Origin of the sequence: Chryseobacterium sp. JAH (genome assembly GCF_001507335.1) — a bacterium.
Lineage (GTDB): Bacteria > Bacteroidota > Bacteroidia > Flavobacteriales > Weeksellaceae > Chryseobacterium.
In genome coordinates this window covers 57,672-100,895 of record NZ_LMAH01000010.1, presented here as the reverse complement: position 1 = coordinate 100,895, position 43,224 = coordinate 57,672, and the positions used below count along the sequence as shown (strand labels likewise).

At 33.8% G+C, this 43,224-nt stretch carries 39 protein-coding genes (1 of these 39 cut by a window edge); 6 read left to right on the top strand and 33 right to left on the bottom strand.

Going from position 1 to position 43,224, the window contains the following annotated elements:
* Positions 1–1,010: 1,010 nt before the first annotated feature.
* From AR685_RS16985 to AR685_RS18405, 33 genes are all read right to left on the bottom strand, one after another.
* On the bottom strand, positions 1,011–1,301 hold the full coding sequence (locus AR685_RS16985) for a hypothetical protein (RefSeq protein WP_059125315.1): 291 nt from the start codon (positions 1,299–1,301) through the stop codon (positions 1,011–1,013).
* A 223-nt stretch (positions 1,302–1,524) separates the two neighbouring features.
* The gene (locus AR685_RS16980; protein ID WP_059125314.1) at positions 1,525–3,237 is read right to left on the bottom strand and encodes a hypothetical protein; all 1,713 of its coding nucleotides are present in this window, start codon (positions 3,235–3,237) and stop codon (positions 1,525–1,527) included.
* A gap of 122 nt (positions 3,238–3,359) precedes the next feature.
* Positions 3,360–7,625, bottom strand: coding sequence for an NACHT domain-containing protein (locus tag AR685_RS16975; RefSeq protein WP_059125313.1), 4,266 nt, complete (start codon positions 7,623–7,625; stop codon positions 3,360–3,362).
* A gap of 149 nt (positions 7,626–7,774) precedes the next feature.
* Positions 7,775–8,878, bottom strand: coding sequence for a putative phage abortive infection protein (locus AR685_RS16970; RefSeq protein WP_059125312.1), 1,104 nt, complete (start codon positions 8,876–8,878; stop codon positions 7,775–7,777).
* Between the two features lie 59 nt (positions 8,879–8,937).
* Complete coding sequence (locus AR685_RS16965; RefSeq protein WP_059125311.1) at positions 8,938–9,990, bottom strand: RES domain-containing protein; 1,053 nt, start codon at positions 9,988–9,990, stop codon at positions 8,938–8,940.
* A gap of 82 nt (positions 9,991–10,072) precedes the next feature.
* The gene (locus AR685_RS16960) at positions 10,073–15,235 is read right to left on the bottom strand and encodes an Eco57I restriction-modification methylase domain-containing protein (protein WP_059125310.1); all 5,163 of its coding nucleotides are present in this window, start codon (positions 15,233–15,235) and stop codon (positions 10,073–10,075) included.
* Entirely contained in the window at positions 15,235–15,912 is a 678-nt protein-coding gene (locus AR685_RS16955) for a hypothetical protein (RefSeq protein WP_059125309.1), read from the bottom strand. Before AR685_RS16955 ends, AR685_RS16960 begins: the two co-directional genes overlap by 1 nt.
* Positions 15,913–15,987: 75 nt before the next feature.
* On the bottom strand, positions 15,988–16,740 hold the full coding sequence (locus AR685_RS18300; RefSeq protein WP_228376460.1) for a DUF6449 domain-containing protein: 753 nt from the start codon (positions 16,738–16,740) through the stop codon (positions 15,988–15,990).
* Positions 16,741–16,970: 230 nt separating this feature from the next.
* Positions 16,971–17,255, bottom strand: coding sequence for a hypothetical protein (locus tag AR685_RS18295; protein WP_059125307.1), 285 nt, complete (start codon positions 17,253–17,255; stop codon positions 16,971–16,973).
* A gap of 56 nt (positions 17,256–17,311) precedes the next feature.
* The gene (locus AR685_RS18290; RefSeq protein WP_059125306.1) at positions 17,312–18,010 is read right to left on the bottom strand and encodes a hypothetical protein; all 699 of its coding nucleotides are present in this window, start codon (positions 18,008–18,010) and stop codon (positions 17,312–17,314) included.
* A 23-nt stretch (positions 18,011–18,033) separates the two neighbouring features.
* Positions 18,034–18,735: a hypothetical protein gene (locus AR685_RS16935; protein ID WP_059125325.1), complete on the bottom strand. Its 702-nt coding sequence runs from the start codon at positions 18,733–18,735 to the stop codon at positions 18,034–18,036.
* 28 nt (positions 18,736–18,763) lie between these two features.
* Entirely contained in the window at positions 18,764–19,615 is an 852-nt protein-coding gene (locus AR685_RS16930; protein ID WP_059125305.1) for a M23 family metallopeptidase, read from the bottom strand.
* A gap of 4 nt (positions 19,616–19,619) precedes the next feature.
* Complete coding sequence (locus tag AR685_RS16925; protein ID WP_059125304.1) at positions 19,620–21,608, bottom strand: type IV secretion system DNA-binding domain-containing protein; 1,989 nt, start codon at positions 21,606–21,608, stop codon at positions 19,620–19,622.
* A 53-nt stretch (positions 21,609–21,661) separates the two neighbouring features.
* Positions 21,662–22,528 (bottom strand): DUF4138 domain-containing protein, encoded by an 867-nt coding sequence (locus AR685_RS16920; protein WP_059125303.1) that lies wholly within the window; start codon positions 22,526–22,528, stop codon positions 21,662–21,664.
* Between the two features lie 5 nt (positions 22,529–22,533).
* On the bottom strand, positions 22,534–23,742 hold the full coding sequence (gene traM, locus AR685_RS16915; protein WP_059125302.1) for a conjugative transposon protein TraM: 1,209 nt from the start codon (positions 23,740–23,742) through the stop codon (positions 22,534–22,536).
* Positions 23,732–24,085, bottom strand: a complete 354-nt coding sequence (locus AR685_RS16910) for a hypothetical protein (RefSeq protein WP_059125301.1) — start codon at positions 24,083–24,085, stop codon at positions 23,732–23,734. The genes traM and AR685_RS16910 overlap by 11 nt, the downstream gene beginning before the upstream one ends.
* A 1-nt stretch (position 24,086) precedes the next feature.
* Positions 24,087–24,701, bottom strand: a complete 615-nt coding sequence (gene traK / locus AR685_RS16905) for a conjugative transposon protein TraK (protein ID WP_059125300.1) — start codon at positions 24,699–24,701, stop codon at positions 24,087–24,089.
* 20 nt (positions 24,702–24,721) lie between these two features.
* The gene (locus AR685_RS16900) at positions 24,722–25,969 is read right to left on the bottom strand and encodes a type IV secretion system protein (protein ID WP_059125299.1); all 1,248 of its coding nucleotides are present in this window, start codon (positions 25,967–25,969) and stop codon (positions 24,722–24,724) included.
* A 2-nt stretch (positions 25,970–25,971) separates the two neighbouring features.
* Positions 25,972–26,802: a hypothetical protein gene (locus AR685_RS16895; protein ID WP_059125298.1), complete on the bottom strand. Its 831-nt coding sequence runs from the start codon at positions 26,800–26,802 to the stop codon at positions 25,972–25,974.
* A 4-nt stretch (positions 26,803–26,806) separates the two neighbouring features.
* On the bottom strand, positions 26,807–27,472 hold the full coding sequence (locus AR685_RS16890) for a hypothetical protein (RefSeq protein ID WP_059125297.1): 666 nt from the start codon (positions 27,470–27,472) through the stop codon (positions 26,807–26,809).
* Position 27,473: 1 nt separating this feature from the next.
* On the bottom strand, positions 27,474–28,157 hold the full coding sequence (locus tag AR685_RS16885) for a hypothetical protein (protein ID WP_059125296.1): 684 nt from the start codon (positions 28,155–28,157) through the stop codon (positions 27,474–27,476).
* Positions 28,158–28,167: 10 nt separating this feature from the next.
* Positions 28,168–28,821, bottom strand: a complete 654-nt coding sequence (locus AR685_RS16880) for a hypothetical protein (protein ID WP_059125295.1) — start codon at positions 28,819–28,821, stop codon at positions 28,168–28,170.
* Positions 28,808–31,876 carry a TraG family conjugative transposon ATPase gene (locus tag AR685_RS16875; protein WP_185113250.1) on the bottom strand — a complete coding sequence of 1,023 codons (3,069 nt, stop codon included), beginning with the start codon at positions 31,874–31,876 and terminating at the stop codon, positions 28,808–28,810. The genes AR685_RS16880 and AR685_RS16875 overlap by 14 nt, the downstream gene beginning before the upstream one ends.
* Before the next feature lie 10 nt (positions 31,877–31,886).
* Positions 31,887–32,207 (bottom strand): DUF4133 domain-containing protein, encoded by a 321-nt coding sequence (locus AR685_RS16870; protein WP_059125294.1) that lies wholly within the window; start codon positions 32,205–32,207, stop codon positions 31,887–31,889.
* A gap of 1 nt (position 32,208) precedes the next feature.
* Entirely contained in the window at positions 32,209–32,529 is a 321-nt protein-coding gene (locus AR685_RS16865) for a DUF4134 domain-containing protein (protein ID WP_082671965.1), read from the bottom strand.
* A 118-nt stretch (positions 32,530–32,647) separates the two neighbouring features.
* Entirely contained in the window at positions 32,648–33,151 is a 504-nt protein-coding gene (locus AR685_RS16860) for a hypothetical protein (RefSeq protein ID WP_059125293.1), read from the bottom strand.
* Positions 33,152–33,174: 23 nt separating this feature from the next.
* Complete coding sequence (locus AR685_RS16855; RefSeq protein WP_059125292.1) at positions 33,175–33,825, bottom strand: ParA family protein; 651 nt, start codon at positions 33,823–33,825, stop codon at positions 33,175–33,177.
* 42 nt (positions 33,826–33,867) lie between these two features.
* Positions 33,868–35,331, bottom strand: coding sequence for a relaxase/mobilization nuclease domain-containing protein (locus AR685_RS16850; RefSeq protein WP_059125291.1), 1,464 nt, complete (start codon positions 35,329–35,331; stop codon positions 33,868–33,870).
* Positions 35,328–35,696, bottom strand: coding sequence for a hypothetical protein (locus tag AR685_RS16845; RefSeq protein WP_059125290.1), 369 nt, complete (start codon positions 35,694–35,696; stop codon positions 35,328–35,330). Before AR685_RS16845 ends, AR685_RS16850 begins: the two co-directional genes overlap by 4 nt.
* Entirely contained in the window at positions 35,693–36,505 is an 813-nt protein-coding gene (locus tag AR685_RS16840; protein WP_059125289.1) for a hypothetical protein, read from the bottom strand. The genes AR685_RS16845 and AR685_RS16840 overlap by 4 nt, the downstream gene beginning before the upstream one ends.
* Before the next feature lie 606 nt (positions 36,506–37,111).
* Positions 37,112–37,435, bottom strand: a complete 324-nt coding sequence (locus AR685_RS16830; protein ID WP_059125287.1) for a hypothetical protein — start codon at positions 37,433–37,435, stop codon at positions 37,112–37,114.
* A gap of 129 nt (positions 37,436–37,564) precedes the next feature.
* Positions 37,565–37,723, bottom strand: coding sequence for an integrase core domain-containing protein (locus tag AR685_RS18410; protein ID WP_410492934.1), 159 nt, complete (start codon positions 37,721–37,723; stop codon positions 37,565–37,567).
* A gap of 520 nt (positions 37,724–38,243) precedes the next feature.
* Positions 38,244–38,429, bottom strand: a complete 186-nt coding sequence (locus tag AR685_RS18405) for a hypothetical protein (RefSeq protein WP_410492935.1) — start codon at positions 38,427–38,429, stop codon at positions 38,244–38,246.
* A gap of 552 nt (positions 38,430–38,981) precedes the next feature.
* Between AR685_RS18405 and AR685_RS16820 the strand changes: the two genes are divergently transcribed.
* The 6 genes from AR685_RS16820 to AR685_RS16795 all read left to right on the top strand — a co-directional run.
* A complete protein-coding gene (locus tag AR685_RS16820) occupies positions 38,982–39,332 on the top strand; it encodes a cyclophilin-like fold protein (protein ID WP_059125285.1) in 351 nt (116 codons plus the stop codon).
* Between the two features lie 54 nt (positions 39,333–39,386).
* Positions 39,387–40,046 carry a cyclophilin-like fold protein gene (locus AR685_RS16815; protein WP_228376459.1) on the top strand — a complete coding sequence of 220 codons (660 nt, stop codon included), beginning with the start codon at positions 39,387–39,389 and terminating at the stop codon, positions 40,044–40,046.
* Between the two features lie 13 nt (positions 40,047–40,059).
* The gene (locus tag AR685_RS16810) at positions 40,060–40,509 is read left to right on the top strand and encodes a cyclophilin-like fold protein (protein WP_059125322.1); all 450 of its coding nucleotides are present in this window, start codon (positions 40,060–40,062) and stop codon (positions 40,507–40,509) included.
* Between the two features lie 118 nt (positions 40,510–40,627).
* On the top strand, positions 40,628–41,506 hold the full coding sequence (locus tag AR685_RS16805) for a helix-turn-helix domain-containing protein (protein WP_059125283.1): 879 nt from the start codon (positions 40,628–40,630) through the stop codon (positions 41,504–41,506).
* 81 nt (positions 41,507–41,587) lie between these two features.
* Complete coding sequence (locus tag AR685_RS16800; protein WP_059125282.1) at positions 41,588–42,187, top strand: sugar O-acetyltransferase; 600 nt, start codon at positions 41,588–41,590, stop codon at positions 42,185–42,187.
* A gap of 11 nt (positions 42,188–42,198) precedes the next feature.
* Positions 42,199–43,224, top strand: the 5' portion of a protein-coding gene (locus AR685_RS16795) for an NAD(P)-dependent alcohol dehydrogenase (RefSeq protein WP_059125281.1). Its footprint extends 156 nt past the window's final position; only the first 1,026 of its 1,182 coding nucleotides appear in the window; the start codon lies at positions 42,199–42,201; its stop codon lies off the right edge, out of view.

Below are 43,224 nucleotides of genomic sequence, written 5' to 3'. Positions count from 1 at the left end.
GTTAATAAAAATTAATTATTATTAACTTGAGTGACAAATTGGGACAAATTTTACAAAAACTAATTGAAATATGACAAATCAAAACAATATCAATTCCGAATAATCATTTAATAATCAGTCATTTAAATTATTTGAGTTTGATTGAATTTGTGCGTCTACTTTCCGATACAGTATCTATAGAAGTGTTTATTAATGATGATTTATGAAGATCGAGGTGTACAAAAGTGGTACACGATTAAGATGCTGCAACATCTTTTTTTTCTACTTTTCCACACGAATATCGTCAAGTTAAACACTTGCAAACCAATATTTTACAATATTTAACAATGAATTTTAAAATACATTTGTACTACTTTTGTACACCTCCAACCTTATAAATCACTGTAAATTAAATAATTAATATTTCCCGAATGCAACAGTGATAATTGATAGATTTCGCCTGTACACCTCAAATTTTATTCACCTTTAGGACGAAGTTGAGCTTGGAATTCTATGAAGTATAGCCGAAATTTTGTACTAAAATTTGTTAATCTATTATGAATTATCAAACATGAAAGGGGTTAATTAAAGAACAAAGTCACTTCTATATTTATTTCTGTGCTTCTATTTTCATTTTCTTCTTTCTCGGTTTTAAATCGGTTTTTCCTCTGATTTTAGTATATCATCAAAAGAATTAAAATTTTGTTCCTTCGGTTTTAAAACATCAACTACTTCTTCTAATTCACCGACAAATTAAATCATTTTTTAAAATCAGATTAAGCACTTTAAAATGTCCTACAGTTTGTACAGGATGACGCAATCTCAATATCAAACCTGCCTAAATTATATTCATTTGCAGTCTTCTTTAAAGTAATATACTAACCAGTTTTTCACGTTTTTTAAGAATAAATAACATAATAGTAGTATTTGTGTATTTATTTAGCAATAAATAACATTATTGTATTACATACCTTTATTTTTGATTAAGTATTTTTTAAAAGTAAGAACAAAGAACTAGACTCGAGATAATCTCAATTAAAATACTCTATATCCTTTATACTTTCGGATAAACGTAAATTCTTAGCCGATTCTGTCAGAAATGAGTCCTCTCCTTCTACGGCCAATGCTTGTCTTTCTCTATAGCTTAATGCTGTCTCTTTAATATTGTTCCAAATAAATTTTTCAAACTTATCATATCTCCATCCTCCATTTTCAAAATCATTGATAAGACTTAAGACACTCTTGTTTGAAACTGAAACAAATTTTTCATCATCGCTTAGAATTGAAATAGAATCATTTATTAGTACTTCAAAATTAATCATAGTTATTTAGTTATATTTACAAATATATTGCAATTAGACTAATTAACGACAGATTACGACACTTAAAACATCAAATGAACTTAGTTTATACATTTATTTCCTTAGTTTAATTAAGTTATTTTAAAATAGAGTAATTAAGCTATAAGGTAGTTATTTTGGTAACTTTCAGCTATTACAATTAATAGATATTGAAATAGCAACAATATTCAAATACAAAAACAATTTAACCTCTACCTCTCTGTCTGAAAAAGTCATTCGGCATTGCTTTGATATCTTCATTATCATCAAAGTTTGTAGACTTTAAAAATTGGGTAAGAAAATCTCCATTCTTTACTACATCAGATTTGACAAAAGTATCTCTAAAAGAAGGATAATTAGGAACAATAACGTTCTCGTTAAATTTGCTTTTTTTAAAGGCATACTCTTTAAGACATTTAACTAAATCAAACTGATTATTATAGTATATTAATTCAACCAAAGAATTTAAATCAAGCATTGCCAAATTATGAACTTTTTTAAAACCGCTGTCTAATTCTTTCATTCTTTCAGACATTTTAATTCCTAAATAATGTTCTAATGCCGGAATATTATAAAAGGCATTTGAGACGACCAAAACTGGATATATTTCAATATTATGCGTTTTAATTTTTTTATTGGTAATAAACTCATTATAATGTCCAGTACTTTTGAGTCGTTTAATCATTGAGACTAATTGGGAAACACCTTTCTTTTCAACGAAATTCCTGTCTAATATTTCCTTAACCTCATCATAATTGTAAATGGAATCTAATTTATTCATACTTTCATAATCTTTAAATTCAAATAGGAAAATATGCCTGTTATTAAATATCATACCATCTATCAATGACTTATCAGTATCATTAAATATCAATTTGTAATACTTGTTTTTTAAAGACTGTTGAATGAGGTTTCTGAATAATATCTCTTCTCCTCCCTTTTCTGCATATTCAGAAGAGAAATCATTATAAGAATTAAAAGCATTATATTGCTTAGTCAAAAACTGAAATGCTTTAAACTTAATCTTATGATAAAAGTTCAGAAATAAATAGGCTTTGTTTAATACGAAATAACCATTTGGATCTTCAAAATCCTTCAGCAGTGGAAAATATTTGAGTTCAATTTTATCCTTATTGAATAAGGAGTTTATACATAGTTCGTCACAAAATTCTTTTATTTGAATTTCATTTGAGTTTTCTGGATTAAGACGTATATAGTTTTTATCATCTAAATAGTTTAATAAAGATAGTTGGTCAAAAATGTATTTATCCAGACCATTAATATGGTTTTTTTCTTCAAACTTCTGCAGAAAACCTGAATAGTTTCTACACAAGTATTCAAATAAAGATCGTAATCTAACAAAGATAAAAAGCTGATGGTAAACAAAATCGAAATCTATGGTTTTTGCAGTAATAATAAATTGAGATAAACTTTTAAAATACGCTGGTGGAATATCATCCATAAATTTGTTTCCAGGAAAAACTTCTGTATTAAAAAGTAGATACGCTTTAATAAAAGGAAATGACTCAAAGTCAGGGTCTGCTTTTTCTTTCAAATAAACATAGTTTTCAACAATTTTTTTGATTAACAAACTATTTGCTTTCGTATTAAAAATACATTTTTCTTCATTAATACTAGAGTCAGAGTTCTTTTTATCTAAGGCATTTAGTATCCTACTGATTTCTTGCCTATATTTTCTTTTCTCAACATCTGATAATGAATATATTAAGCTATCTTCGAAAGACTCTCCAGAATCAAAAGATTGATTTATCGCACAAACAGTAATTAATAAAGTATCTGGATCTATCCCTGTTAAAAAGTCTAAGACGTTTCTTTTTTCGACTTTTTCTGGAAAAATATCTTTCCAACCAAGAGCAACAACTAATTTTAAGTTTCTTCGACTTTTTAATTTTCTCATTTTTGATTCAATACTAATAACAATAAATTAAGTATATCACGTCTTTAGACATTGAAAATATTAATACTTTAACTTTTGAGATTTTCTGATTATTTTTTGATGAGCAACATTATGGCTACTTATTAATGTAAAATCTTTGCCACTTCTATTAACGCAGTTTTCAAATCTCCTTTTTGCGATTGGGATAAATAAAACTGATGCTCTAGCCTCTCAATGAATGGATAGAAAAAATTAATATGTTCAATTTTTCCTTGGTTTTCTAGTATAAATAAATTTAAGGCTTCTGTTACTTTGTATAGCCCTTCCTCACTTTCACTAGCCATATTTGTTAGCACCTCAGTAATATAGTTTTCAAGACGGTCAAATTCATCCCTGTCTTTTTTGGTTTTAGATATTTTTAGTAAGTCCATCATCTTTGGCAAATAAACCAAATCCTTAATATTTTTTAAATATGCTGCATCGTAATAAAAATCAAATTCATCTTCGCATTCGTCATCACTGTGGTTAAGCATATAGTTTAGATAATACAATGTCCCATCAAAATCTCCAACTCTTGTTAATTGCTGCGATGCACGGTATTTCTCTTGTTCAGGTTCTTTATCACTGTCAATTATGTTCGTAAGAAATTCTGCGATTTCGTTTTTGTAGCTTCCTTTTAAAAGAATTAAATTTATAATTTCCCATCTAATTGTATTATTTGCCACAACATAAAGCAGTGTTAGCAAATCTTTAGGATCATCTACAAATTTATCAAAAGCCCTTAGAACCTCATTTTTAGTATACTCATCATATTTAGTACCAGCCAAAGCAGCAAAAATAAATTGGTATGCACCGTCCAACCCATTTTCAATAGCATAAATAGCATTATTTTTCCAAGAAGCATCATAATCAATATCTTTCTCAAGATTTTCAATAACTCTCTTGGCTACTTCTTCCTTCCCTACTTGCTTTTCTATCACATTAAAGTCTATTGAATCCGAATTTTTATTTAAATCATAGTGGGTCGTAAAATCAAGAATTTTTTCTTTACCTATTTTTATTTCAAACCTAGAGATATAATACCATAGAATTTGAACTTGTCTGTTAAATGTTGCTCTTTGTCTTCCAGAGCTACTAACAGTAATTGCATTTTTGATATCAGCTTTGGAAACCCTATCTCTAACCCAATCAGCAAGCTGATTTATCTGCATTTCGTTTAATTCTATGTTAGCATCACCTGTCAATCTGTCTTTCAGACTTGTGAAAAGATAATCTTCAAATTTATCCGTTTGCTCAACAAAAGCTAAAACCTGTTCTTTAGTGACCTCATTACTTTCCCTGGTAAAATCTGAAAGAAGCTCGAATGGTCCAATAAGGATATCTGTTTCATCATACTTTCTATGCTGATATAGCAAATCCCAATTTAGCTCTTCAATATTATGCTGATCAAAAAAGTGAATTAACTCCTGTTTGAATAGCTCTTTTGAGAAAAAAACATCAGTGTTCTTCTGCGCCCACACATTTTTTTGTTGCACAATAGGAGGTTCACTTACACTATCCAATACCTTTGAATTTTCCTTGATTTGTTGTTCCAGATATTCAAACTCATCTTTAATTTGTTGGCTCCCATACCACTTCACTTCTTTGTAAAATGATAACAGGTCTTCATTTGTTAAATTATGCTCTTTATACAGTCCAATAACATAATCAGTAGCATCTTTATTTACAAGTCTTTTATAGAGACGGGCTCTTTCATATGATAAAATTGAACTGTTGCCAAAAATCTCTTTAAATATTGTTAACGAAGTTTCAGTTTTGTTAAAAAAACTACTTAAAATATCTAAACTTTTTTCGTCACCTAAACGGATATTATGTTTGTAGGCTTTATTAATAAGATCATACAAATCAGGGTATTGATTATATAGTTCTACCGATTGATCGATAATACTTTTAAGTACTTTTTCTCGATTATCTAATCTAAACAATACTCTGCTATTAGTATCATCAGAAAGATATTTCAGTATTTTTCTAAGGGCTTCAATTCCAAACTTGGCAGAAAAAGCTTCAGTAAGCTGCATCCCTTCATCTAATAGGTTGACCTTATCCCTATCTTTATCTTTTTCAGAAATATCTAGTCCCTCTATTAAATAATCAACATATTCACTCTCAAGCTGGGCTTTATGTATAAGCCTGTACATAGCCGAACGAATATATTGATTGTTTCTTTTTCCATAAGCTGTCATCAATTCATCAATTACAGCTCGGTTTGCATACCCAAGTGTTCCTAATGCATATGCTGCCGCATTAAAATAATGAACGTCAGAAGTTTCTTCAAGTATAAAAAATAAAAGAGCTTCTTTTGTTTTCACATTTTCTTGAGACCCAAGGTACTGATCATCAATTAGATGAAGCGCATTCAATCTCGTATATCTGCTGTTATCTTTATCTAGGAGCTCTTGAAGGAGAAATTCATTAGCAGATTCCATTGGCGCAAACCGTGCAAGTTCTATTGCAGTGAACTTGTTTGATCTTAGCCATACTCCTTGTTTTTTATAATGATTGAAGATATTTTTGAAAATTTCAAATCTTATCGGCGGATCTATTTTATCTGGTTCTATCTTGACCAAAATTTCAGGTTCTATCTTCAGTATCCAGTCGATTAATCCTTTTCTTTTGTTATCATCAATTATGCTCATTAAAAAGAACAACGTATTTACCCAACTGGGTTTAATAATCTTACCTTTAAAAGAAATTGTTTCCTTTATTTCTTCAATTGGCATTTCATGTAATGCGCTTGCCGCTAAAAATTCCTGAATATTATTATGTTCAAAACCCCACATTGCAGGAGCATCATCAAAATTTTTAAACGTGGTAGAATATCTTATTAAATCTAGATCAGTAGGATCAGGTAAAATTTGGCTTAGTTGATCGAAAGAAACATAATTTTTACCCATAAATTCCATAGTTAGGGCAACTTTTCTCAACAACTTCATTACCCTGGCCTTCTGCATCTTTAAGTTAGTTGTCCCATTAAAATGGCTTTGATCAAAGTCAAACCTCTTCTCGATGAATTCATTTAGTAAATCGACCTTGCTAATTTCTAAGTCTGTATTTAATTTATATTTTTCCAGTAAAAGCTGAAGGAAAAAGGGCTGTATGATAAGATCTTTGAAACCTTTATTATAGGCTTCTTTTATAAATTCACCACCATTAATTTGATATTCTTCATGCGCATATGTTCGAATGTTTTTAACATCGATATCATCAAATAAATAGACATTAAAATCAGAAAGTGTACCTCCTGAAATATCTGATGGAAATTCATAAAAATTAGTCCGACAAGAGATAACAATACGAATATTTGGAAATTTAGTTGAAAAAGAACTAATCTTTCTTGCCGCAGTATTAAAATTTGCAGGCTCAATCTCATCCAAACCATCCAGAATTACTAAACAAATATTTTCCGGTATTTTGCTCCAATCTTTCGGTAGAAAATCTTCTATATTTTCATTCACGTAGGTGTTCATCTTTTGAAAAACTGGGACAAATGGGGATTCTGGAATTGAATAAAGCGCCAACAAATTAGATAATTCGGTAGACTTTCCAGATCCAGCACCTCCTAATAGTACTATCCTTGTTTTTTCTGCAACCAATTCACCTAATGTTTTTCTCTGATAAGTACCAAAAAATCTATCTATTGAATCAGCATTTGAAGCGAACGGGCTCAAAGTGCGACGTATAACATTCTTGTATGGTAACACTCCAATAATAAAAGTTGAAAAATCAATAGACTCCGCAGTTACTGTAGTTGCTTGGTTTTCTTCAAAAAATTCTTTTTTTTCTTCTACTCTCTTTTTTTGTTCGACCTCCCAAACCCAGTCATTAAGTACTTGGTGAATTTTATTAACAAAACTAGTCTTATCCATTAAATCTGGAAAAGTATGCACCCAACCACTATCTTGAATTTCTGCCTTAAATTTCTGCACCTTGAGCAAATCCTCCGTTTCTTTAATACTGGTGGATTTCCTTGGCTCTTTGAAGAAAAAATAAATAGCAATCTTTTGACCATCTTTAAACTTTTCGACAGCTAAACGAAACTCCTCTTCTGTACCAGATCCATATGGTTTTCCAGTTGCCGGATCATCTGCTCCAGAAGCTGTACCGTATCTCATCCACAATAACCCTATATAAATGTCATATCCTGAAAATCTAAAGTTAATATCCTCTTGTGATCTGTTTCCCCACGGAGCCACAATGTCTTTAAAATCTAAAACTTCAAAAAAAATCCCTCGATCTTTTATAGAGAGTTGATGGTTTACAGATTTACAAACCTCTTTTATAATATCTTTTTCATCACTTACATCTCCAGGGCAGGAAACAAAAACTCGTATCTGTGTACTACTTAACATGAAAATCCGTTTATGTAAATTTAGCAAATCTTAAAAATTAAAGCAAGACATACTAACTATTATTCATAAGAATAAAGCAATCCGATTAATAAAATAATGATTTTTGAAAGTTCAAAAAAATATCGAGAACTAGATCCCTCTTACTTAATTTAAGCAAGCGAGTTCCTTAACGTTACCCAATCAAAAAAGTTAGGATCATCTGATATTTCAGCTTGAAACTTTTCTTCAGGTTGTATTCCAAAGTCAGCAAATGATAGGGGTAAATTCGTCAATAGGTGATAATCTTTAATATAATCGTTTGTAATCCAAGCTTTACCTAAAACAGAAATCGAGTTATAATATAAAATAACTTGCTCAAAATTTGATAACTGAGCTCGTAGCATTTTTACATAATCATATTTAACATCGTTAGTAAATAATTCATTTTCTTGAGAATGTACATACTTAACAGTTTGAAATAAATGTCGATAATAATGTCCTATCTTGGTACCATGCCCTGTAAAAGGCTCATAATGTTGTATAAAAACAGCATTTTTCCCCTTATGATTTATTTCAAGATTTTTCAACTTTAAAACTTTGTAACCCGTTTGATTTTCGTATTTTTCCTTATCACTTACAAAATTAGCATATGTCCGTTTTTCATTTTCTAATCTCTGTAAAGTAGTCTTAAAAAAATCAGTAGAATTAATTTTTGGTGCAATATGAGAAAAAACGCCTTCGCTTGCATGCCCAATTCCGTAGAAAAAAATCAAATATGCTAAATTGGATAATTGTTCTTTATCTAATACAATGTTCTTGTCCGAGTTATCATAATTGTACTCCAGCACAAAATAGATATATCTTAACTCAAAATAATAAGTCGTAAAAGTTTTCCTACCAAAAATAACATTTTGTATATTCTGCTCTTCAACATTTTCTCGATGAATCCTTATCAATTCGAAGAATCTGTTTTCAAACCTCTCTATTACCGTATCATCGGCTTGCTTTGCAAATTGGCCTCTTTGTTCTTTATTTGCTTCATATTGTATGTAAAAAGCCATAAAAGTTAAAATAGCTGCAAACCATGCTATTATCGGTCCAAAAGTACCTCCGAACGCATCACCAATGGCTCCTCTATCTCCTACATTACCTTTATCGAAGTATCTTGATTGAATTAATTCGGGTCCGCTTTTGTAGAGGAATATTGCTACAATTGCACCAATTATCCAAATTAAACCAAATATTACTAAACGATCTATTGTTTTCTTTTCCAAAATTCAAATGTAATTAGTTTCCGATAATTTAAAATAATATTATAAATCACATGATAAATCTACCATACAATCTCTCCGTTCTCAAGGATATTTTTTGCCTTTACTCTATTTTTAACTTTTGCAAGACTTATAATTTCAGGATGATCCCTGACGTATTCTTTTTCGTAATAAGACTCCTCAATTTCAAACTCAGTAATTTGAAATAATTTAAATTCATTTTCAACAGAATCAGGATGTACAGCCAAATTATCAGTTCCAAAATCATTTCCAACACTCGGATAAATAATACAATCAAAATTAAAAGAAGGATTTTGGTCCTTCCTTGTTTTAAGAATCCTTTCAGAAAACATAGCGCTAATTAAATACTCGTAATGATGAGAAACAGGCTTTGCAAATTCTCTTCCCAATAATTTAAAATAATGTCTAGACCACTCGACCAAGATTTTGGAATGACTATCTCCATACTTTTCAAATGCTGCGGTTGCTTTCTGCACTCCTAGATTGACAGACATTGCTTTGTCACTATGAGAAATTGGATATGAAATAAGTTCTTTTTGTTCTTTAGGCTTCCACAGTCCAACAGTGATTAATTTATTGGTTGGAGGCTTTATTTCTTTTAGAGCTGAATCAATATTCTCGGCTGTATATAATACACTTGTATTAGAAGTATTTGCTCTATTATATTTATTTATTCTTTTTACAATGTCTAATGGTGGATATTTTAAAAAACTTATATTATTTAGTCTTTCATTTTTTCCAGAAACCCATTCATTAACCACCAGTCTATATGTGTGAATTACTGATAACTTATTAGATATTAAAGGGATATAATTAAATGCATAATCTATATAACTTTTAAAGTTGTTGAATTCGGAGGCATCAAATGATGAATAGTCCAATTGTTGAAGGGAAATGTCAAGATCTTCGTAGAATTTAAAAAGACTTATAAAATCATTTTGTTCGTCGCTTGATATCTCCTGATGCTGTAATAATCTAAGTGATATATTTTGTTCTTGCGTAAAATGGGCTCCCTCTACCCACCTTTTCAAAGGAGGAATTTCAGGTAAATCTCTAAATGTTAATTGCCAATTTGGTTTAATCATTGGTTTCATAGTTTGTCATTCTCAAAGATACAAAATGGAGTATTAAAAAACATTGACATTAATAGATGTGAAATATTGCTAAAAATTCCAACTATCTCTTCCGAGGCATAGAATAATTTTCACCATCTTCATTGTACAATTTCGATTTACTTTCATTACTTAACTCATTATCATTTTTAGATTTTTCATTGGTGAAAATTGTATTATTCCTTAAAAATAATCTTAAATTTTCATCCAACCTCTCTTTAACCACATCAATATTTTGATTAAGCCTTAGCTGTTCATCCTTTTCCTTTTTATATTGAACAATCAAATCCTGTTTAATCTCTGGAAGCTCTTCTAATTTTTTGTCTAATTCACTAATTTTCTCATCTGTAGTTTTGGTCTGAAATTCTATTTCTCTCACATTTACGCCTCTCTCAGCTAAGTATTCGATAGTTTTCTGAACTTCAACTTTAGCCAAATCAATTGCTTTCTGATAAGAAGGAAGTTGACTTTTCCAATATCCCCTATTTTCAGTTTCATCTTTAGAATAACCTAAAATTCTGTTGTAGGAATGTTGCGCTTTAGTAACCGTTTCCTGTACCTTCAAAAAATTCTCATATTTCCGCAAAACAAAAGCAGTATCTGCTAGATGCTTATTTTTCTCACTTTCAATCTTTTTTTTCAGCAGCTCAAGTTCAATATTTGCTCTTGTTTCCGAATTTGTTATAATGGATGTTTTGAGTTCCTGCGTACTGATATCAGAAATATCCAAAACATTCGCTCCTTTTTTCATTGCTTCCAAATATCTTGCTTGTTTTGATTGAAGCTTTTGAAGCATAAACACATCGATGCTGTCATTAGTAAGCATAAAATTGACCCTTACATTTTCGTGCCTGTTTCCTTGTCTCCAGGCACGACCTTCGACCTGTCGTAGAGTGGTAAAATTATAAGGAAGAGAAAGCATATATAAATCCGTGGTATTTTGCTGAAGATTCATCCCCTCATGAATAGCTTCACTTCCAAGAATAATTTTGACTTTTCCGGAATTAAAATAATCCTGAATTTTCAGTCTGTTGGGTTTACTTGTTGCTCCAGTAATGACACCAATTTCTTCCGATTTATAACCAACTTCCGTGATGAGATAATCTTTTATTTTAGGAAATTCTGAGACTGCCAATTCCGAATAGATTATTTGACTAGAATCAGGCATATCTCTTTTATTCTGCTGTATCAGTTTCATCGTCTCAATCAGTTTTGGAGAATTCTCAATAAATTCTTTTACTGAAGGAAATTCTGCGTCATAGTATGGAGACAGATAAGGAGAAATGGCGATAAGCCGAGCATTGAGAATATGAGTAAGAATTGCTCCTTTTTGGGAATCGTCGAAATTCTCTGTGAGTAAATCATATTGTTCCTGAGTTAAGTCATTCTGCTCAATTTTATATTCTTTATTAATCTTGGTTGGACGGATTAATTCAGGATTATCTTCTTCTCCTTTAATATCAATAAATTCAGATAGGAGCTGTTGGAACAAAGAATTATTTTTAAACCTCCGAACATTAGCCTTGAACTTTACATCTCCTTTCGCATCAATTTCCATATCATTATCAGCCTCCATAAACGTTTCAAAGAATGTATTGACATTGAAGTATCCTGATTCTTCAAGACGCTTATTCGCAATCAATGACAATATAGAATAATACTCCAGAGGTTTGTTGGTAAAAGGGGTGGCGGAAAGAAGCGTAACATTTCTACCATTATATTTATCCTGAATATATTGAGATGCCATCCAGGTATTAATTCCTAATCTGGAAGTCTGTTGATTTTGACTTCTAAAATCGGAAGCAAATCTTCGATCCTCGATTCTTACCTTTCCAACAATGTGATTGGCATTATGAACTTCATCAAAAGTAAAATGATCAAAACCAAAATCCTCCCAGTCATAGATTTTGCCACGTTTCATTTTTCCCTGCAGCTCTTTTTCTTTTTCTAATTCTTTCTGAAAATCTCTTTCGCTGATAATATTAGCACTACGCAACTCACTCTCTGAAATATAAGAAAACTTGGAAGCCAAATCTTGAGTAATATTTTCGGAGAAACCGATATTATTAAAACCTTCATAAGTAACAATTATGATTTCTCCATCTCTGTTATCAAATCGAGAAAGATCATAATCCTTTCCAAGATTTCCCAAGACATTTACTTTCGCATTGGAAATTGTTTCAAATATTGTTTCAACCCACTGTTTTAAAATACTGTCGTTTGGTACTACGATCAATGGTCTTTTAGAATTTCCACGCTCCATCGCTTCGTGCATAGAAAATATTCCGGAAAGTGTTTTTCCGAAACCCACTTCGTGTGCCAATAAGCCAACTCCTTTTGTCGTAAGTCTTCCGATGCCTGCTTTCTGTACTTCGGTCAATCTAAGTTCTTTCCCTTTGAAATTGAGATGAATTTTAGAAAACAGAGGAAATTTAGAATATTTAGGAACGTGGATATTATTATAATTCCTATTGAATTCTTTTATAAAACGCTCTCTTAATTCATCTGATAATTCTTCTCGAATGAACTTTTCAAAAAGATCATTGGCAGCAGCCTTTCTTCTTTCACGTACCAATGCATTTCTTTCTTTATCACTACCTGTAACCGTTTCGTTATCTACATAACTTCGAACTTCCCAGGCTGAAGAACCGGCGAAAGCTTCGCTGGATAAATTGCCAACAAAGTCTTTGAATTTTTCCGCTAAATTATAATCAACAATTACTGTTTCAACCTGTCTTGTAGATTGATTGTATTTTTCTTTCTCTACTTGTCCCAATGCAAATTGGTGGACAAATTCGTGATTAGGGCTGATAGAAATTTCATCCAAAGACTTGGGAATTGGTAGAACACTTAAGAGTATTTCCTTTTGCTTCTCATATTGGTTTTCAGTTCCAATGATGGCATATTTATCTGCAAAGTCTTTTTCCAACTGTTCAAGCTTGGAATAGATATTTCCTTCAGCATAATAAAAATCGTGCACCCATTTCCCATCAATAAAATTGGCAAACGTGTAGTGCTCTCCTCTATTATTCAAAGTCCCATCGTAATCTGTATCACGAAAAGCAGCGATTTGCTCTGCTGAAATATCAGAGCTGTTTTGCAATGAAGTATTTACAACTTCGTCTGACTTAGAAAAAAGATATTTTAGAACTCCTTTTTTTATTTCAGGTTTTGTCTGAACTCTGTACTCAGAATCAAGTTTCTTCTGCGATTGAATGAGCTTTTCAGATTTATCACAAATCTCCTTTAGCATTTCTGCAGAAAAGGATTTTACATCTGTATCGATCTGCTCTTTTAGCTCGTTATATTTCTCAATTTCTTTTACAACAGCAGGAGACTTAAATTTGATCTCCAGAAACGTTGAAAGAACTTCATCTATTTTTTCCTTAGCTTCGGAAAGGTACTTTTCAGCTGGAGTTTGAACTGAAATGTTTTTTTTTGCAGAAATGTCCTCTTTTACTTCCGCTTGCGGATTCTCAAAGAATAAATCTTCAAACAAATTACCAATTCGCTCCGTTTCCTTTTTAGTTCTGAGATGTTCTATTCTGGCTAGTGCTTCATCCAAAGTACCGTGGACATAACTTGCCATTCTTCCAAAACGATTGCTTTTCTCTCGAATTTCCCCCAGAATATTTTCAGGATTATTTTCGAAATAATTAGAAATATCCAGTGTGATTTTTTGTGAAGCTTTTTTCAGAATGATGATATCTGTTCCGATTTGCGTTCCTGCAAAAGAACCGGTTGGTAAACGATAAGCACTGGAAATTTCTGCATTTTCTAATTTCTTTTGTCGATTAAGCCAACCTGAAGGAAGCATCATTGCCAAAACTCCATTCGGTTTTAACGAGTCTAAAGAGCGCTTTACAAAATAATCTTCGTATTTGCTTATTTTGGGTTCTTCTCCCAGCCCTTTATATAGACCTCGGTGTTCTCCGTAGGGAGGATTCCCAATTACCAAATCATACTTTTCAGCGAATTCTTTTGATTCTCGCTTAAAACCTTTTTCGTCAATAAATTCAGTTTCAAAGGGACGGAGATTTACATTAGCATCCGGATGAAGAATTTTAGAAATTTTGGCTGTTGCTTCATTAATCTCAAAAGCAGAAATATTGATTTTTAAGCCAAGGTCTTTTACAGCATACAGAAAATTTCCAGTTCCAACACTGGGTTCCAAAACTGAAATTTCTTTTTGATTTTTGAAATGGTCTTTAATTAGATTCCTGATGACATCTACAATTTTAGAATCCGTATAATACTCATCTAAAATTCCTCGACCTTCTTTTGCAGTACCCCCACTTTTATATTGATTACAGATGTTTTTTAATTCATCTGACACATCAACATTCGGATAAATAACGACTTTATTATCTTTAGAAACAAAACAAGCTGCAGAAACCACTTCTGCAACTTGGTCATTGGTCAGTTTTTGACCTTTGTATTTTGAAATGAGAAATTCTAATTCCTCAATATTTTTAGTATTGTCTAATTCTCTTCCGGTTCCGTAGGATACAGTTCTCCCGGATATGATTCCGCCCAAATGTTTTTGTTTGTCTTCATTTTGTTTAGCATTCTGCGGTTGTGTTCCGTCAACATATCTTCCTGTTCCGTTTCCTGAATCGCTCCACTTTGTAACTGAAGATCCATTTCCAACATTTGCGCGGCCGACAGTTTGTCTTCCTGAGTGATCTCCGTTTTGCTCGGATTGGCTGTTTTGCAAAGTTCTACCAGAATCTCGTCCAGAAACTTTGGATCCCAAGTGCTGAGTGTTGGATATTCTTTCTGATCTAACAGTAAGGTTTGCATTTTCTGAATTTTTGGATTCAACTAAATTAATATTTTTATTCTGATGATTCAATTTGTTTTGGAGATATTCATTCAGATCTTTGTTGCCTTCATTTGAAATCTCATACATCTCTCGGATATCCTTAATATTCTTTTCTTTAAATTCCATCTGAATTTTAAGTGTTGCTGCATCTCCTATCCTGTCTCCTTCTAGACACAGAAATATTTTACCGTTAAAATCCTTAAATTGATTCAGAAATTCTTTTGTATTATTCGCAGAATTAAGCGTAACAAGACTTCTGTTGTTGACTTGACTATTTAATTTTAAAAGTTCCAGAAATGAAAGCATATCGGTTTGTTTTCCAAAAACAACTAACTCATTTCTAGTCTCATAGACAATAGAAATTCCATCTGTAATCATTGAAGAATTTATTCCGTCCATCATCAATTTTTTCTGTTGTTTACGAAGTGATTAAACTCAAAAAGTTCTTTAGCTTCATCATCCCAACTTTTTCTTGGTAATAACTGAAGTGTGACGAAAATGTCTGTCTTTTTATTATAAGAATCAATTCGCTCAAGTCTTCCATGATAGTCCTTTTCAGCATGCCTGTAAAATGAATATGGCAAAATGGTATCTGTTGGATAAATATAGAATCTGGTATAATTCCACGGAGAATTAATCTCAAAGCGTTTGTATTTCTTTTTAAATAATACTGTATCGGAAAGATTTCGACGGTTTCTGTAATTGGGGATCCAATCTTTTGAAAAGACTGCCCCCTCTTTCTTTTCCCAAACCGATTGAGAAATTTGTCTTTTGGAAATATCTTTTAAAATGACATTACTTCCCAATGACCCGATAGGATAACATATTGAATCCTCGATGAAATATATGTGCTTGTTGACCTCTGAATAGGTATGATCGGGTACTAATTCGATGAACTGATTTTGCAAATAGTTCATCTTTGATAAATGAAAGTTCTGCATCTGATCCAAACCCTTTGAAGCATCGAAATAGACATTTGAGATTAGATCAATGCCTCCTTTCTCTGATTTGATTTCCTTCTGGCAAGAATTTAATACGAAAAGAAGTATAAACAATGGAAGTAATAGTTGAATTTTCATAAGAATTGGATTTAAAAAAGCGGCAAATCTATTGATGACTTACCGCTTCCTGAGTATTATAGGTAAGAAAGATGTTTATCGTTTAATGCTCTGCTCCCGAATATTGGCTTTATCGTGACTATTATCTTGTTCCAATCCTTGTAAAGGTTTATTGGTATTGATTCGGTTCATCTCGTTGTCATACAGTTTAAAATTTCTATTTTGTGGATCCAGAACAGCTTTTGCTTCTACGACATGATCGTTTTCTTTAAACTTAACCTTAACAACATTTCCTTTTTCCAAAGACTTAATACTGTTTTCTTTCCATTCCGGATTATCAAATAACAGATTAGACTTTTCAACAATCTTAGATGTATCAACCCCATAATTTTTGTAGAAATTTTGGAAATAATAATTGCCTTTATCGGACTTCGGTTCATTAAAATTAAATTGAACAAACGCTGGTTCGTTTTGATTACTCTTAGGATTGACAAACTCAATTTTCACACTTCGTCCTTCCAATAGGTTGACAGCTTCTTTTGCGGTAAAGGAGTTTTCCCGACTTACAGGAAAGTTGTGAGATTTTTCTTCTTTATTATCATTGGTCAATTTTGCATTGTAAGAATTGAAGAAAACGCCTCCACTATCGGTTTTATTGAACTTCAATGTAAAAGCAACTTTATTTTCGGGTAAAGTTTTGTCGGAAGAAGTTTTAATTTCAAACTGTTGCTTTTTGGAATTGATTCCTTTTTCTAAATCATTGTGAAGTTTTTCGCCTTCTCCAAAACCAAGATATTTCATTTGATCTTTCAGGTATTTTACCTGGTCAAATTCTTTTTGTGTTTCCATAATTTCTGTATTTTGATTGTTAAACTTTATATCATTGACTGTTAGTGTTCTGTATGATTGTAAACTATCCTCGTCCAAATAAGTTTTTAAAATTTCACCATTTTGCAATAATTCGTAGGATTCACCATACTGTTGTTTTTCCAAGAAACCAAAAGCTAATTCGTATTTATCATTTTTTGATAGAGTATGCCCGTCAAGTGTATCAGGAATTTTTTCCAGTTATTTACTCATCAATGTATAATCTCCATCAACTGATAAAAAATCCTCTTTTTTTGAATAACTCTTTTTTGTTTCTCAGTTATGTTAAGGTTTTCAAGGATGAATTTATCCTCCTTGTTAAGGTGGATGTAATTGAGTAGACCATTTTTTTCCTCTTCAGAAAGTTTCGGTGAAAAAATATTTTGTGCTGCTCCATCTTTCAAGCTTTTTTCCGCATAGATTTTAAACTCGTTTAAACTTTTAGGTCGGTCATAAAAGTCTTTCATATCTGTCCAACGGTTATTGAATGTTGGCAATTTATACTCCTGAGTTTGCAAATCATAGCTATAGTAACTGTAACCACTAGGACCTATTAGTGAACACTCCCATCATCATAATCTCGCCAAATCCATCCTTCCGACAGATTGGTTGCAGGAGTCAGATTCCCTTCAATGTTTTCTTCTATATAAAAGTCATCAAACTCCGGAACGTTTTCATCTCCGTCAAACGGCATCATACTTTCAAATACCCCATTCCCTTCATCAATGGCAGGATTTATTTCGATGTCTAACTTTTTAACTTCAATCTCATATCTGCGATAGTGATCGGCTTGCCGTTCATCAATTTCAGAAGCATTCATTCCGAAACTCAAATCTGTTCTTACCTCTAATTCTTTTGCCCAGGAATCAGAAAGATATTTTTGTTTTGCAACTTCATTATTGATAGTTAATTCCCTAAATGCCGTGTTGTCTTGTATTATTAAAATTTTACCGTCGGTTTTCTGCTTGTTGATAAAGCGTACTACTTCAGCTGAACTTTTATAATTAGTTTTGTCGGAAGTATCAGTATCAACATTAAAGATTGTATTTACAGTGTATGCAGAGCCTTGAATTATTTTATTTGCTGTGGATTTATGAATCTGCATAAACTTTTTCTCCTGCTCAGAAAACTTCCTTTCTCCATCTCTGTAAAATATTTCAGGAGAAGTATTCTCTACTTCTTTTGCAAAATCTTTGTAAGCTTTGGTTTTTGGAGTAATCACTCTGTCGAACCAGGATAATTCATTCTCCATAACTTATGATTGAATTTTAAATATTACCTTCTGAATCCCCTAGTTCTCTCACGCTCGTCGGTTTGTTCTTCTTCCTGCTTCTGATGATTTCTGTTAGCATCTTCATACAAATCCTGATCATTTACATTTAATTGAATATCTGAATTACCAGATTTTGAGATTTGTTTTTGATCAGCCGAGATGCTGTTTACAGAATCTATTTCTCTGGATACAACATTCATATCGTTAGAGATTTTCTTTGCTATTTCGGGGTATTTATCTGCCTTGTCCTGCAAAAAACCTTTAAGCTTTAGAAGTTCATTTTTGTAGACGTTGAGTTCTTCCGGCTCTTTTTTGTCAGCAATGATGGCAGTAAGTTCTGTTGCATTTTTGATGAAATCGAATTCCACCACTTTTCCTGTCTCATTATCGTAGATGAAAGCTTTCTTTTCAAGAAGTGGATAATCACTTGAAAGTTCCTTAACATCGGTATATTGAACTTTGTCTTTACTGTTTTCAATAATTTTATTGAGACTTTTATCTCGCTCTAGAAAAATGACCTTCAGCTTGGTATTATCTTCAGTGAGCTGAAACGTAGCTCTGTTCTTATCATTGTCAGCGACAATGGTATATCCTTGAAGGAATTTTTCAATATCATTCGAACTTAACTTTTTTGAAAATGTTAGGTCATCATTGATGATTCCAAAATTTTTAAGTTCATCAGTAGGCAAATTGTGATTTTTCATAATGGTAAGTATTTTATTATTGGCTGTATTAATTTTTGGCCGTTTCATAATGTGTGGCAATTAGATTATTAGCATTGATAAGGTCGTTGAGAAACCTGATTGGATTAATGTATTTGCCATTTTCCTGAACTGCAAAATGTAAATGAGGACCTGTGGAATTTCCGCTATTTCCGCTTCTTGCAACAATGAATCCTGCTTTTACATATTCTCCAGCTTCGTAATATATTTCTGAAAGGTGCAGATAAGAGGTTACAAATGAATCAGAGTGCCTGATTTTAATATATTTCCCGCCTCCACTGGAATTACCGGATTCTATTACAATACCGTCTAAAACTGCATAGACATTTTCATAATTGGCTTTGAGATCAGTTCCATTGTGCATTTTTCCAGATCTGAAAATCGGATGCGTCCGCCATCCGAAAGGAGAAGTAACAATAATTCCTTTGTCCAATGGCATACTTATTTTTGATACAAAATCCTCTTCTTTGATTAAACTGAATTTTTTAATCGGTTTTTCTATGCTCTCAATCTGTTCGAAGAATTGTTTTTTACCTGGCAGTAATAGAGAGTCATTATTAGCTTTTGGAATTAATACTTCACGCTTTTTTTTTGACAAGCTGTATTCAAGCATCATCATTTTTAAAGAATCAATTTGCTTTTTTAAATCCGATTTAGTTGGAGTATTGAATAGTTTATAAAAGAAATTTTTATTATCTTTTTCCTTTCTCAAATCAGGGTTTTCTTTCTTAACTGTTCGCATTTCTGTGATAGATTCATTGGATTTTGCTTCTTTCCTTGTCAAGGTATTGAACTGTCCAAAAGCCAATGAATAGCAAAGCGAAAGCATTCCTACCATCAAGTATTTTTTGATTGATTTCATAATTTTATTCTTTGATATTTTCCTTGACTATGAGCTCCACTTCTTTATTGATTTTTCTGAAATTGGTCATCAGAACTTCCTCTTTACGGTTGATACCTTTTTTATCCACGAACGAATAATACTTCGGCATTACGGGATAATTTTGTTCTTCTTCCCTAATGGCCTTCATATCAAGATTGATTTTTCCTCTTACGGCAGAAGTCTTATATTCTTCAGTCGTATTTTTTTCGCCTTGTGCTATCATTCCAACCATCTCTCCTGTTTTTAAGGCCGCAATTTTTCCTGCAGGAATCATAAAGTCCATTTTTTCATTGATGCTTGTCGTTGTTCCTTGCTGTGAAATAGATTGGGAGTAGGATTTCTGTTTAATTTTTCCGAATAATTTTTCAAGCCACTCCAGTGTATTCTTATCTCTTGCGGAACCGGATAGAATATTTCCGACAATTGCAGAAATAGTGTCGGCTACTTCTTTTTTATAAAACTGTCTAAGCTGGGGGATTTCCTGAAGCCCTAATACAACAGCAACTTTATTACTTCGAGCCGTAGCTACGATGTTGTCAATCTTGTGAATATAAATTGTCGGAAATTCATCAGCTATAATTCCCCCTGGCAAATTATGTTTAGAATTGATTAACCGTAAAGTCCTGTTAAGGATTGAAGAATACAGAGCTGAATTAATATCCTGCGTTGCAGGATCTGAAGCCAAAATCATAATTGAGGGACTTTGTTTATCAGTTATCTTCAATTCTACCTCATTTCCTGAGAACACCCAGAAACTTTCCTTCGTCGCCAGACGAGAAAGAAATATTTTCAATGTCCCAATCTGTCCTTCCAACTGGTCAAAAGCTTTATTATCATAAGCCGTTTTGAATGGAGAAAGCAAAGAAAAAATCTCTTCGTTACTAAAAAGAGTATCAAAAATCTCTTTGTAACTGCGGTTTATAAAAGATAAAATATGAGGTAAATCTGAATATTTTCCATTCTCAAACGTGGCAAAGAAATAGATGCAGGAAGACAGAAAGTTGATAGCCGATTGTGTAAAAAAAGCTTCTGAACCGCCTCCGGAGCTTGCACCGCCTTTTTGTAATGATGACACCATTGATTCTGCCATTTCCTGCGCTTCCGCTAATGTTTGAATATATTTTTTGTGAAAGGGATTTACTCTTTTGGACTTTTCAACTTCGTTCAGATTGATGACGTGAAAATCATAATTGTATCCGGAATCTTTACTCTTTTTCAGCAAATAATGGTAGTGAGCAATTTGAGCTAAATCCGGAAATTTAAAATCATAAATACAAAGACAGAAACCTTTAGCAACCATTTGACGTATTGAAGGATTAATTACGCCAAACGACTTTCCGCTTCCCGGTACTCCGATTACAATTGTTCCTCGAAAAGGGTCTATATTGATATAGCCGTTATAGGTTTTGTTATTATATCGAAATCTATAAGGAATATTAATAGACGTTTCTGTATTTACAAGCTCTTTATTTTGATCAAAAGATTCCTCTTCTACATTCCATCTGTCTTTTCCCATTTTTTGCTGCATCAGCTTTGAAATGCTGTCTGCTCCCATTTGAAGAATAACTGCTCCTAAAAAAGAAAGAGAAGCGTAGATTACCTGATACAGATTAAGCCCCGGAAAAACTTTTGGGAGTGAGTTGCTTCCTGCCTCATTCTGCCAATTCAAAGACGAAAAAATTATTGCTAAGCCAAAGACCATTGGAACTACAATTTCCGTGGCAATATTTAAGTCTTTCTTTTTCTTTGCCTTTGTTCCAATGGCGACCAATCCAATAAGAATCAACGTCGCAATCTTTGCATTTATCGGTGGATAAATGAAACTCATTTTTGAAAAATTCTTCAATAAGTTGGACAATACTGGAACGTCAGCATTAAGGTAGAATAACGAAGCACAATCCAAGGCCACCACTGCATAAACTACTTTTTGTAGAAAGCCATAGATTTTTATTTGATGTTGTTGCTCTTGCATTCTTTATTAAAATTTGATATTCAGATAATGATTAAATGGATACGGAACTTCCGCTACAAAGTGTCGGCTTTGAGGACATCAGAATAATTCACTTTCATTTCAATGGTTCTTCCGGAGAATTGTTCCTCAATCAATCTTATCATCATAACTTTGGAATTCGGATAAGTGAATTTTTTGAAGACATAAATATTTCGGAAGTTTTTCTTGAAATGCTTTTGAGGATTCAGCTGAAAAAGTGGTGTCATTTCAATACTTTGATTATTGGTAGCTTTATGAATTTTTTTGTCCTCAATTGAAAATTTCAAACCCTCAATATCATAGCTCAGATTGGATCTATTCTTAAATGTCATATCGATAAAAATGTAATCACTAATGACATAAACATTATTAAGCTGAAAGCTCAGATTGAAATCTTTCTCTAGTCTGATTGGATTATTTTCAGTTTTTTTCTGAATAATATCCATTGCAAATTTTCTCAACTCCAAATTGGAAAATATCATTTTGTCAAATTCAATAGGCTGCATCGCTTCGGGTTGAATATGAATATTTGTAACGGTATTCAAGTTTTCTGAATTTCTGTAAACCGCTTTGTATTGTGCAATGAAAGATTGTCCCACGACAGTAATAATTCCAATGTTATCTCCATTGAAAAATGTATTTGATTTTACTTTCTTATCTTTTTCTTCAGATTTTTGATTATCAGTAATCTTAATCCTTGCAATGCTCGTTGCCGGTAAATCCCCTGTCAATTGTTCAGTTGATAGGTCAACATATTGAATGGGTTCTGGCGAAATAATATGCAGATTAATTCCTTCTGTGATCTCTATTTCCGGCAATTCAGAAATTATTTTGTCCTTCGTTGCAGTTTGTGCATTAACAGTTATAGCAAATAGCAACAGTGTATATAAAATTGATTTCATAAGTTCTAAGGTTTTGATTGGTTTTGAGATTCTTTCAATTGTTTTTCATCGATCAGAAATACATAAGAGTTGTACTTCAACTTGGCTTTGTTGGTTTTAATTAGATTGGCGATTGATTTGGAGGTAGATGTAAATAATTTGGAGCCGATGGTTGTAAAAAATCCTTCTCCTCCCATATCCATCTGAGTTCCCTGAACGGAGTTGCTTCCCATTTCACGAATCATATCCCGGAATACGCTTTGAGGAACGTATAAACCTTTCATACCGTCGACATCATATATCGAAAGGTTAATCGGTAAAATCTCCCCGTTTGCAAATACTGAAATGATCTTAAGGTCAACTCTTTGCATTGTAAATCCTGAGATTTGACCATATAGAACAGAACCTTTGCTAATTTTTTTATTACCGACAAATATGTCTTCCAGTAATCTGAGCCTGATTCGGCTTCCTAAAAATCCTTTGTTGTCTTCATCTATAACTGCTTTGATAAAACTGTTTTCCTTCTCTTTGTAAACTGCGTTGAAGTCATTATTAATGCCCGATTTGCTGACGTTGAAAGTGGAATTAAGAAATTCTTCCATTTTTTCTTTATTAGCTTTGAGTTTGTTTTCTGCATTCAGTTTATTCTGATATTCTGGATCTCTTGCTTTTTCCAAGGAATCCATTACCAACATCTGCTGCTTCAGATATTTTACCGGATCTTGCTGGACACTTTGTTTATTTTCTTTTGGTATGCCAGCATAAGTACTTTCCTGTTTTCCATAGGATTTGTCATTCAGCATTTTTATAATCTCGGATGACCTCTTATAATCCTGATCATCTTTCTCTTGCTTAGGATTGTAATAAGATGACAGATTGCCATTAGCCTGATATTGATTTTGCCTTGAGTTGACAGCCTTCAGTGAATCTATTTTTCTTTTCTGTGATAAGGATAACTGATCCTCATAACTTAGCAGGCTATCCTGTTCTTTGTCCAGTCCTCCGAGCATCGTCCTATTATCATCTTTTTTAAAGAAACTATCATATGCATCATTTTTTGTCATTATAGAATCCTGTGATTCGCCCAATGAAAGTGAAAGTTCTTTTGGTTTTTCCTTCGGAATCTCCTCTTTCACAAACTGATTAGCTACAAAGGCAAACAGAAAAATGAATGGTAATGCAAGGAGTGGCAGAACATATTTTTTCTCTCTAAAGTTGATTTTCTTAATATCCATTTTTAAAGTTTTGGTATTGGTTAAACAGGTATTCTATTCGCAAACTGTCTTCTTTTTGTAATTCCCCCCGATCTCTTTTTACTTTGAGTAGTTGCATCTCGGCTACTATCTTTTCCATTTCTTTAATATTCTTTGTCTGATTATTTTGAGCTACCGAACTTTTTGAATAAAGAATAGGAGGTTTTATTTTGAATGTCATATCAGACGGAAAGAAGATGCCTTGTAACAAGGATAAGAGGAAAGAAACTGATAAAAAAATCATAGAATACATAAAAAATTTCTTAGGATTCTCTACCGGCCAGCCTATCAATTTCTTTCCTGTATTTTTAATAAAAGTTTTCATTTTAATAAGAATTTTTAGTTTGATTGGAAAGCTCTTCGTTATTGATAATACGCCAGTTTTTGAGCAGCACACCATGAGTATTGTTGGGACTCCGGATGATATCCTCAAAAAATCCTTCGGTAAATAATTTCCGGGTAATGACAGATGATTTTCTGGTTATCATCTGCTTTCCGAAAAACTGGAACTTATTGTTTTCTATATCCAAGGAAATGGAATCGGTATGAATACTGACCATTGAGCTGGAGGCAACGATCTGATTGTAGAAACCTTTTTCTCTTAGATTGGTATATTCTTTCTTTCCGCTGTCATCAATGAGATAAAGGGATTTTTGAATATTTTCCTTGATGTAGGAATCATCGGGTGCCAACGTAAAAAACAATCGATGGAATAGTTCTATTTGAGCTTTATATTCAACAGGTCTGTTCAAAAGAACATCGGTTTGTTTGACAAGAACCGGAACGCCGTTATCCAAAATATAAATCGACTTTCTTGAGTCCTGAATCATCCTGTAAGAGAAGAAAAATCCTGCTATGACAATAAAAAAGGCAAACCCAATCGCTCCCAATGAAACTATCTTATTGATCTTTATTCTTTGTTCTAAGTTTTTTATAAGCATTTTTAATAAGTTTAATGAGATTATTTTCCATTTTTCATAGCGTCTTTAACTCTTCCGGATGCAGAACCAGCCGCTGCTGATTTTGCTGTTGCCGCAGCTGCCGAAGCACCTCCTGTTTTTACAGCCAATGCTGCTGTTTTAGCACTGCTCGCCATTTTTCCTGCTGCACTTTTCATTTTTGTCATCGCACCTGCACCACCTGCTGTTACTATCGTATCTGCAATCGTTGGTGTCATCAGTACTCCAATCCCTGTTACGATGTAAGCAACACAGGTAAAGAGCTGATTGTAAATCATTCCTGAATTGCTCACGTAGACCATTAATGCATCTAAATTGGTAATGGTTCCGTTAGTTAGAAGCGTATCATAACGTTCTATTTCCATTGTATAACCAGATGCAATCAACTGCTGTCCAATATTGATAATGGTGTATGCAACGAAAGTGTAGAGATTGATATTGATGAATTTCGAAACCCAGCTATACAAAGAATTTTCAAATCCCGGAATCAATGCCATTCCGACAGCGATTGGTCCAAGAATGATTAAGATGTAAGCCCATATCTTTTGAATAAAAAAGATGAGATAAACACAAACACGAAGAATCGAAAGGCACACAAATTCTATGATTTCTGCAACCAATTTTTGTAACTGGAATTCCATCCTGATCTGCCATTCCTTGATTGGTTGTAATAATTTGTCTATACCATCACTGATATCAAACCAGGAATCATCGGCATCTTTCGATGTATTATCAATAACGTCCTGTTTGGCGTCTTCTTCAGCATTAAGCTTAATAACTGCATCCAATAATTGCTGTTGCTTTTTAAATCTTTCAATTCTTAAGTCATTGACCTCAGATTCGATGTCACTAAAAATAGCAATTCCCGGTTCTGCAATAGCTTTAAAAGGTGCTTGAAGTAAATTGACAAATCCTGTCCAGTAAATCAAAGTAAATCCGATAAGAATAGGTTTCAACATTGGTACAATTTCCCATTCTCTGTCTCCGGCTGCCATTTGCCAACCCATATATCCGAGGTACATCAAAGCACCTAAGCCTCCTATAGCTCTACCTACTAAAGCTGAACCTTGGGCACTGTCCTGTACGCTGTTATCCAATTTTGTGAAGACTTCCATAAACCATTTTTCAAAAGCTCCGTCGCCTTTCAAAAACTGTAGCAGATTACTGTAATCACTATCGGTCTGGGCAAAGCAAAAAACAGGTAGTATTAACGCAAGACAGCAAAAAGTAAATGTGATTGATTTATTCATATCTAATATTTGTGTTTATACTTCTGCATCACATCCTGAACAATCTGTTTATCCGAAGCGGAACTGGATTGTGAAGGTATTACTGTCGGTATGTGATTGCTTAAAATGTTTTTATAGTCCAGAAGAAGTGTCGTTTTATCATTGTGTTTTTTTAACTCTTGAACAAATTTTCTCCACCTAATTAGTATTTCATGATACATTATAAAGCGCTTTCCCCTTGGCATATCCATCGATCGGGACATTGAATATTTATCTTTAATAAGATCTATTTCCTCCTGTAGTCTTTTTAGTGTCCCGGTGGTAGAAATTGTTTCGTAAGTCTGCTGGTCTTTCAGTCGCCATTCAGTAAAATTTTGTGGTGTATCGGGAAAATCTGTGATTGGTTTCAGCATCCGTTTGTAGTACAATAACCAGAGTGGATCGGCATCAACAGTTGCAGAAGTCCAGTGAGCGAGATCCTGAACACTTCTTTTATAGATTGTATCGGAAGCAGCTTTGATTTTCTTGGCTTCCTCTTCCTGAAATTTCAATTGCGCCAGTCTTAAATTCTGTTCTCCGGTTGGTTTTAATGGTCTGATATCGTCTCCATCCTTGTAATCCCTGTTAATTTTTGGAGCCCACATTCCCCATACCGTGGCGTAGGCAAAATTGGTTTGAATACCCAGAAAATATTTGGGATAAGGTCTCCAGTCTCCCCAGCTTTCGAATGTCATTCGCTTATGCTGCGCAACAATAGCAGGATCGTTCAGTCTTTTCACACTGACTTGTCCGAAAACATTTGTGATAATCAGTAGCAAGAGGAAAAGTTTTGTTCTTTTAAATAAATTTTCCATAGGTTTAGTTGAATATGTATTTATATTTTTGAATGATGTCTCCGACAATTGCTTTGTCGATATTGAGGTAATTTCTGAGTACCGGAACCTGATACAGGTAAGGAATCTTCTTGGCATTCTCTAATCTCAAAATAATGTAGAGAATGTTCCCATTGATATTTCTTACTCGTGTAAAGACCTTTTCAATCAGCATTTCCCTATCCATTGCATCCATCAGAAAATCTTTATCTTCATTGAGTATATCCTGAGTAACTTCCTGCTGAAGTTTCAAAGTCTGCTTACCTATTTCAGAATAGTATTTGGAAACCAGGACTGCATATTCCGGATGTTGAGCAGATAGGTCAAGCATCTTGTTGGAATTGGTCACAATCTTACCTAAATACTGATAGAGGTAAATCAATTTCTTACTTTGCGTAAGTGCTGAATTGACATTTTTAAGCTGTTGATAGATGTATTCCTGAATAGCAATAATTTGAGTTGTCTTATTATTGATATCATCATACAGCTGTTTTTGCTTTTCGTAGGAATCTAAAAAAGCCTGCTCACTGGCTAGACGAACGCCGTGATTGACTGTTATTTGTGATAAGAGTTTATCATTGATAACGATCTGCTGACTTTTGATGGTAATCCCTGAAAATGCAGCTATTATAAAGGTTAATATCTTCTTCATCTTAAAAGGATTTGATATTATTCATAATACTTTCCACCACTTGTTTATCTCTGTTGACATAGTATTGGAATGCTCTTTTGTTTCGTAAGACTTTAGCTTTGATATCTCTAACTTTCAAAAGCATATAGGTGGAATTTCTGCTGAGTGCTTTAACTTCACTTAATGCGTAATCCAGCAAGACCTCGCGTTCAGATTTTTCCATTTGGTTGATAGCTCCGTATGACAGGATAATGCCGGTTATCAATCTGGTGACCATCTGCAGATCATCCACAAATTGCACTTGAGCGGGCAAAACAGATATTATTGAATAAGGGGCTGTATTAATCTCATTAATAATGGCAGTCTGGTTATCTGTTATCTTCGTTATTTCCCTGCTCATTGCGACACCTGTAGGTATTGCCTGAATTGCAAATGATACAATTCGCAATCTGTCCTGTACTTTGGTAATCTTCTCTTTGAAATTTTTCCATTGTGTCTGATTAGCTGTCTCTACAGTAGCATTCAGCGTTTGTTTTTGCCTCATTTCTTTCTGCCTGTCCTGTTCTTTCATCGTTGCATTGATTTCAAGATCCATCATTGGAAAAGAAACATTTTCCTGCTGCCAGGCTGGTGTAGAACTACCTCCGGAAGAAGTAAGTAAAATATATATCAGAACAACAGACGATATTTGCAAAATCCGTTTCATTATTTGAGTTTTAAAAGTTTCGCTTATATCTGTTCATTATGTTTTCAACAATACCTTTGTCAGTATTGATATACCCCGCAAAAGGATTGATAGAATTCCAAAACCCTAATCTGTTTGCCTTTTCTAATCGTAATTTGATTGCCAAAAGCCATAACTTCAAAGTTTTCACATTAGTGGAGATATTGTGTAGAATCTTGTATCGATCACCTGCAGTAGCCAGATTCAGTTCACCGGAAGCAAGTATGTCGGTAACATCTGTTACAATCTTCAGACTTTGCTCGTAAGTTTTCTGTGAAGCTTTTGTCCCAAAAATGGCATATTGCGGATGCTGTGAAGCCAATTGAACTACTTCTGACGAATAAGCGTAGCATTTGTTAAGTTCAGAATAGATTTGCTGTACCTGAATACCGTTCTGCAGAGTTCCGGAAACTTCTTTTAAACCTTTTAGTATTTTATTCTGGATATCATTGGCTGCAACCATTTGTGTTCCCACCCAGGTTTGGGCATCCTTCAATTTTGAGGTTTCCTCAATGACATCATTCTGCTTGGCTTTTAGATTTTCAGAATACAATATCATTGCAGCTGTAACCGTCGGATCGATGTAGGTATTCTGGGCAAATAGAAAACTCCCACATCCTAAAAAAAATAAACTAAACTTTTTCATAGTGATATTTTTTGTCGATTAATTCTGAAAAACTGACTTGGTAGTCTTCCAGTTCCTGGTTGATGATTTTGAAAACATTTTTTCCTTTGTTTTCTGCCTTCATCATTTTGTAAAAAGAATCAAGTTTTAAATCCAATGGATTTTGATACAGATTGACCAGCGACACAAGATTTTCAAGACTGTCTCCAAAAGATTTTAAATCCGATACAATTTTAATGAGTGCTTCATCATAGCTTCCGTATTTTTGAACGTAATAGTCGACTGCTGATTTTTCGGGTTTTTCAGTGGTGTAGGTTAGATACTGTTCTATTGAAACTTCATTTCCATAGACTTCGCCTTTAGAACCTCGTTTGAGATAAAACTCCTTGAACCTGCTTCGACCAAACTTGTTATTAAGATTGTTGATAGTAAAAATTTTGTTCTGCTCAACTTTATTCAATGAGAGTAAAGCTGCTATACGGTCAAAATTGTCTTTGAACTTGGTCTGATCCAAAAGAATGAACGTATCAGAATTATTAATGATACTGTCTTTTACGACGGCATTTCCGATAATATCATCCAGTTCCTGTGTTACTACCACTGCTTCTCCCCAGAATTTCCTTACTGTTTTATAGAGATACAAAATGTATCCGCCCATAAGCTTACTGGCAATTGCCTTCCAAGCTTCTTCTATGATGAGCGCTTTTCTTCGGTCTTTCCTCAATCTCATTTTCTGGATGAAGGTATCCATAATGATAAGTGTTACGATAGGAAAAAGCTTGGGATTATCCTTTACATTATCAATTTCAAAGACAATAAATGACTCGTCAAACAAAGTATTATCGGCACTTTCATTGAGTGTGGTTCCATAACGTCCGCCTTTGTAGAAGTCCTTCAGAACGAAAAGGAAAGTTCTTAAATTAAATTCCCTTTCCGAGATGCTGTATTTTTTATTATTTAAATACAGAGGCAGGAATTTGTCGCAGTAATCATAGAATCCATTAAATGAAAGCTCTTTTGCATCTAACTTTTCTTCTACTTCCTTAATTTTTTTGATGATGGCTTTTCTAAACGATTCACTCCAGTTTTCTTTTATTTCCGATTGTCTGATAAGTTCATTCGATTTTATAAGAATCAATTGGGTTTCATTATAAATCCGTCTTCTTTCTTCATCATTAAGCGTATCGTAAGCTTCATAGACTGTATAAAATTGATCACTGTCATAGTCTGGATTGTTGATGTTCTTATCGGGATGATAGAATTTCAAAAGTTTTCTCCCTGCTTCTTTAATTTCCTCAGAACTTGCATCAAAAGTAATTTCTAAAATGTCATAATATGTTCTTTGTACTTTACTTTCATTCTCATACTCTGCACAAATATCCTCTTCGTGTACATTGTATTTATGAAGATAGAGGATCAATTCCTCTGAACTTTTAAGGTCGTACCATTGGGTTCCTGAATTGAAATACTGACGATAATAAGACATCAGCACATTATCTAAAATTGATTTTTGTGCAGATGACATTGATGCATCGGGTCCTTGCCATATCAGGAATATAAGGTTGGTCAAAAATTCAATTTTTTCAATATTGAACTCTTTTTTATCCATTAAAAAAGGATTCATTGTGATTGGTTTTTCCTCTGTGTACTGAATGTATCTCCCTCCTTTATATTTACAGGTTCCCGAATAAGAATCTCCGGTATCAACGATGACAACGTCATAATTGTAAGTAAGGTATTGCTCAATGATATTATTCATTAAAAAACTCTTTCCTGATCCGCTTGGTCCAAGGACAAACTTGTTCCGGTTATTGATGCGTCCAATTTTCATCGGTAGATCAGCAGGATCGACCTTTAACGGAACACCCTGCCGATCTGTAAACCTTAAATAAAAGTTGGATTCTTCGTTCACGGGGTAACTCTCTTTAAAAAAAAAACACAAGGCCGCTTCGCTTGTCGTCATAAAAAGGTCGTACTCTCTTAGCTCTGTAGAATTACCTGGGATGGCTGACCGGAAAAGTTCCAATTGGTTGTACGCATTCTTGGAAACAATAATTCCTTTTGTGAAGAGCTTATTTTCAATCATCGACTGTATATTCTCCATTTTTTCCAAAGTCTTTGCTGAAAAAAGAAGTGAAAAATGAGCATTTACAACCAAATGCCCATCAACTGCAATGTTGTGCAAAAGTGTTTGGATTTCTTCAGCTATGATCGCATTGGATGGAGAATTATTAGCCGCTCCTTCGTGCTTTTTCTTTTTCTTGTCGAGTTCCCTTTGCTGTTGTGCCTGAAGAGGAATAGTAATGACCTGATTGTAGATGATTGTTTCATAATCTTCTAGCTCATTGATGAATGTAAAATTATCAACAGCGGTTTCAGATGCAGCCCCATTTCCTCCGAGAATAGAATATGTTTCAATTTCAGAAGGCAAATCGATATTTTCAACATCGACAAAAGAAACATTTTTGACAAATCGGTTTCCTATCTGCAGATATTCACTGGTACTTTTGATGTTATCAAAACTTGGAACATCTGACAAATGCATTGATAATACACCTGATATGTAATATTCAAAATCCTCTGCAAATAAGAACTGTGGTTCGCAGTCATTCTGCTTGAGCAGCATCACTACTTTTTGACATTTATCCCGTAGCTCTTTGTAGCTTTTATCAGAAAAATGATAGTGCTTCATTTTCTTTTTCAGCCTGTCATCAATAATATCCGTGAAGAAAAGTACTGTTTCAATGGTTTTGAAGAGTCTACCATCAAAGTGTTCGGAGTATTTTTGCTGAAGAAATTGATTGGAATGTTCTGCAGTGTATTTCTTTTTTGAAAAAATATCGAGCTTTTGCACGATCCTACCCTCTCCAATAATGGATACGACTTGATTTAAAACAGTATGAAAATTCAGGTAATTATCCGGATCAGCAGAATATTGCTCAACAGCATTCCTTATACGGATACCGATAATGGGATTTCCATACTGCCCAAACAAGACATCAAAATCCCATCCGAAATCTTTCCCATAATCGAAGCCAATAAAAGGAATGTCAAATGCGTGTTTTTTAATTTTCATTTTAATTTATTTAATTGTTGATTTCAAAACCGTTTGATTTGTTTTGCTTTAAAAGCTTAGTGTTGATAATCCTCTTAGGAAAAATTAAAATCTGATTGAAGTTTTTGGTCTTGGCATAAAGACCGTGCTTGTCTTGTCTTTTGAAAATGAGATAAACACCTCCTGCTGTTACTGCAAGTCCTAATAGAGAACCCAGTAATCCGAACTTGGATAAGACAAGTGCCGCAATGACGCCACCTCCGATAACACCAACTGCATAGAAAATATATTTCCCTTTGAGTCCGAAGAATACAAGGGGTTTCTTAAGCCCCTTGTAGAGATAGAAACCCATATTAAGCAAAGAATGCTGTTACGAATTCCGGAACTACCAATAAGAATATCATCGCTCCTCCATAGCCCAGGATTTCTTTGTTGACATCCTGATCGCCATTCGTCCACTTGTTATAGACTCTCAGACCGCCTATGAAACCTACCAAACCTCCGACTGCCTTGAGAATAAGCTTGATAGGATCCCAATAATCCTTAATGTCGTTCGCTGCATTGGAAATTGCCGTTGCACCGCCCTGAGCAAAAATTGGGGTTACTGCAAGAAGTAATAATGTGGCAGTAAATAATTTTGTAATAATTTGATTACGTGTACTCCTGTAATTCATAATGATTAAATATTTATGGTTAGAATTGTGGTTATTTTGCTCAGAAAAAGGCATAAGAGGTATGCTATCCGCCATTTATTGGCGGATCAGAATAGAATTGGAAGGGTTGCTTAATGTTTTAGATCAGCGACTGATAAATCTTGTAACCGTCATGGTCTGCAAGAACCTGTACACTGGTCTCGGCAAGGTTTAGGAACTGATAGAACTGCTTATGATATGATTGATTTCTTGAGTTAGGCATTGGAGTGTTTTCAACTTGTACAACAGTGGAAATTTCTTCTACCTCTTTAGATTCTGAAATTTCATTAAAACTGTCAATATCATTTTCAGACTCGAACTTATTTCTCCAATACTCAAGGTCTCTGTTTTCATTATGTCCGTCCTCTATTACGGGAGAAAGTTCTCTTTTGTTGAATGAATTAGGAGTATTTATATTTTCGACATCATCGATGCTGACTTGTTGTACTTCAGTTGTATTATTATCAAGAAAATCATTCAAAGAATATTCTTCGGTTTCATCTTGATTCTTAGAAATATCCTTTTTCAGGAAAAGGTCATAGATGATGTTTCCTACGTAGTATAGCAGATAAACAGAGATAATACTGATAATTATTTTTGTCATTTGAGATGGTATTAATGATTTTGTTATAATGTAATTTCAAGACATTTATTAATGTATTCTGTCAGCTCCAAGAAGGAATTTTTTACAGCATATTTTTGTTCATAGGTCAGTTTCCTTGTATCAATAGTCTGCAAACAATTCCTTTTAAATACCGGGCTTTTTAACAGAAGACCATATTTACTAATCTCGGCATCCATACCTTCCTGATTCTGGTACTTATAGCCTTTATCATATTTTGATCTGATAAATACCCGCGCTGCCTGACTTTCCAAAAGACCTAAAAAATTGATAAACACCAAGGTCGATTTTGCAGATACATTAGAGTATTCAAAAGGAATAACTATAAAATCACTGTAAATAAGCAGATCACTGTATTTTGCATCCAATGTTCCTGCAAGGTCAAACACATTAACGTCTTCACTTTCCTTCATTTCAATCAAATGTTCAAAATCCGAAAAAGGCTGCTCATTCTCCTCATCAATAATTTCTACATCATACAGCTTTGGAATATCGAGCAATCCATCCTCTTTCCATTTGTAGTAAAACGACTTCTGAAAATCAAAATCGAATACATTGACCTTCCTTTCGGAAGAAAGTGCAATGTAGTTAGCAAAAGCAATAGCTAAAGTTGTTTTACCGGTTCCTCCTTTCTGCGTTCCAAAAGTGATTATCATATGAATTGGTGATTGGTTTTTGGTTTAATAAATGGTCTGCCGCTACCGGCGCTTTCTTCTCTTTTTACGTTCTTGCTCAGCAGGATCTTTGGCTGAGCCGGAACTTTTCATCAGTTCAAAAAACAATTCGTTGACTGCTTTATTTAATTCGTTACCTGTCTTGTATTCAGTTTTTGATGTAACCTGTATCTGAGGATCAAGCAATTTTTGATACTGCTTTTCTCCAATCAATGCCTCCACTTCTCCTATATAATGCAGTCTCGAATGAATGACGTAATATTTTCCATCTTCCAACTTTATAACATTGATATCTTTATTATTTTGTGCTTTTAGATATTCTCGAACATCGTTTCTTATGGCATTGTATATTTCCTTGTTTTTAAGTTTTTTATTACCAAAAAGCATAAATTCCTTTATCTCATTTTCTGGATGTCTAACTTTGAGAAAATCCATTAATAGCATTTTACTATCACTATCTCTTACATTGTAATCCTGCAGACTTTCAAATAGTTTTTTACCAATTTTTTCGGACGTGAACTCAAACAACTCGCTCATTTTCATAAGTTCGCTTCCTTTATAAACTGTCCCAGTTTTATGGTCAATTAAAGTGTAACCAAAAGGCTGATATTCATCTTTATGATGAAACACGATGTCTATTCCAAATACATCTCTCAGTTTTTTCTGAAGCTCGCTTTCAAATTCTATCTTCGGAGTAAGCTTATCTTTTTCTCTCATCTTTTCTTCCGGAAGCATTCCTTCTTGTTTTCTAAAATCCTCAACTTTAAAAACTTTATTGGAATAAATGTTTTTATATTTCCATAGAATTGCTCGAAGTTGCTTTGTTCTGTTTTTATCATTTTTATTATCAAAGACTAATTGGTTTCCCTTTAACGTTTGTTGGATAACACCGTTTTTTAATAGGGTCAAATATTTTTCATCATTTGGGTTTTTGCCCATTTTGTATCCATTCCTATCAAGTAAAGTTTCTAATTGATTGATAGAACTTATCTTATAATTCAAAAGTCTATTCAGTTTTTCCTCTGACTTAAGTCCATAGAGCTTTTCTAAAGTGTCGCTTAATGCTTTTTGAGCCTTAAGCTTCTCGTAGTTATCACTAATTTTCTTCCCAGTCTGTTTGTCCACACGGGTTGTGACAATATGGACATGATTGTTCTCCGTGTCATTGTGATTGACCACTATAAATGGTTGTTTTCTATAACCCATTTCATCCATAAAATTTTCAGCAATCTTAGTCAGCTCCTCTTTTGAATGTTCCTGAAATTTAGTGGAGATCATTGCATGGAATTGAGGTTTCAAAACCTTGTTATTTCTATTTGAAATAGCTTTCAAATAATCCTGAACTTGCTTTTTTTCGCTATCTCCGTTGATAAATGATGGGAAATTTTTCATCTTCATCAACTCGCCTTTTCCTTCATTGATCTTCTTGTCATTATAATTTACTCCCGGAAAATTAGACCCAGCCGGAGCCATAATTTTAATAATCATTTTGCCAGCAGAGCATAAATCTTTTCAAATATTCTATTCTGCATCTTTTTCAATTCTGAAATCTCTGAGAGCTTTTCCAAAAATTCATCCAGCTCCCTGGGACTAATAAACCGTTGAGTGTTGACAATCTTAGCAACCTGATTGATATTGGTCTCAATTTTCACAAAGACATTATCCTGTTTTTCAATGAACTCTAAAACATTTCTTCTCTCATCATCCATTATTCTTTTTTCGACGGAATTGATAATTAAACTTGTGATAGAAATATTTTTTTCCTTGCATAAGCTTTTCCACTTTTCTTTCTGGCTGAGGGAAATTCTAATTTTAACGTAATCTTTCTTCTCAAAATGCTTTTTATCTATCATTCAACTACGTTCAGATAGTTAATCGGAAAGGTGGTCATACCTTTTATCGTACCGTTAAATTTTTCTATTTGATTCTTCCACAACAGTAAATGGAAATTGACGTTTGTAAATGAAACTATGCCTTGTTCTACACCTAAGCCTCCTCCATTAGGACTTCCGCTTACCAAAATATTGTTGATCGTACCTACACTGCCATCTGACATAAAACCTAAATCACGCAATGGCTTCGAAAGATTCAACATGACATAATTTGAAGTGATGGGCGTTGAGCTGCTAATGGTTAGATCTAGATATCCAATTGTTCCGATTCGTCTTTCATCAATCTGTCCGGTTATTCCTGACCCTGCTGTACCAAGTCTATATATTTTTGTTGATAAAGAATGCTGCCGAGGATTTATTGGAAAAGGAAGATATGCGTTCCAAGCGGTCTGTTCAGAAATAGTATTTACAGGAAGTGTTTCATCCAATACGACAAGCGCATCATAGTAAATCGGTTCAGTAAATATCTGATTCCAAAACTGTCCATTGAAATAATAATATCCTTCTTTAACAACAAGAATAACTTGACCCAAAAGATTAGATACAGGTTGAGTTACATAGACAATGGCACCTTTTTGCAATACCGAATAATTTTTACTTGCAAGCTGATTACCTGTAATTCTAGGCGGAATTATGCCATCAAAGTGATTGGGCAAATCTGTTTTCCCGACAATATCCAAAGTTGCTGAAGGTGTCTGCGTGTTTACTCCAACCTGTGCCTCAACAATAATTGTAAAGAAAAATAACAAAAGGTTAAGTAATATTTTCATTTTTTGATAAAATTTCTACGGCAAAGTTGGATTATAAAAACCTGTAAAACAAGTGTTTTTAAGAGAGCTAGGTTAATTAAGAATACTCTGAATGAGTCTGGAATCTTTAAAGATTAAAAGAGAATAATCCGGAATCTCAAACGTGATTTCATTCAAAATAAAAAAACAAGTTCCGCCGTTTTTTCTCCTTTTTGCAGAAAAGGCAAGATCGTCTTTGGAGCCAGAAATTTGCCAAAATTTGTGGGTACAAAGACACATCTTGCGAACGTGAAATTTCCATTTTCCAGGGTTCTGAAAACCAAACCCCACCAGATTATAAAATACCAACAAGCAACATTTACCATCTATACTTTTCACTTTTAAAAGAAAAAGATATTGGATAGGGTAAAATAAGTTAACCTGTATTTATTTCGCCCTGCTTAAGAATTTGATCACGGATTATTTTAGACAGGTGCTGCGGATAGGTTGCTTTAATATTAAGCAGGTTCAGAAATAACCTATCCTTATTTTATGCAGATTTTAAAAATATTATTTAGAACTTGTATTATAGGTGAAAATGTGATCATGTATTAGTTTACACACATGTACGGATATATTGTGATCATTTTACGCAGGTTTTGAATATATTATTGTTGATCTCATTTCGTTATTTACCTGTTTAACAACAATGTTAATTACCCTCAGTCTGAACATAAGAGAGTCCCGCTGCTCTACCAACATCTCCCCAAAAGGTAAATTTAAGAAATATTGGGTAGGTTCTGCAATTTCATTGGTGACATACGTTGCTGTACCGAGATCACCGTGCAGATAATATACTCCAGTCAAGACTGCAGGCCCCTTTGGAAATTCCTTATCTACTTCAGTAGCTTTGTAACCTGCTTTTGATAAATATGTTTTGAAATCATTTTCAGCAGCAGATTGAACTTGCAACTATTTTTGAGACAAAATTATATACTCTTTATGCTACATTTTTAGATTGATTAGACATTAAATTTTAATACTCTATTATGATTAAATTTCCTAAAGCCAAATGCCTTCTCTGAGTGTTGTAAAATGTTTCTATATATTCAAACACAGAGTTTTGGCATGGTTTCTAGTTTCATATTTATTTTGAAAGACAAGTTCGGTTTTCAAAGTTTTAAAGAAACTCTCCGCTACAGCATTATCATAACAATTTCCCTTTCCACTCATACTTCGGGTAATGTTTTTTCCGACCAATGACGTAAATTCTGTGCACGCATGCTGAATCCCTCTGTCCGAAATCGAAGATTCGACGTAGTCAATGGAAAATTAAACTACCATGATTCTGTAAAGGGTGGTGAAGCCGTGCCATTTTCAAGGCAGCACTACTGGTTTCCTGAGTTTTCATCGTCTCACTTAGCGACCACCCTATAACCTTTCTGTCAAACAAATCAATAACTGTGGTAAGATATACCCAGCCTTGACTGTATTCCCTTTGCTTCTAATTCTCTGGCTATTCGCGGACTTTCATATCTGCCACGGCTCCAATGATAGATACTGAAGATCTCCGCAGATAAAACAGCTCTTCTTTCTGAACGCATAGTAGGTTTTCTTTTCTTCCCATGATAGAAACTGCTCCTACTTACCTTTAATACCTCACACATCTTCCCGACAGGAAACACATTAGCGTGTTATTTGATGAATTTATATCTTACCCGTCTATCTTGGAGAAGATGCCTACCGCCTTTTTAAGATGTCACGTTCTAGCTTTGTTTCTTCAAGTTCCTTGCGAAGTTTCAAAAGCTCTTCTCTTATGGGATCGGAGGAAATTTGTTTTTCCTTCGTAAGCTTTACCTTCTTTGTGAAGCTTTATCCAATTGATTAAACTTTCTTTGCAACTCCCTAATTCTTGAGCTACTAAGGATACATTGCCTCGCTGTTCGCTTAAAGATATTGCTTGGATCCTAAACTGGCTTCGGCCAATCTTCGATTTCTAAACTGTAATTTTTTCTGATCTTTTTCATACTCTTAAAGTTAAAGAGTATAAAAATTGTGTCCTAACAAAGTTAGCAACTCCATCCAGCAACGAATTTTGTTGTAGTGTTTACCTCAAATGAATTTCATCTGATTTCCAATGCACCCATTTTCAAAATTTTCTGCCAAAGCCTAATAACCATTATCAACTCTTTTTTAATGGTTTTCAGAAATGCTCACTAAGGTTAATCAGTAAAAATGGTAAAACAATCAGTATTTTGTATAAGTATAAGCTACAGCAATTTACGAAATTTGTAGTATCAAATTTCGATTTTACAATGATTGATACGAGAAAGGACAAAATTATGATTTGATTAATTTTTAAAATTAACTACTGTCTCGTACGACAAAATAAACAACAATGAAAAATTTATATTTTTTTACCTTGATACTATGTCCATTGATCTATTCTAGTACTGCACTGTGTGGTGAACATAAGAAATTTGAGAACTAGCAAAAAGACAAAGAAAATTACAATAAAATGCAAAATATAGAAATAAAAGTTAAGGTCAATTCGAAAACCTTTACAGGAAAGCTCTACGACAATCAGACGGCAAAAGCATTTAAAGCATTATTACCTCTGACGATTAAAATGGAAGACTTTAACCGTAATGAGAAGAAATATGATTTTCAAAAACCTTTTCCGACCAACAACCATAACCCAACTAAAATAAGTAAAGGTGATTTAATGATCTGGAGCGACAACACGTTGGTACTTTTTTACAAATCCTTTGCAACACCCTACAGCTATACGAAATTAGGAAAGATAGACGATCCAGCGGGCTTAGAGCAAGCATTAGGATCGGGCAATGTTACCATTACGTTTGAATAAAAAATATAAATTTCTCCCAAAAACACAGTTCTAATGAAAAGAATTTTATCCTATTTGTTAGTAATTTTCGCTGTCAGCATCAGCAAGCTGAACGCACAAAGCCAAAATGTAAAAATCACTGTCGGCTCCTCTGAATTTATTGCCACGTTAGAAAATAACCCAACGTCTGCTGCATTTGTACAATTGTTACCACTCACCATTAATATGAGTGAGCTTGGGGGAGTAGAAAAATACTTCTACTTTCCGTCAGGCACTACTTTGCCAACAAACGCTACAAATCCCGGTACCATCCAGACGGGTGATTTAACATTGTATGGCAATAACTGTTTAGTTCTTTTTTATCAAACTTTCCCTACCTCAGTCAGCTATACAAAAATAGGAAAGATAAATAATGTTACAGGGCTCACAGCAGCCTTAGGCTCTGGAAGCGTATCTGTTTCTTATGAACTTCTAGACCCGACTATGGGCGTATCGGATTTAGATGTAAAAAATAATTTATTTCAGGTAACACCAAACCCTGCTACAGAAAACTTCAGAGTAACAGGAAGCGATTTTACCAGCTTATCCTTATTAGATATGAACGGAAAAGTGCTATTACAGTCGAAAGAAAATAAAGTAGATACAAGCAATATTCCAGCAGGTGTATATTTCATCAAAATTGATGCAGATAAACACAGTACGGTGAGCAAAAAAGTAATCATTAAAAGTAAATAAAAATATGAGAAAAATGAAAAACGTGGTAATAGCAATATTCGCTCTAACCTTTACATTATTATTTACAGGATGCAGCAAGGATGATGATCCCATTATCAACGATGCCGTATCCACTGATAAAGTGAAAATTACAGTCGGTTCTTCCGTATTCACAGCGTCTCTCTATGAAAATGCCACTGCAGATGCGTTTAAGGCAATGTTGCCATTAACGCTTAATATGAGCGAACTGAACGGGAATGAAAAATTTTTCGATTTTGCAAATAACCTACCATCAAATGCTTCCAATCCGGGTTCCATACAGAATGGGGATATCATGCTCTATGGCAGCCGAACTTTGGTTTTATTCTACACATCGTCATCCACTTCATACACATACACCAGGATAGGAAAAGTAGATGATACATCGGGTTATGCAGCAGCACTGGGCTCAGGTGCAGTCACTGTTAAATTTGAATTACAGTAATGAGAATACTACGGAACGCAAAGTTTCTCATTCAAAAGATAAAAAACGTATGACAATATCTGTTTTTTAAAGTGTAAAAAAGTAATTGGTTTTTATTTGAATTTCTTAACCTGACAAGATGAAAGATAGAGTAACAAGAGAAGTTTCCAAGTTTAATAACGAACTGAAACTTCAAGGTTTTAAGGCGTTTCAGATTGAGAAAGACAATACTGAGACGCGAACATACAGTAGAAAAGAATTCTATAAAATATGTCTGACAACCGGAAAAAGCAAAATTCATTATTCCGAGAAAACCTATGAACAGGAAGGGACGATTCTTTTCTTTGGCAATCCACACATCCCCTACTCCTGCGAGACAATTTCTAGCTCATACGTGGGTTACACTATTCTTTTCTCAGAAAATTTCTTTAAAAATTCTGAACGAAAGGAAAGTTTACAGCAGTCTTCATTTTTTAAAATTGGAGGAACACCTGTTTTAAAGATAACAGAGGAGCAAAGGTCTTTTCTCAATACCATTTTCCAGAGGATGATTAAAGAACAGGAAAGCGGCTACATATATAAAGATGAATTAATTAGAGATTACATCAGTCTCATCATCCACGAATCTCTAAAGATGGAGCCTTCAGAGATCTATGGACAAAACAATAATGCCTCGTCGAGACTAACTTCTGTTTTTCTTGAATTATTAGAAAGGCAATTTCCGATTGAAACTATCCAAAATCCGCTTATATTAAGAACGGCTCAGCACTATGCGCAAAAACTGAATGTTCACGTCAATTACTTAAATCGTGTGGTCAAGGAAGTAACGGGAAAACCAACAACAACTCACATTACAGAGCGAATAATTACCGAAGCAAAAGCCTTATTACAGCACACTGACTGGAGTATTTCCGAAATAGCTTATTCACTTGGGTTCGAATATCCAACTTACTTTAATAATTTTTTTAAGAAAATTACAGGAACTAATCCAACTGGATTTCGTCTGGCAGAAGTTTGAAATCCTTAACATTTGGTTTGATAATCTTTACCCACTTTCTCTTTTCAACATTAAATTTGTAAATAATAATCAACTATAGATATGATTCCAGACTTAAATGACAGCCTTGATCCAAAATTCTTTCAAGAAGACATTTTTGAAAGACTGATAGCTGGAGAAACCATATTTCCCAACGATCCGCAACGCGGCAGGTTGATGGAGGAAGCATTCGCAGTAAAAGCCCTTCTTAATAAAATGAATGCTTCATCGGATCCTGAAATCATCACGTATATATTAAGTCAGGTTTTATACAAAAAGATCGAGGATGTCACCATTTTTACACCGATTTACATCAATTACGGCAAGAACATATACATTGGGAAAAATGTCTTTATTAATTTCGATTGTACCTTTCTGGCCTTAGGCAGAATTACAATTGATGACAATGTTTTAATTGGACCGAAGGTCAGTTTGATTACAGAAGGTCATCCGTTGGATCCAAAAGACCGACACGGATTGACTGCTAAGCCAATTGTAATCAAAAAAAATGCTTGGCTAGGCGCAAATGCTACAATCCTTCCTGGTGTTACAATTGGCGAGAATTCGATTGTTGCAGCAGGTGCAGTAGTTTCAAAAGATGTTCCAGATCATACGATCTTTGGTGGGATTCCTGCAAAAATCATTAAAAATCTTCACTACTAAATCATTAATATATGTCAAACCACAACGACCCTTCAAGAAGAAAATTTATCATACAGACAGGAATTGCGGGCGCAGGCCTAATGCTTGCTGGTTCTTTGAGCATTTTCGCACAAACAAATAATAAAAAAAATATGAGCAAGAACATAAAATCTAGAGGCTACGCAGGAAAAGATGTGGCAGGAAAGATGACGCCATGGGAATTTGAGAGAAGACCCGTTGGAGATAATGATGTTTTAATTGAAATTAAATATTCAGGAATCTGCCATTCGGATATTCATACGATCAAAGGACATTGGGGTCCTCAAAAATATCCACAAGTGCCTGGGCACGAGATCGCCGGCATTGTAACAGCCATTGGCAAAAATGTTACTAAGTTTAAGATTGGTGACCAGGCAGGGGTAGGTTGCATGGTTAACAGTTGTATGCATTGTGACAGTTGTAAAAGTGGTGAGGAACATCACTGCGAAACCGGTGGAATGATTGGTACTTATGGTGTACCTGAAAAATCATCACCAAGTGGAATAACGCAAGGTGGTTATTCTAATAATATTGTGGTAACAGAACATTTCGCTATCAAAATTCCTAAGAGCATTGAGCTGAAATATGCAGCTCCTTTGCTTTGTGCAGGAATTACGACGTATTCACCAATGATGAAGGTGAATTTCAAGAAAGGTGATAAGATAGGTGTGATTGGTATTGGTGGCTTAGGACATATTGCTGTTAAATTAGCAGTATCAAAAGGAGCTAAAGTATATGCATTCACCACATCTCCTTCAAAAGTAGACGATATTAAAAGCTTTGGAGCAGAAGAAGTTATCGTCGTAAAAACGGCAGAAGATTTAAAGCCTTACAAAGGAAAACTAGACTTTATGATTTCAACTGTTCCTTACGCATACGAAATGTCCCCTTACATCGACTGCGTAAAAAAGTATGGCTACTTTACGCAAGTGGGACAACCAATCAACGGTGAACTAACCATCAATAATTTTAATATGATTTTCAACAGAGTGAATTTTAACGGTTCACTAATCGGTGGT

What these genes read in the sequence shown, in the direction of transcription:
- AR685_RS16985 (WP_059125315.1), bottom strand. Translation starts at nt 1,301, where the DNA reads ATGATTAATTTTGAAGTACTAATAAATGATTCTATTTCAATTCTAAGC.
- AR685_RS16980 (WP_059125314.1), bottom strand. Translation starts at nt 3,237, where the DNA reads ATGAGAAAATTAAAAAGTCGAAGAAACTTAAAATTAGTTGTTGCTCTT.
- AR685_RS16975 (WP_059125313.1), bottom strand. Translation starts at nt 7,625, where the DNA reads ATGTTAAGTAGTACACAGATACGAGTTTTTGTTTCCTGCCCTGGAGAT.
- AR685_RS16965 (WP_059125311.1), bottom strand. Translation starts at nt 9,990, where the DNA reads ATGAAACCAATGATTAAACCAAATTGGCAATTAACATTTAGAGATTTA.
- AR685_RS16960 (WP_059125310.1), bottom strand. Translation starts at nt 15,235, where the DNA reads ATGATGGACGGAATAAATTCTTCAATGATTACAGATGGAATTTCTATT.
- AR685_RS16955 (WP_059125309.1), bottom strand. Translation starts at nt 15,912, where the DNA reads ATGAAAATTCAACTATTACTTCCATTGTTTATACTTCTTTTCGTATTA.
- AR685_RS18300 (WP_228376460.1), bottom strand. Translation starts at nt 16,740, where the DNA reads ATGGAAACACAAAAAGAATTTGACCAGGTAAAATACCTGAAAGATCAA.
- AR685_RS18290 (WP_059125306.1), bottom strand. Translation starts at nt 18,010, where the DNA reads ATGGAGAATGAATTATCCTGGTTCGACAGAGTGATTACTCCAAAAACC.
- AR685_RS16935 (WP_059125325.1), bottom strand. Translation starts at nt 18,735, where the DNA reads ATGAAAAATCACAATTTGCCTACTGATGAACTTAAAAATTTTGGAATC.
- AR685_RS16930 (WP_059125305.1), bottom strand. Translation starts at nt 19,615, where the DNA reads ATGAAATCAATCAAAAAATACTTGATGGTAGGAATGCTTTCGCTTTGC.
- AR685_RS16925 (WP_059125304.1), bottom strand. Translation starts at nt 21,608, where the DNA reads ATGCAAGAGCAACAACATCAAATAAAAATCTATGGCTTTCTACAAAAA.
- AR685_RS16920 (WP_059125303.1), bottom strand. Translation starts at nt 22,528, where the DNA reads ATGAAATCAATTTTATATACACTGTTGCTATTTGCTATAACTGTTAAT.
- traM (WP_059125302.1), bottom strand. Translation starts at nt 23,742, where the DNA reads ATGGATATTAAGAAAATCAACTTTAGAGAGAAAAAATATGTTCTGCCA.
- AR685_RS16910 (WP_059125301.1), bottom strand. Translation starts at nt 24,085, where the DNA reads ATGAAAACTTTTATTAAAAATACAGGAAAGAAATTGATAGGCTGGCCG.
- traK (WP_059125300.1), bottom strand. Translation starts at nt 24,701, where the DNA reads ATGCTTATAAAAAACTTAGAACAAAGAATAAAGATCAATAAGATAGTT.
- AR685_RS16900 (WP_059125299.1), bottom strand. Translation starts at nt 25,969, where the DNA reads ATGAATAAATCAATCACATTTACTTTTTGCTGTCTTGCGTTAATACTA.
- AR685_RS16895 (WP_059125298.1), bottom strand. Translation starts at nt 26,802, where the DNA reads ATGGAAAATTTATTTAAAAGAACAAAACTTTTCCTCTTGCTACTGATT.
- AR685_RS16890 (WP_059125297.1), bottom strand. Translation starts at nt 27,472, where the DNA reads ATGAAGAAGATATTAACCTTTATAATAGCTGCATTTTCAGGGATTACC.
- AR685_RS16885 (WP_059125296.1), bottom strand. Translation starts at nt 28,157, where the DNA reads ATGAAACGGATTTTGCAAATATCGTCTGTTGTTCTGATATATATTTTA.
- AR685_RS16880 (WP_059125295.1), bottom strand. Translation starts at nt 28,821, where the DNA reads ATGAAAAAGTTTAGTTTATTTTTTTTAGGATGTGGGAGTTTTCTATTT.
- AR685_RS16875 (WP_185113250.1), bottom strand. Translation starts at nt 31,876, where the DNA reads ATGAAAATTAAAAAACACGCATTTGACATTCCTTTTATTGGCTTCGAT.
- AR685_RS16870 (WP_059125294.1), bottom strand. Translation starts at nt 32,207, where the DNA reads ATGGGTTTCTATCTCTACAAGGGGCTTAAGAAACCCCTTGTATTCTTC.
- AR685_RS16865 (WP_082671965.1), bottom strand. Translation starts at nt 32,529, where the DNA reads ATGAATTACAGGAGTACACGTAATCAAATTATTACAAAATTATTTACT.
- AR685_RS16860 (WP_059125293.1), bottom strand. Translation starts at nt 33,151, where the DNA reads ATGACAAAAATAATTATCAGTATTATCTCTGTTTATCTGCTATACTAC.
- AR685_RS16855 (WP_059125292.1), bottom strand. Translation starts at nt 33,825, where the DNA reads ATGATAATCACTTTTGGAACGCAGAAAGGAGGAACCGGTAAAACAACT.
- AR685_RS16850 (WP_059125291.1), bottom strand. Translation starts at nt 35,331, where the DNA reads ATGATTATTAAAATTATGGCTCCGGCTGGGTCTAATTTTCCGGGAGTA.
- AR685_RS16845 (WP_059125290.1), bottom strand. Translation starts at nt 35,696, where the DNA reads ATGATAGATAAAAAGCATTTTGAGAAGAAAGATTACGTTAAAATTAGA.
- AR685_RS16840 (WP_059125289.1), bottom strand. Translation starts at nt 36,505, where the DNA reads ATGAAAATATTACTTAACCTTTTGTTATTTTTCTTTACAATTATTGTT.
- AR685_RS16820 (WP_059125285.1), top strand. Translation starts at nt 38,982, where the DNA reads ATGCAAAATATAGAAATAAAAGTTAAGGTCAATTCGAAAACCTTTACA.
- AR685_RS16810 (WP_059125322.1), top strand. Translation starts at nt 40,060, where the DNA reads ATGAAAAACGTGGTAATAGCAATATTCGCTCTAACCTTTACATTATTA.
- AR685_RS16805 (WP_059125283.1), top strand. Translation starts at nt 40,628, where the DNA reads ATGAAAGATAGAGTAACAAGAGAAGTTTCCAAGTTTAATAACGAACTG.
- AR685_RS16800 (WP_059125282.1), top strand. Translation starts at nt 41,588, where the DNA reads ATGATTCCAGACTTAAATGACAGCCTTGATCCAAAATTCTTTCAAGAA.